50 protein-coding genes and 1 pseudogene (2 of these 51 only partly in view) are annotated in these 57,309 nt (G+C 59.1%); 36 read left to right on the top strand and 15 right to left on the bottom strand.

The features are described from left to right. The 5 genes from C4K39_RS31005 to C4K39_RS30985 form a co-directional block, all read left to right on the top strand. Positions 1–1,659, top strand: partial view of a long-chain-acyl-CoA synthetase gene (locus C4K39_RS31005; RefSeq protein ID WP_068587624.1) — the 3' portion only. The gene continues 180 nt to the left of window position 1, outside the view; only the last 1,659 of its 1,839 coding nucleotides appear in the window; its start codon lies off the left edge, out of view; the stop codon is at positions 1,657–1,659. A 97-nt stretch (positions 1,660–1,756) separates the two neighbouring features. Next, on the top strand, positions 1,757–2,275 hold the full coding sequence (locus tag C4K39_RS31000; protein ID WP_068587626.1) for an ankyrin repeat domain-containing protein: 519 nt from the start codon (positions 1,757–1,759) through the stop codon (positions 2,273–2,275). Positions 2,276–2,385: 110 nt separating this feature from the next. Next, positions 2,386–2,916 (top strand): hypothetical protein, encoded by a 531-nt coding sequence (locus C4K39_RS30995; protein WP_068587628.1) that lies wholly within the window; start codon positions 2,386–2,388, stop codon positions 2,914–2,916. 85 nt (positions 2,917–3,001) lie between these two features. Continuing rightward, entirely contained in the window at positions 3,002–3,193 is a 192-nt protein-coding gene (locus tag C4K39_RS30990) for a PLDc N-terminal domain-containing protein (RefSeq protein WP_068587630.1), read from the top strand. Positions 3,194–3,519: 326 nt separating this feature from the next. After that, on the top strand, positions 3,520–5,607 hold the full coding sequence (locus C4K39_RS30985; RefSeq protein WP_124348271.1) for an LTA synthase family protein: 2,088 nt from the start codon (positions 3,520–3,522) through the stop codon (positions 5,605–5,607). A 109-nt stretch (positions 5,608–5,716) separates the two neighbouring features. On the opposite strand, the gene C4K39_RS30980 is transcribed toward C4K39_RS30985, so the two are convergent. Further along, positions 5,717–5,875 carry a DUF3309 family protein gene (locus C4K39_RS30980; RefSeq protein ID WP_178083995.1) on the bottom strand — a complete coding sequence of 53 codons (159 nt, stop codon included), beginning with the start codon at positions 5,873–5,875 and terminating at the stop codon, positions 5,717–5,719. 274 nt (positions 5,876–6,149) lie between these two features. On the opposite strand from C4K39_RS30980, the gene C4K39_RS30975 reads away from it, so the two are divergent. Then, on the top strand, positions 6,150–6,965 hold the full coding sequence (locus tag C4K39_RS30975; RefSeq protein ID WP_068587636.1) for an SDR family oxidoreductase: 816 nt from the start codon (positions 6,150–6,152) through the stop codon (positions 6,963–6,965). Between the two features lie 64 nt (positions 6,966–7,029). Then, on the top strand, positions 7,030–7,362 hold the full coding sequence (locus tag C4K39_RS30970; RefSeq protein WP_068587638.1) for a YnfA family protein: 333 nt from the start codon (positions 7,030–7,032) through the stop codon (positions 7,360–7,362). 19 nt (positions 7,363–7,381) lie between these two features. Here C4K39_RS30970 and C4K39_RS30965 read toward each other — a convergent pair whose 3' ends face one another. The 5 genes from C4K39_RS30965 to mnmC form a co-directional block, all read right to left on the bottom strand. Further along, positions 7,382–7,609 (bottom strand): YheU family protein, encoded by a 228-nt coding sequence (locus C4K39_RS30965; RefSeq protein ID WP_068587640.1) that lies wholly within the window; start codon positions 7,607–7,609, stop codon positions 7,382–7,384. Between the two features lie 87 nt (positions 7,610–7,696). Further along, positions 7,697–8,881: an osmoprotectant NAGGN system M42 family peptidase gene (locus C4K39_RS30960; RefSeq protein ID WP_022640144.1), complete on the bottom strand. Its 1,185-nt coding sequence runs from the start codon at positions 8,879–8,881 to the stop codon at positions 7,697–7,699. An 81-nt stretch (positions 8,882–8,962) separates the two neighbouring features. Continuing rightward, complete coding sequence (gene ngg, locus C4K39_RS30955; protein ID WP_068587642.1) at positions 8,963–10,708, bottom strand: N-acetylglutaminylglutamine synthetase; 1,746 nt, start codon at positions 10,706–10,708, stop codon at positions 8,963–8,965. A 3-nt stretch (positions 10,709–10,711) separates the two neighbouring features. Next, on the bottom strand, positions 10,712–12,484 hold the full coding sequence (locus C4K39_RS30950; RefSeq protein WP_124348269.1) for an N-acetylglutaminylglutamine amidotransferase: 1,773 nt from the start codon (positions 12,482–12,484) through the stop codon (positions 10,712–10,714). A 204-nt stretch (positions 12,485–12,688) separates the two neighbouring features. Further along, entirely contained in the window at positions 12,689–14,665 is a 1,977-nt protein-coding gene (gene mnmC, locus C4K39_RS30945) for a bifunctional tRNA (5-methylaminomethyl-2-thiouridine)(34)-methyltransferase MnmC2/FAD-dependent 5-carboxymethylaminomethyl-2-thiouridine(34) oxidoreductase MnmC1 (RefSeq protein ID WP_124348268.1), read from the bottom strand. Positions 14,666–14,812: 147 nt separating this feature from the next. On the opposite strand from mnmC, the gene pap reads away from it, so the two are divergent. The 3 genes from pap to C4K39_RS30930 all read left to right on the top strand — a co-directional run bounded on the left by pap (position 14,813) and on the right by C4K39_RS30930 (position 18,726). Next, positions 14,813–16,327, top strand: a complete 1,515-nt coding sequence (pap, locus tag C4K39_RS30940; protein ID WP_124348267.1) for a polyphosphate:AMP phosphotransferase — start codon at positions 14,813–14,815, stop codon at positions 16,325–16,327. A gap of 99 nt (positions 16,328–16,426) precedes the next feature. Beyond that, complete coding sequence (locus C4K39_RS30935) at positions 16,427–17,611, top strand: thiolase family protein (protein ID WP_068587650.1); 1,185 nt, start codon at positions 16,427–16,429, stop codon at positions 17,609–17,611. Positions 17,612–17,766: 155 nt separating this feature from the next. Further along, the gene (locus C4K39_RS30930) at positions 17,767–18,726 is read left to right on the top strand and encodes a DMT family transporter (RefSeq protein ID WP_068587652.1); all 960 of its coding nucleotides are present in this window, start codon (positions 17,767–17,769) and stop codon (positions 18,724–18,726) included. Positions 18,727–18,769: 43 nt separating this feature from the next. Here C4K39_RS30930 and C4K39_RS30925 read toward each other — a convergent pair whose 3' ends face one another. Further along, entirely contained in the window at positions 18,770–20,164 is a 1,395-nt protein-coding gene (locus tag C4K39_RS30925; protein WP_124348266.1) for a class II fumarate hydratase, read from the bottom strand. Between the two features lie 191 nt (positions 20,165–20,355). Here C4K39_RS30925 and C4K39_RS30920 point away from each other — a divergent pair, with 191 nt between their 5' ends. The 7 genes from C4K39_RS30920 (at position 20,356) to C4K39_RS30890 (ending at position 28,256) form a co-directional block, all read left to right on the top strand. Further along, on the top strand, positions 20,356–20,871 hold the full coding sequence (locus C4K39_RS30920; RefSeq protein WP_068587655.1) for a DUF2059 domain-containing protein: 516 nt from the start codon (positions 20,356–20,358) through the stop codon (positions 20,869–20,871). 12 nt (positions 20,872–20,883) lie between these two features. Continuing rightward, positions 20,884–21,180: a BolA family protein gene (locus C4K39_RS30915; RefSeq protein ID WP_124348265.1), complete on the top strand. Its 297-nt coding sequence runs from the start codon at positions 20,884–20,886 to the stop codon at positions 21,178–21,180. A 185-nt stretch (positions 21,181–21,365) separates the two neighbouring features. After that, entirely contained in the window at positions 21,366–22,307 is a 942-nt protein-coding gene (gene trhO / locus C4K39_RS30910) for an oxygen-dependent tRNA uridine(34) hydroxylase TrhO (protein WP_068587659.1), read from the top strand. A gap of 36 nt (positions 22,308–22,343) precedes the next feature. Next, on the top strand, positions 22,344–22,946 hold the full coding sequence (locus tag C4K39_RS30905; protein WP_178083994.1) for a DsbA family protein: 603 nt from the start codon (positions 22,344–22,346) through the stop codon (positions 22,944–22,946). Continuing rightward, positions 22,939–24,765: an ABC transporter ATP-binding protein gene (locus C4K39_RS30900; protein ID WP_068587662.1), complete on the top strand. Its 1,827-nt coding sequence runs from the start codon at positions 22,939–22,941 to the stop codon at positions 24,763–24,765. Before C4K39_RS30905 ends, C4K39_RS30900 begins: the two co-directional genes overlap by 8 nt. Before the next feature lie 201 nt (positions 24,766–24,966). Continuing rightward, positions 24,967–27,426, top strand: a complete 2,460-nt coding sequence (locus C4K39_RS30895; protein WP_068587665.1) for an EAL domain-containing protein — start codon at positions 24,967–24,969, stop codon at positions 27,424–27,426. Positions 27,427–27,503: 77 nt separating this feature from the next. Further along, a complete protein-coding gene (locus tag C4K39_RS30890) occupies positions 27,504–28,256 on the top strand; it encodes an iron-containing redox enzyme family protein (RefSeq protein WP_416220695.1) in 753 nt (250 codons plus the stop codon). A gap of 63 nt (positions 28,257–28,319) precedes the next feature. On the opposite strand, the gene C4K39_RS30885 is transcribed toward C4K39_RS30890, so the two are convergent. From C4K39_RS30885 to C4K39_RS30865, 5 genes are all read right to left on the bottom strand, one after another. Next, entirely contained in the window at positions 28,320–29,249 is a 930-nt protein-coding gene (locus C4K39_RS30885) for a GGDEF domain-containing protein (protein WP_068587668.1), read from the bottom strand. 368 nt (positions 29,250–29,617) lie between these two features. Continuing rightward, positions 29,618–30,358, bottom strand: a complete 741-nt coding sequence (locus tag C4K39_RS30880; RefSeq protein WP_124348263.1) for a YciK family oxidoreductase — start codon at positions 30,356–30,358, stop codon at positions 29,618–29,620. Between the two features lie 54 nt (positions 30,359–30,412). Further along, positions 30,413–31,084, bottom strand: coding sequence for an N-acetylmuramic acid 6-phosphate phosphatase MupP (gene mupP / locus C4K39_RS30875; protein ID WP_068587672.1), 672 nt, complete (start codon positions 31,082–31,084; stop codon positions 30,413–30,415). Positions 31,085–31,087: 3 nt separating this feature from the next. Beyond that, on the bottom strand, positions 31,088–31,786 hold the full coding sequence (gene ubiG / locus C4K39_RS30870; protein ID WP_124348262.1) for a bifunctional 2-polyprenyl-6-hydroxyphenol methylase/3-demethylubiquinol 3-O-methyltransferase UbiG: 699 nt from the start codon (positions 31,784–31,786) through the stop codon (positions 31,088–31,090). Positions 31,787–31,847: 61 nt separating this feature from the next. Next, complete coding sequence (locus C4K39_RS30865) at positions 31,848–33,179, bottom strand: TRZ/ATZ family hydrolase (protein WP_068587675.1); 1,332 nt, start codon at positions 33,177–33,179, stop codon at positions 31,848–31,850. Between the two features lie 110 nt (positions 33,180–33,289). On the opposite strand from C4K39_RS30865, the gene mtnA reads away from it, so the two are divergent. The 9 genes from mtnA (at position 33,290) to ihfB (ending at position 46,162) form a co-directional block, all read left to right on the top strand. After that, positions 33,290–34,366, top strand: a complete 1,077-nt coding sequence (gene mtnA, locus C4K39_RS30860) for an S-methyl-5-thioribose-1-phosphate isomerase (protein WP_124348261.1) — start codon at positions 33,290–33,292, stop codon at positions 34,364–34,366. Positions 34,367–34,720: 354 nt separating this feature from the next. After that, positions 34,721–37,387: a DNA gyrase subunit A gene (gyrA, locus tag C4K39_RS30855; RefSeq protein WP_124348260.1), complete on the top strand. Its 2,667-nt coding sequence runs from the start codon at positions 34,721–34,723 to the stop codon at positions 37,385–37,387. Between the two features lie 64 nt (positions 37,388–37,451). Beyond that, complete coding sequence (gene serC, locus C4K39_RS30850; RefSeq protein WP_124348259.1) at positions 37,452–38,537, top strand: 3-phosphoserine/phosphohydroxythreonine transaminase; 1,086 nt, start codon at positions 37,452–37,454, stop codon at positions 38,535–38,537. Then, positions 38,537–39,631: a prephenate dehydratase gene (pheA, locus tag C4K39_RS30845; protein ID WP_068587680.1), complete on the top strand. Its 1,095-nt coding sequence runs from the start codon at positions 38,537–38,539 to the stop codon at positions 39,629–39,631. The genes serC and pheA overlap by 1 nt, the downstream gene beginning before the upstream one ends. A 10-nt stretch (positions 39,632–39,641) precedes the next feature. Continuing rightward, a complete protein-coding gene (gene hisC, locus C4K39_RS30840; protein ID WP_068587682.1) occupies positions 39,642–40,754 on the top strand; it encodes a histidinol-phosphate transaminase in 1,113 nt (370 codons plus the stop codon). 28 nt (positions 40,755–40,782) lie between these two features. After that, a complete protein-coding gene (locus tag C4K39_RS30835; protein WP_068587683.1) occupies positions 40,783–42,990 on the top strand; it encodes a bifunctional prephenate dehydrogenase/3-phosphoshikimate 1-carboxyvinyltransferase in 2,208 nt (735 codons plus the stop codon). Next, on the top strand, positions 42,990–43,676 hold the full coding sequence (gene cmk, locus C4K39_RS30830) for a (d)CMP kinase (RefSeq protein ID WP_068587685.1): 687 nt from the start codon (positions 42,990–42,992) through the stop codon (positions 43,674–43,676). The genes C4K39_RS30835 and cmk overlap by 1 nt, the downstream gene beginning before the upstream one ends. Positions 43,677–43,797: 121 nt before the next feature. Then, positions 43,798–45,492, top strand: coding sequence for a 30S ribosomal protein S1 (gene rpsA, locus C4K39_RS30825; protein ID WP_068587686.1), 1,695 nt, complete (start codon positions 43,798–43,800; stop codon positions 45,490–45,492). Between the two features lie 382 nt (positions 45,493–45,874). Beyond that, on the top strand, positions 45,875–46,162 hold the full coding sequence (ihfB, locus tag C4K39_RS30820; protein WP_068587689.1) for an integration host factor subunit beta: 288 nt from the start codon (positions 45,875–45,877) through the stop codon (positions 46,160–46,162). 608 nt (positions 46,163–46,770) lie between these two features. Here the strand turns inward: ihfB and galE are convergent. The 3 genes and pseudogenes from galE to tnpB form a co-directional block, all read right to left on the bottom strand. After that, positions 46,771–47,793 (bottom strand): UDP-glucose 4-epimerase GalE, encoded by a 1,023-nt coding sequence (gene galE, locus C4K39_RS30815; protein ID WP_124348257.1) that lies wholly within the window; start codon positions 47,791–47,793, stop codon positions 46,771–46,773. Positions 47,794–47,955: 162 nt separating this feature from the next. Further along, positions 47,956–49,138 (bottom strand): annotated as a pseudogene (locus tag C4K39_RS30810) (IS66 family transposase); the annotation flags it as partial. 92 nt (positions 49,139–49,230) lie between these two features. Next, positions 49,231–49,389 carry an IS66 family insertion sequence element accessory protein TnpB gene (gene tnpB, locus C4K39_RS32090; RefSeq protein ID WP_225926591.1) on the bottom strand — a complete coding sequence of 53 codons (159 nt, stop codon included), beginning with the start codon at positions 49,387–49,389 and terminating at the stop codon, positions 49,231–49,233. 630 nt (positions 49,390–50,019) lie between these two features. Here tnpB and C4K39_RS30800 point away from each other — a divergent pair. The 10 genes from C4K39_RS30800 to C4K39_RS30755 all read left to right on the top strand — a co-directional run. Continuing rightward, positions 50,020–50,763 carry a hypothetical protein gene (locus C4K39_RS30800; RefSeq protein ID WP_124348256.1) on the top strand — a complete coding sequence of 248 codons (744 nt, stop codon included), beginning with the start codon at positions 50,020–50,022 and terminating at the stop codon, positions 50,761–50,763. Between the two features lie 209 nt (positions 50,764–50,972). Further along, complete coding sequence (locus tag C4K39_RS30795) at positions 50,973–51,812, top strand: EpsG family protein (RefSeq protein ID WP_124348255.1); 840 nt, start codon at positions 50,973–50,975, stop codon at positions 51,810–51,812. Further along, the gene (locus tag C4K39_RS30790) at positions 51,809–52,711 is read left to right on the top strand and encodes a glycosyltransferase (RefSeq protein WP_124348254.1); all 903 of its coding nucleotides are present in this window, start codon (positions 51,809–51,811) and stop codon (positions 52,709–52,711) included. The genes C4K39_RS30795 and C4K39_RS30790 overlap by 4 nt, the downstream gene beginning before the upstream one ends. A gap of 1 nt (position 52,712) precedes the next feature. Then, the gene (locus C4K39_RS30785) at positions 52,713–53,336 is read left to right on the top strand and encodes a sugar transferase (RefSeq protein WP_280530851.1); all 624 of its coding nucleotides are present in this window, start codon (positions 52,713–52,715) and stop codon (positions 53,334–53,336) included. Further along, the gene (locus C4K39_RS30780) at positions 53,333–53,536 is read left to right on the top strand and encodes a phosphopantetheine-binding protein (protein ID WP_124348252.1); all 204 of its coding nucleotides are present in this window, start codon (positions 53,333–53,335) and stop codon (positions 53,534–53,536) included. Before C4K39_RS30785 ends, C4K39_RS30780 begins: the two co-directional genes overlap by 4 nt. A gap of 158 nt (positions 53,537–53,694) precedes the next feature. Next, on the top strand, positions 53,695–54,729 hold the full coding sequence (locus C4K39_RS30775; RefSeq protein WP_124348251.1) for a Rieske 2Fe-2S domain-containing protein: 1,035 nt from the start codon (positions 53,695–53,697) through the stop codon (positions 54,727–54,729). Positions 54,730–54,791: 62 nt separating this feature from the next. Then, entirely contained in the window at positions 54,792–55,874 is a 1,083-nt protein-coding gene (locus tag C4K39_RS30770; protein ID WP_124348250.1) for a 3-oxoacyl-ACP synthase III family protein, read from the top strand. Further along, entirely contained in the window at positions 55,871–56,632 is a 762-nt protein-coding gene (locus C4K39_RS30765) for an SDR family NAD(P)-dependent oxidoreductase (RefSeq protein WP_124348249.1), read from the top strand. The genes C4K39_RS30770 and C4K39_RS30765 overlap by 4 nt, the downstream gene beginning before the upstream one ends. Further along, entirely contained in the window at positions 56,629–57,279 is a 651-nt protein-coding gene (locus C4K39_RS30760) for an acetyltransferase (protein ID WP_124348248.1), read from the top strand. The genes C4K39_RS30765 and C4K39_RS30760 overlap by 4 nt, the downstream gene beginning before the upstream one ends. Positions 57,280–57,284: 5 nt before the next feature. Beyond that, positions 57,285–57,309, top strand: partial view of a ketoacyl-ACP synthase III gene (locus tag C4K39_RS30755; protein ID WP_124348247.1) — the 5' end (the start) only. It continues 989 nt past the right edge of the window; only the first 25 of its 1,014 coding nucleotides appear in the window; it begins with the start codon at positions 57,285–57,287; its stop codon lies off the right edge, out of view.

Genomic DNA, 57,309 nt, shown 5'->3' with positions numbered 1-57,309 from the left:
CCGGCCTTGCTGTGTGGCGACCGGGTGCTGAGTTATTCCCAGGTCAATCAATGGGCCAACCGCATCGCGGCCTACTTGCAGGGGCAGGGCATCGTCAAGGGCGATGTGCTGGCGATCTTCATCGAGAATCGCCCCGAGTTGCTGGTCACCGTGCTGGCGGTGGCCAAGCTGGGTGGCATTTGTGCCATGGTCAATACTGCGCAGACCCAGGGTGTGCTGGTACACAGCCTGGCGTTGGTGAAGCCGGTGGCAATCGTGGTCGGTGCCGAGTTGCTGGGCGCCTATTCGGCGGTGCGCGACCAGGTCGGAATCGACTCGCGACGCACCTGGTACGTGGCCGATCAAGACACCCTGGCCGATCCTGGCCCGACTCCCGAGGGGCTGGTCAATTTGATGGCCGAGAGTGCTGGATACCCGGCGGACAACCTGCCCCAGACCCAGCAGGTCTTTCTCGACGACCCCTGCTTCTATATCTACACCTCTGGCACCACGGGCCTGCCCAAGGCCGGGATCTTCAAGCATGGGCGCTGGATGCGCACCAGTGCCGGCTTCGGCACCATCGCCCTGGATATGCAGCCTGGGGATGTGGTGTATTGCACCTTGCCGCTCTACCACGCCACGGGCCTGTGCGTGTGCTGGGGCTCGGCCATCACCGGTGCCTCGGGTTTCGCCATCCGCCGCAAGTTCAGCGCCAGCCAGTTCTGGGACGATGCCCGGCGCTTCAAGGCGACCACCATCGGTTATGTCGGTGAATTGTGCCGTTACCTGATCGACCAGCCGGGCTCTGAGCGCGATAACGACCATGGTGTCTTCAAGATGATCGGCAACGGCTTGCGACCAGGTGTCTGGAGCGAGTTCAAGCAGCGCTTTGGCGTGAATCATATCTGCGAGCTGTATGCCGCCAGCGACGGCAATATCGGCTTCAGCAATATTCTCAACTTCGACAATACCGTGGGTTTTTCCCTGATCCCCTGGGCCCTGGTGGAGTACGCCCACGACACCGGCGCGCCCTTGCGCAATAGCCAGGGCTTCATGCAGAAGGTTGCCAAGGGGGGGCAGGGCCTGCTGCTGGCGAAGATCGATGACAAGGCGCCCCTGGACGGATACACCGACCCGGAGAAGAACCTCAAGGTGATCCTCAAGGATGTGTTCGAGAAGGGCGATAGCTACTTCAATACCGGCGACTTGCTACGCGACATAGGCTTCGGCCATGTGCAGTTCGTCGATCGCCTAGGCGACACCTATCGCTGGAAGGGCGAAAACGTGTCGACCACCGAAGTGGAGAACATTCTCCTGGGGCACCCGCAGATTGCCGAGGTGGTGGCCTATGGGGTTGAAATCCACAACACCAACGGGCGGGCCGGGATGGTGGCGATTACGCCGGCGGAGTCCCTGGCGACCCTGGACTTCAATGCCTTGCTGCAGTTTGCCAGGCAGCAACTGCCGTCCTACGCGGTACCGCTGTTCTTGCGGATCAAGGTGAAGATGGATACCACCGGTACTTTCAAGTACCAGAAGAGCCGCCTCAAGGAGCAGGCCTTCGATCTTGAGCACACTGGCGACGATCCGGTCTATGCCTGGTTGCCGGGCACGGACACCTATGTGCGGCTGACCCCGCAGCTTCTGGCCGATATCCAGGGCGGTCGCCTGCGCTATTGATTCTGTCTATGGCCGCTCTTGGGAAAAAGGGGATGACAGGCCGCGGTTGGCTTGGGGAAACTAGCGGCTTTCCGATTTGCCGAACCTGGAGTTTCCGATGACCGACAAAAGCCGCCAGATGACCGAAGACGAGGCTGCCCAGTTTGTCGAGCAGGTATTCAACGTCGCTCGCCAGGGCGATGCCCAGATGCTCGACCGGCTGGCCGCTGGTGGCCTGCCGGTCAACCTGCGCAATCACAAGGGTGACACCTTGCTGATGCTCACTGCCTACTACGGGCATGTGGATGCGGTAAAGGTACTGCTCAAGCACAAGGCCGACCCTGAGATCCGTAATGACAACGGCCAGAGCCCGATTGCCGGTGCCGCTTTCAAGGGTGACCTGGCGGTGGTCCAGGCGCTGGTAGAGGGTGGAGCGCAGGTGGAGGGGGCCTCCTTCGATGGGCGCACTGCCTTGATGATGGCAGCGATGTTCAACCGTACCGAGATCGTGACCTACCTGATCGGCCAGGGGGCTGATCCCAAGGCTCGTGATGCCAATGGCGTCAATGCCCTTGAGGCAGCCAGGACCATGGGGGCTGCCGATACCACGGCGCAACTGGAAAAAATCCTGGGTTGACGCTGTGGGCCGTACGAGGGCAGGGTGCCCTCGTGACGGCAATAGGAGCAACGCTGCACTTTAGGCTATCCTTCGCGCCCTCGAAATTCCCTTGCCTGCAGGATATGCCCATGAAAACCGCCCTTATCGAACTCATCAGCAAAATCAGCTCCGGGTGCATGGGCGATGCCGAGATCCAGCGCATCGCGGACGAAGCGGCCCAGGCGTATGCCGACCCCGAGGCGTTCCTGGCGGCCAATCCCGATATCAACTACGACGACAGCTTTCCCATTCCCCTGGGGGAGTGGGTGGTGGTCGGCAGCCTGCCTGATACCGTGCTGTTCCAGGCGGACACCTATGTGGAGCTGTTCTCCGGGATCGTGGCCTCGTTCGGTCAGGATGTGTCTTTCAATATCAAGCCCAAGCAGTTGGCCAAGACCGAGGCGTTGACTGCCCTGAACCGTATCCAGATCCAGATGGGTAGCATGAATCCGGAGAACGGCGGTTATGTGCTGATGAATTTCAGCCAGTTGCTCGACGACGAATTGCAGATGGTGCTGGTCTACGGCAACGATGTGCCACGGGTCCTGGAACTGTGTGCCGAAGTCGGGATCAGCGCAGCCCCAGCCCTGGAAGCATTGAAGGTTGCGCTGCACGTTTGAGTTGTCCGCGGCACCGGAATAAAACGGAACCCTGCCACGCCCCGGCTATCCTAGAAGAAACACGCCATCATTCGGGAGCGACACCATGGGTTCCACCTTCAACGGCCTGGTCGGCCTGATCATCCTGGCCCTGGATATCTGGGCCATCATCAACGTCCTGAAAAGCGGTGCCGAGACCGGGATGAAGATCCTCTGGGTACTGCTGATCATTTTCCTGCCGGTGCTTGGGTTGATCATCTGGGCCATTGCCGGCCCACGAGGTGATGTCCGTCTCTGAATCCCAAGGTGGACGGTGCCGCAAGTGGTTACATGAAAAAGGGCCGCAAGGCCCTTTTTTGTGACTAAACATGCGTTGAACGAAATTTTCACAAACGCTTTAAGACAATTCCCCGGCGCTTATTCCTCGGTATAACCCCCTGCAATCTCTTGTGCCAGAGCCATTGGTAACGTGGGTGACGCGGTCTTCCACGAATCAATGGCAATGCCTTGAGTGATCGTGCAACATTCGCGCACCGCGTATTCCCCCGGCGCCCTGGTGGCAAACAAGAGGGCAGAACGCCGCTAGCTTTTTGCAATTTAACTTCCAATGGGTCCTAAAACGACATGGCAAACTCGGATGCCCTGAGCCAGCAGCGATCCTCGAATCGCCTGCTGCAACCGACCGTTAAATCCCACCTGGCCTACACGCTCCTTTGTGCGCTGGTCATGATGGTGATGCTCTCCCTGTTGCGCGTTGCGCTGTTGCTCTACAACCGCGAGATGATTCTCGACACGCCGGCCTCGACCTTCCTCGAGGCGTTCGCCAACGGGCTGCGTTTCGACCTGCGCCTGGTGGTCTATATCAGCGTGCCCCTGGTCCTGGCGCTGTTCAGCGCCCGAGCCATGGCTGCCCGTGGCGTGCTGCGCTTCTGGCTGACCGTGACGTCCAGCATCGCGTTGTTCCTCGGCCTGATGGAGATGGACTTCTATCGCGAATTCCACCAGCGCCTCAACGGCCTGGTCTTCCAATACGTGAAGGAAGATCCGAAGACCGTGATGAGCATGCTCTGGTATGGCTTCCCAGTGGTTCGCTATCTGTTGGCCTGGGCCGTGGGAACCTGGCTGCTGAGCCTGGCGTTCAAGGGGGCCGACCGTGCCACCCGCCCTCGTGGCCCATTCAGCGGTGGCAACATCGGGACCCGCCAGGTCGCTCCCTGGTATACCCGGCTGGCGGTATTCGTGGTGTGCCTGGTGATCTGCGTGGTCGCTGCCCGTGGCACCCTGCGCCAAGGCCCGCCCATGCGCTGGGGCGATGTCTACACCACTGAGTCGAACTTCGCCAACCAGCTGGGCCTTAACGGCACGCTGCAATTGCTCGCCGCTGCCAAGGACCGCATGTCCGAGGACCGGACCAATATCTGGAGGGCGACCCTGCCCCAGCCTGAGGCACAGCAGACCGTACGCGACATGCTGCTGGTCCCGAGCGACAAGCTGGTGGATGCCGACATTGCAGCTGTACGCCGTAACTACACGCCGGATGCCGACAAGACCCTGCCGATCAAGAATGTCGTCGTCATCCTCATGGAAAGCTTTGCTGGACATTCTGTGGGGGCCTTGGGACGTCCTGGGGAAATCACTCCGTATTTCGACAAGCTGTCCAAGCAGGGCCTGCTGTTCGATCGCTTCTTCTCCAACGGCACTCATACCCACCAGGGCATGTTCGCCACCATGGCCTGCTTCCCCAACCTGCCAGGTTTCGAATACCTGATGCAGACCCCGGAAGGCAGCCACAAGCTTTCCGGCCTGCCGCAACTGCTCAGCGCGCGCAAGTTCGATGATGTGTATGTCTACAATGGCGACTTCGCCTGGGACAACCAGTCGGGGTTCTTCAGCAACCAGGGCATGACCAACTTCATCGGCCGTAACGACTTCGTCAACCCGGTGTTCTCCGATCCGACTTGGGGCGTGTCCGACCAGGATATGTTCAATCGTGGCTTGGAAGAGCTGAAGGCCCGGGAAGGCAAGGGGCCGTTCTACGCCCTGCTGCAAACCCTGTCCAACCACACGCCGTACGCGTTGCCGACACCGTTGCCGGTGGAGAAGGTGACCGATCGTGGCAGCCTCAACGAACACTTGACCGCCATGCGTTACTCCGACTGGGCCCTGGGCCAGTTCTTCGAGAAGGCGAGCAAGGAGCCCTACTTCAAGGAGACGCTGTTTGTCGTGGTCGGTGACCATGGTTTTGGCAACGAGCAGCAGATCACCGAAATGGACCTGGGGCGTTTCAACGTGCCGATGCTGATGATCGCTCCGGGCATCCAGGAGAAGTTCGGCCAGCGTGACCACACTGTGGGGACCCAGATCGACATCGTGCCGACCATCATGGGCCGCCTGGGTGGTGATGTGCTGCATCAGTGCTGGGGACGTGACTTGCTCAACCTGCCGGAAGGTGACAAGGGCTTTGGTGTGATCAAGCCGTCCGGCAGCGACCAGACCGTAGCCCTGCTGACGGCCGATCGCGTGCTGGTACTGCCCAAGGACATGCCGCCGCGGCTGTACAAGTATGAGCTGGGCAGCAACCCTACTGGCGAGCAGATCCCCGAGGCCGCCGATGAGGCCCAACTCAAGCAGAAGCTGGAGTCGTTCCTGCAGACCGCTACCAAGAGCCTGATGGATAACACCGCAGGCGTGGTCAATGGCAAGCCCGACTGATTCCCGGCCTGTTAGCTGACTGACTGAACACCCCTCCTGTAGGGGTGTTTTTTTGCCTGGGGGAAACCGGGAATAACGCTAGGTGGCTGGTCGTGGGCGAGGCGACGGGCTAGATCCTGCCAAGCAACAGCAAGACCAGCAGCACCACCAGCACCGTGCCAATGAGCCCCGAGGGACCGTAGCCCCAGCTTCTTGAATGGGGAAATACCGGCAGGCCGCCAATCAGCAGCAGAATCAGGAGGATGATCAAAAGAGTGCCCATATCGATGTCCTTGCCTGGTGTGTTGTTCGATGGCCGGCTGCTGCAGGACTGTCGGTCCTGCAGCAGCGACGCTCCTACTGATTCCGACCTGGGTAGGGCAGGGAAGATTCAAGTTCATTGCCTGCCGGTTGCCAGTTCCAGGCACGGAGAGTGGCCAGGACAGGCCTGGGACCGAGGCACGGGTTTGCCCGCGCCATTCAGCACCCTGATGGTGCATGGGTGAGGTCGGGGCCTTCGCTACACTGGCGCTCATCTTTCCCGGAACAACAAGGCAACTCTTATGCAAAACCGCATGATGATCACTGGCGCGGGCTCCGGTCTGGGGCGCGAAATCGCTTTGCGCTGGGCGCGTGAGGGTTGGCGGCTGGCCTTGTCCGATGTCAACGAAACCGGTTTGCAGGAAACCCTGAAGCTGGTGCGCGAGGCGGGTGGCGATGGCTTCGTGCAGCGCTGCGATGTGCGTGACTACAGCCAACTGACCGCGTTCGCCCAGGCTTGCGAGCTCAAGTTCGGTGGCATCGATATCATCGTCAACAACGCCGGCGTGGCTTCCGGTGGCTTCTTCAGCGAGCTGTCCCTGGAGGATTGGGACTGGCAGATCGCGATCAACCTGATGGGCGTGGTCAAGGGCTGCAAGGCCTTCCTGCCGCTGCTGGAGCAGAGCAAGGGCAAGATCATCAACATCGCCTCCATGGCGGCACTGATGCAGGGGCCGGCGATGAGCAACTACAACGTGGCCAAGGCTGGTGTGGTGGCGCTCTCCGAGAGCCTGCTGGTCGAGCTGGCGCAGCAGGAAATCGCCGTTCACGTGGTGTGCCCGTCGTTCTTCCAGACCAACCTGCTGGACTCCTTCCGTGGCCCGACCCCGGCCATGAAGGCCCAGGTGGGCAAGCTGCTGGAAAGCTCGCCCATTTCCGCGACCCAGATCGCCGACTACATCCATGCCCAGGTCGAGGCTGGCCAATTCATGATCCTGCCCCATGAACAGGGGCGCATGGCTTGGGCCTTGAAGCAGAAGAACCCCCAGGTGCTGTACGACGAGATGACGCTGATGGCCGACAAGATGCGGGCCAAGGCCAGACAGGGCGCCAGCTGAACTTGCCCGCGGGTCCGGGTCTGGTTAGGGTTGCCGGCATCTGGCAATCCTGACGAGACTTTGCATGCTCAACTACCTGTGGTTCTTCCTCGCCGCGCTGTTCGAAATCTTCGGCTGCTATGCCTTCTGGATGTGGTTGCGCCAGGGCAAGAGCGCCCTGTGGGTCATCCCCGCGTTGGTCAGCCTGACCCTGTTCGCCCTGCTGCTGACCAAGGTCGAGGCCGCCTACGCCGGGCGCGCCTATGCCGCCTACGGGGGCATCTATATCGTGGCGTCGATTGGCTGGCTGGCAGTGGTGGAGCGGGTCCGGCCCCTGGGCTCGGATTGGCTGGGGCTGGGGCTATGCGTGATCGGGGCCAGCATCATCCTGTTCGGCCCGCGATTCACGACCCCTTGAGCCCCGACCCAGCGGTGTTTCAGTCGAACAGTTCCTTGGGCACGTCGTGCTTGAGCATCAACTGGCACTGCTCGCTGTCGGGGTCGAAGACGATTACCGCCTGCCCCTTGCCCAGGGCCTGGCGAACCCGCAGGACTCGGGTTTCCAGCGGTGTTTCATCGCCGTTGTCGGTACCTTCGCGGGTGACGAAGTCCTCGATCAGGCGGGTCAGGGTGTCGACTTCAAGCAGCTCGTGGGGAATCAGCATAAGGGGGGCTCCGGCAAACAATCCCGGATGCTACCGGGGCCAGGTGCGCGCCGCCAGCCACCGCGTGCACAAACCCCCGGCTGGTTCTCAGGAGCGGTTGCCCACCAGGCTGTCCACCGAGGGCACCCGGGTCTCGCTCTCCATTTGCGCATCGTGCTCCAGTTGGTGGCTGAAGCGATCCAGGGAACCCTGGGCCGGTAGGGCGTCGCTGGCGAACACCGGCGGGCTGAGGATGTAGGCGCTCAGCAGCCGGGCCAGTGCAGCCAGGCTGTCGATATGGGTCCGTTCGTAGCCATGGGTGGCGTCGCAACCGAAGGCCAGCAGCGCAGTGCGGATATCGTGGCCGGCAGTGACCGCCGAATGGGCGTCGCTGAAATAATAGCGAAACAGGTCGCGCCGTACCGGCAACTCGTGCTCCCCGGCCAGGCGCAGCAGGTGCCGGGACAGGTGGTAGTCGTAGGGGCCGGCGGAGTCCTGCATGGCGACGCTGACCGCATGCTCGCTGGAGTGCTGGCCCGGAGCGACCGGGGCGATGTCGATGCCGACGAATTCACTGACGTCCCAGGGCAGGGCTGCGGCGGCACCGCTACCGGTTTCCTCGGTGATGGTGAACAGTGGGTGGCAGTCGATCGACAAGGGTTCGCCGCTGTCGACGATGGCCTTGAGGGCGGCCAGCAGGGCCGCGACCCCGGCCTTGTCATCCAGGTGCCGGGCGCTGATGTGGCCGCTTTCGGTGAACTCCGGCAGGGGGTCGAACGCGACGAAGTCCCCCACGCCGATGCCCAGGGATTCGCAGTCGGCGCGGGTGGTGCAGTAGGCGTCCAGGCGCAGCTCGATGTGGTCCCAACTGATGGGCAACTCGTCCACCGCGGTGTTGAAGGCGTGCCCGGAGGCCATCAACGGCAGCACGCTGCCGCGCAGCACGCCGTTGTCGGTGAACAGGCTGACCCGGCTGCCCTCGGCGAAGCGGCTGGACCAGCAGCCCACCGGCGCCAGGGTCAGGCGGCCGTTGTCCTTCACCGCGCGGACGCTGGCGCCGATGGTGTCCAGGTGCGCCGAGACGGCCCGGTCGGGGCTGTTCTTCTGGCCCTTGAGGGTGGCGCGGATGGTGCCGCGCCGGGTCAATTCGAAGGGAATGCCCAGTTCTTCCAGGCGCTCGGCGACATAGCGCACGATGGTGTCGGTGAAACCGGTGGGGCTGGGAATGGCGAGCATTTCCAGGAGGACCTTCTGCAGGTAGGCGAGGTCCGGTTCGGCGATCTTGCGGGTCATGGAAACTCCTGATGAAAAAACGCCCAGCGATGGCTTCGTCCAAGACCTGCGGCACTCGCTGGCGCCGCAGGTCCCAGGGGCTCAGGGGGTTGGTTGACTGAGGGGGAACAGCAGGTCGACAAAGCGCTCGGCCGTCGGTTGCGGTTCGTGGTTGGCCAGCCCGGCACGCTCGTTGGCTTCGATGAACACGTATTCGGGCTGGTCCGCCGCCGGCACCAACAGGTCCAGGCCGACCACCGGGATATCCAGGGCCCTAGCCGCGCGCACCGCGGCATCGGCCAGCTGCGGATGGAGGATGTCGGTGACGTCTTCCAGGGTGCCGCCGGTGTGCAGGTTGGCGGTACGCCGCACGCATAGCAGCTCGCCGGGTTCCAGCACGCTGTTGTAGTCGTAGCCGGCGGCGTGCAGGGTGCGCTGGGTCTCGTGGTCCAGGGGAATCCGGCTCTCGCCACCGGTGGCCGCTTGGCGTCGGCGGCTGCGGGCTTCGATCAACGCGCCGATGGAGTGCTGGCCATCGCCGATGATCTGTGCCGGGCGGCGGATGGCCGCGGCCACCACTTCGAAGCCGATCACCAGGATGCGCAGGTCCAGGCCCTCGTGGAAGCTTTCCAGCAGCACCCGGCTGTCGAACTTGCGAGCCTGGTCGATGGCCTGCTGCACCTCCTCGATGCTGCGCAGGTCCACCGCCACCCCCTGGCCCTGTTCGCCGTCCAGGGGCTTGACCACCACCCGTCGATGCTCGTCGAGGAACTCCAGGTTGTCATCGGCGTTACCCGCCAGGCGCTGGGCCGGCAGGTTCAGTCCGGCGCCCTTGAGCACCTTGTGGGTCAGGCTCTTGTCCTGGCACAGGGTCATGCTGATGGCGCTGGTCAGGTCGCTCAGGGATTCCCGGCAGCGCACCCGGCGCCCGCCGTGGCTGAGGGTGAACAGGCCGGCCGTGGCGTCGTCGACCTGTACGTCGATACCCCGGCGATGGGCTTCCTCGACGATGATCCGGGCATAGGGGTTGAACTGCGCCTGGGGGCCAGGGCCAAGGAACAACGGCTGGTTGATGCCGTTCTTGCGCTTGATGGCGAAGGTCGAGAGGGTGCGAAAGCCCAGCTTGGCGTAGAGGTTCTTGGCCTGGCGGTTGTCGTGCAACACGGACAGGTCGAGGTGGCTCAGGCCACGGCTCATGAAGTGTTCGATCAGGTGGCGCACCAACACCTCGCCAACGCCCGGTCGGCTGCAGTCGGGGTCCACGGCCAGGCACCACAGGCTGCTGCCGTGCTCCGGGTCCTGGTAGGCCTTGTAATGGTCCAGGCCCATGACGCTGCCGATCAGGGCGCCGCTGTCCTCGTCCTCGGCCAGCCAGTAGACCGGCCCGCCCTGGTGGCGTGGGGTCAGCCGCTCTGGATCGATGGGCAGCATGCCCCGGGCCAGGTACAGCTGGTTGATGGCCTGCCAGTCGGCGGCGCTTTGCGCACGCCGGATACGAAAGCCACGGAATACCCGGGTGGCCTGGCGGTAGTCGCTGAACCACAGGCGCAGGGTGTCGGAGGGGTCAAGAAATAGCTGCGCCGGCTCCAGCCCCAGCACCTGCTGGGGCGCGGCCACATACAGCGCGATGTCCCGCTCGCCGGGACGCTCGTTGAGCAGTTCCTCGGCCAGCCGGGCGGCGTCGGGGAAGGTATGGCCGATCAGCAGGCGGCCCCAGCCGCAGTGCACGGCGACCGGGTCGTTGCCTGGCTCGCTGCCGTCTTCGGCAAAACGCGCCTGCAAGCGTTCGTAGGAGGGGGCCTGGCCGCGCAGCAGGCGTTGGCTGTAGGCCGTAGCATGGGCTTTCATCGGTCAGATTCCTTGTTCACTGAGCCACAGGTTCAACGCCGCCAGTTGCCACAGCTTGGAGCCGTGCAACGGCGTCAGCTGGCCCCTGGGATCGGTCAGCAGGCGGTCGAGCATCGCCGGATTGAACAGGCCGCGGTCCTGGCTCGGGTCCAGCAGCAGTTCGCGGACCCAGTCCAGGGTCTTGCCCTCCAGGTGCTTGAGCCCCGGTACCGGGAAGTAGCCTTTCTTGCGATCGATGACCTCGCTGGGAATCACCAGCCGCGCGGCCTCCTTGAGTACCTGCTTGCCGCCGTCTGGCAGCTTGAAGCGCGCCGGGACCCGGGCCGAGAGTTCCACCAGGCGATAGTCGAGAAATGGCGTGCGGGCCTCCAGGCCCCAGGCCATGGTCATGTTGTCCACGCGCTTGACCGGGTCGTCCACCAGCATCACCGTGCTGTCCAGGCGCAGGGCCTTGTCCACGGCGGCCTCGGCCCCGGGCCGGGCAAAATGTTCGCGGACGAAATCACCGGCGGCATCGTTGGCGGTCAGCCACTGCGGTTGCACGGTGGCGGCGTAGTCGTCGTAGCTGCGGTCGAAGAAGGCATCGCGGTAGGCAGCGTACGGGTCGCTGGCGCCGTCCACCTGCGGATACCAGTGGTAGCCGGCGAACAACTCGTCGGCACCCTGGCCGCTCTGCACCACCTTGCAGTGCTTGGCCACTTCCCGGGACAGCAAATAGAAGGCGATGCAGTCGTGGCTGACCATCGGCTCGCTCATGGCGCGAAACGCCGCCGGCAACTGCTCGATGATCTCGTGCTCGGCGATGCGCAGTTGGTGATGGCGGGTGCCGTAGTGCCGGGCGATCAGGTCGGAATACTGGAACTCGTCGCCCCGTTCGCCGCCGGCATCCTGGAATCCGATGGAGAAGGTCGACAGCTCGTCCACCCCGACTTCGCGCAGCAGGCCCACCAGCAGGCTGGAGTCGACGCCGCCGGACAGCAGCACGCCGACGTCCACCGCCGCCCGTTGGCGGATGGCCACCGCTTCACGGGTGCTGTCCAGCACCCGGTCGCGCCAGTCTTCCAGGGTCAGCCGGGTTTCGTCGGCGGCCGGGCCGTAGGCGAGGGTCCACCAGGTCTGCTGCTCGCTGCGGCCATCGGCCTCGATGCGCATCCAGGTGGCTGGCGGCAGTTTCTCGATGCCGGCCAGCAACGTCCTGGGGGCTGGGACCACGGCATGGAAGTTCAGGTAGTGGTTGAGGGCGACCGGATCGAGCAGCGGATCGATGTCGCCGCCCTTGAGCAGTGCCGGCAGGGTCGAGGCGAAACGCAGGCGCTGGCCGGTGCGCGATAGGTACAGGGGCTTGACCCCCAGGCGATCGCGGGCCAGGAACAGGCGCTTGCTGTCGCGCTCCCAGATGGCGAAGGCGAACATGCCGTTGAGCTTGGGTAGCAGCTCGGCGCCCCAGGCGTGGTAGCCCTTGAGCAGTACTTCGGTGTCGCCCCCCGAATGAAAGGCATAACCCTTGGCTTCCAGTTCGGCGCGCAGCTCGGGGTAGTTGTAGATCGCGCCATTGAAGGCCAGGGACAGGCCCAGTTGGTTGTCGACCATGGGCTGCGCCGAGCCGTCCGACAGGTCCATGATCTTCAGGCGGCGATGGCCCAGGGCGATCGGGCCCTGGCTGTGGAAGCCCCAGGCGTCGGGGCCGCGGGGGGCGAGGTGGTGGGTGATGCGTTCAATTGCCGCAAGGTCGGCAGGTTGGTGATCGAAACGTAGTTCTCCAGCTAATCCGCACATAAGTCCTTACCGGTTTTTTCCGTTGGGGAAGAGTCAATCCGTCGCCGCCAAAATGACGGCTACCAGGAAACTGACCTGTGCATAACTCGGGAGTTTTAGATCGATGGGTTATAAGCGCCAGGTCCTGTCCAACCCCGGACGGGCCGGGGTAGGGCAGGGAAGGAGCAGGCTGCGCCTCGGGTATGCGGTTGCAGAGGCTCTGTTTCAGGGCTTGCCGCGAATCAACCGGCGCAGGGCGAAGCGGTTCGGATGGCAAGCCTCGGCCACGCTCCTGGGCAGTGGCAGGGGCTCGTTTTCCAGCCAGGCGGCCAGTAGCTCCCCCGACAGCGGTGCGGTGATCAAGCCACGTGAGCCATGGCCACTGTTGATGTACAGGCCTTCGAGCCAGGGGCAGGGCAGGTCCGGTACCTGGCGGGCGTCCCGGCCCAGGGCGGCATAGGTGTGGGCAAAGGCGGCGGCATCCGCCAGCGGACCGACGATGGGCAGGTAGTCCGGGCTGGTGCAGCGAAAGGCCGCACGGCCTTGCAGGTCTTCCAGGGGCAGGTGCTCGGCGTCCAGGCGTTGCAGCAGATCGTTGGAGATCTCCCGCAGCATCTCCAGGTTGCCCGCGTGCTCGGCGGTGGTCGGGGCCAGGTCCTGGCTGTTGAAGTCGAAGCTGGCGCCCAGGGTGTGCTCCCCCAGCCGGGGCGGGGCGACATAGCCTTCGGCGCAGACCACCGTGGCCAGGGCCTGGCTGCGCGCCGTTTGCGGCAGGCGGGTGATCTGCCCACGGATGCGCTTGAGGGGCAACTCGGCGCTGGGGGGAAACTGCTTGATCTCGGCGGCGCCGGCGAGGATCACCACGGCAGCGCTGGCCAGTAGCTGTTCGCCGTCCCAGGCCTGCCACTGCTGGTCGACCCGGCGCAGTTCCAGCACCTGTCGATGGGTCAGGACCTGGATGCCTGAATGCCCGGCTTGCCATTGGCACAGCGCCGGCGGATGGACCCAGCCCCCTTCAGGGAAGAACAGCCCGCCGTGTTCCAGGCCAATGCCGGCCCGGGCCTGGGCTTGCTCCTGGTCCAGGATATGCAGCAAGTCGTGGGCAAAGGCCGTGGCCAGTTGTGCCTGGCGCTCGGCTTCCTTGGCGTTGAACGCCAGTTGCAGGACGCCGCAGCCGTCCCAGTCCAGGCCTCGTTGCAGGTGCTCCAGCTGGCGGCGGGTATAGCCGAAGCCGCTGAGGATCATCTGCGACAGCGCCGTGCCGTGGGCCGACAGCTTGAGGTAGAGCACGCCCTGGGGATTGCCCGAGGCCTCTTGGGCCAGTTGCCCATGGCGCTCGAGCAGTTGAACCTGCCAACCACGGGCGGCCAGGCTGGCGGCACTGGAGCAACCCGCCAAGCCGCCGCCGATCACCAGGGCGGTCTTGCCTTGTAGCGGTGGGCGGGCGAACCAGGGCTTGGCTGCTACCGGAGCGGGAGTTTCTTCGGGCCAGCCAAGGAACTCACCGCGCAGCACTTCCCATTTATGACCGATGCCCGGGGTGCGCTTCATCTTGAAGCCGGCGGCGTTCAACAGGCGCCGCACCCAGCCGGTGCTGGTGAAGGTGCTGATGCTTGCGCCCGGTGCGGCCAGGCGAGCCAGTTCGGCGAACAGCTCGGGTGTCCACATCTCGGGGTTTTTCGAGGGGGCGAAACCGTCGAGGAACCAGGCGTCCACCTGGGCGTCCAGTTGCGGCAGTTGCTCCAGGGCATCGCCGATCAGCAGGGTCAGCGTGACCCTGCCTGCGTCCAGCACCAGGCGTTGGAAACCGCCGTGGATCGCCTGGTACTGCCCCAGCAGCGGCTGCGCCAGCTCGGCCAGTTCCGGCCACAGGGCCAGGGCCCGTTGCAGGTCGGCGTGGCTCAGGGGGTATTTCTCGACGCTGACGAAATGCAGGCGCGCGCCGGCCGGCGCTTGTTGCCGGAACAGTTGCCAGGCGCAGAGGAAGTTCAGCCCGGTGCCGAAGCCGGTCTCGCCGATGACGAAGCGCTGGCCGGCGGCCAGGGCGGCGAAGCGTTCACCCAGGCGGTTCTGTTCGATGAAGACGTGGCGGGTTTCATCCAGGCCCGAATCGGTGGAGAAATACACATCGTCGAAGACCCGCGAACGCGGGCGTCCTTGGTCGTCCCAGTCGAGCTGGGCGTGGGGCAGTTCTGCTGTCATGTTCGGCTCGTGTGGCGCAAGGCGGCCATTCTAGCCGATCACCGGGTTGGCGCTTGATCCATGGCAAGGCGTTGGTGCTCGGAGATTTGTTTTCCCTGGCCTGGGGCCATCCGCTAGTCTTGGAAAATTCTTGGAAGGGAGCCACCCATGTTCGAATCCGCTGAAATCGGTCACGCCATCGACAAGGAAACCTACGACGCCGAAGTGCCGGCCTTGCGCGAAGCTTTGCTGGAGGCGCAGTTCGAGTTGCGCCAGAAGGCCAGGTTCCCGGTGATCGTGTTGATCAATGGCGTGGAAGGAGCGGGCAAGGGCGAGACGGTCAAGCTGCTCAACGAATGGATGGACCCGCGCCTGATCGAGGTGCGTACTTTCGACCAGCAGACCGACGAGGAGCTGTCGCGGCCACCGGCCTGGCGCTATTGGCGGATGCTCCCGGCCAAGGGCCGCATGGGGGTGTTCTTCGGCAACTGGTACAGCCAGATGCTCCAGGGGCGGGTGCATGGAGAGATCAAGGACCCGCGCCTGGACCAGGCGATCAATGCTGCCGAACGCCTGGAGAAGATGCTTTGCGATGAGGGCGCATTGATCTTCAAGTTCTGGTTCCACCTGTCCAAAAAACAGATGAAGGCCCGGCTCAAGGCCTTGCAGGAAGACCCGCTGCACAGCTGGCGCATCAGCCCGCTGGACTGGCAGCAATCGGAGACCTACGACAAGTTCGTCAAGTATGGCGAGCGGGTGTTGCGCCGCACCAGTCGCGACTATGCGCCCTGGCATGTGATCGAGGGTGTCGACCCGCATTACCGCAGCCTCACCGTGGGACGGATTCTCCTGGAGGGATTGCAGAGCGCCCTGGCCCGCATGCCGCTCAAGCCGGCCCAGGTCAATGCCGCGCCGTTGCCACTCTCGGTGGATCAGCTGAGCCTGCTGGACAGCCTGGACATGACCCAGCACCTGGACAAGGACGACTACGAAGAGCAACTGATTACCGAACAGGCGCGCCTGGCCGGCCTGTTGCGCGACAAACGCATGCGCAAGCACGCCCTGGTGGCGGTGTTCGAGGGCAATGATGCGGCGGGCAAGGGCGGCGCCATCCGCCGGGTGGCGGCGGCGCTGGACCCGCGCCAGTACAGCATCGTGCCGATTGCCGCGCCGTCCGAAGACGAGCGTGCGCAGCCTTACCTCTGGCGTTTCTGGCGGCAGATCCCGGCCCGGGGCAAGTTCACCATCTTCGACCGTTCCTGGTACGGCCGGGTGCTGGTGGAGCGGGTCGAGGGCTTCTGCAGTCCGGCCGACTGGCTGCGGGCCTACAGCGAGATCAACGACTTCGAGGAGCAGTTGGCCGATGCCCGGGTGATCGTGGTGAAGTTTTGGCTGGCCATCGACAAGGACACCCAGCTGGAGCGTTTCCAGGAGCGCGAAGAGATCCCCTTCAAGCGCTTCAAGATCACCGAGGACGACTGGCGCAACCGTGACAAGTGGGATGACTACCGTACTGCGGTGGGCGATATGGTCGACCGCACCAGTACCGAAGTGGCGCCCTGGACCCTGGTAGAGGCCAACGACAAGCGCTGGGCCCGGGTCAAGGTCCTGCGTACCCTCAACCGGGCGCTGGAAGAGGCCTTCGAGCGCAGCGAGCGGCACGACAAGAAGCACAAGAAGTAGGTCGATGGCCGCGCATACGGCTAATGAATGATCGTCGCGGCCTGTTGGCCGCGGATCTATGCTCGACGCTCTTGAGCTGGCAACAACAAGGAGAGCGTCATGCGTGAAGTGGTGATAGTCGACAGCGTGCGGACTGGCCTGGCCAAGTCCTTCCGGGGCAAGTTCAACCAAACCCGCCCGGACGACATGGCCGCCCATTGTGTCAATGCGCTGCTGGCGCGCACTGGCATCGACCCGGCCAGCGTCGAGGATTGCATCGTCGGCGCCGGCTCCAACGAAGGCGCCCAGGGCTACAACATCGGGCGCAACGTCGCGGTGCTTTCGGCCCTGGGCACCGGCACCGCGGGCATGACCCTCAACCGTTTCTGTTCCTCGGGGTTGCAGGCGATCGCCATCGCCGCCAACCAGATCGCCTCCGGCTGCAGCGACATCATCGTCGCCGGCGGGGTGGAATCCATCAGCCTGACCATGAAGAGCGTCAATACCGAGAACCTGATCAATCCATTGCTCAAGGAGCAGGTACCAGGCATCTATTTCCCCATGGGCCAGACCGCCGAGGTGGTGGCTCGACGCTATAACGTAAGCCGTGAAAGCCAGGACCGCTACGCCCTGCAGAGCCAGCAGCGCACCGCCCAGGCCCAGGCCGCCGGCCTGTTCGACGACGAGATCGTGCCGATGGCGGTCAAGTACAAGGTCGAGGACAAGAACACCGGGCAGGTGCAGATCCTCGATGGCGTGGTGGATCGCGACGACTGCAACCGCCCGGACACCACCCTGGAGAACCTGGCGGCGCTCAAGCCGGTGTTTGCCGAGGATGGTTCGGTCACCGCTGGCAACTCCTCGCAGTTGTCCGATGGGGCCTCGATGACCCTGGTGATGAGCCTGGAGCGGGCGCTGGCCCTGGGGCTCAAGCCCAAGGCGTTCTTCCGTGGCTTCACTGTGGCTGGCTGCGAGCCGGACGAGATGGGCATCGGCCCGGTGTTCTCGGTACCCAAGCTGCTCAAGGCCAAGGGCCTGAGCATCGCCGACATCGACTTGTGGGAACTCAACGAGGCCTTCGCTTCCCAGTGCCTGTATGCCCGCGAGCGCCTGGAGATCGACAACGCCCGCTACAACGTCAATGGCGGCTCGATCGCCATCGGCCACCCCTATGGCATGACCGGCTCGCGCCAGGTCGGGCACCTGGTGCGTGAGCTGCAGCGGCGCAACCTGCGCTACGGCATCGTCACCATGTGCGTGGGTGGCGGCATGGGCGCTACCGGGCTGTTCGAGGCCGTGCGCTAGGCTGATTGGCGCTATACGAGCCGGCTCCGATGGGGCCGGCTTGCGTGTTTGCGACCTGGACTGTCCTGTTTGCGCTCGGCCGCTCACGGCTGCTGTGTCACCCTGGGCTGCGGCCCTAGAATGTGCCCGTCGCTGGCAGGTTTTGTGGGGTTGGCATGCACGTTTCATCCGGTCGTTGGGCCTATGGCCTGTTCCTCGCGTTGGTGACCGCGGTGCTCTGGGGCATCCTGCCCATCAAGCTCAAGCAAGTGCTGCAAGCGATGGACCCGGTCACGGTGACCTGGTTTCGCTTGCTGGTGTCCGGCGGGTGCCTGTTGATCTACCTGGCGGCGGTACGGCGCTTGCCCGACTGGCGACGGCTCGGGCCGCGGGGCGCCTGGCTGGTGCCACTTGCTGTGGGCGGCCTGGTGGGCAACTACGTGCTGTACCTGATGGGCCTGAACCTGTTGAGCCCGGGCACCGCGCAACTGGTGGTGCAGATGGGGCCGATCTTGCTGCTGATCGCCAGTGTGCTGGTGTTCAAGGAGCGCTTCAGCCTGGGGCAGGGCCTGGGCCTGCTGGTGTTGCTGGTGGGGTTTGGGTTGTTCTTCAACCAGCGCCTGGCCGAGTTGCTGACGTCCCTGGGCGACTACACCGCTGGCGTGCTCACCGTGCTGGCGGCATCGGCGGTCTGGACCTTCTATGCCCTGGGCCAGAAGCAGCTGTTGAGTGTGTGGAACTCGTTGCAGGTAATGATGGTGATCTACCTGTCCTGCGCCTTGCTGCTCACGCCCTGGGTTCATCCGTTGGAGGTCCTGGCGCTGACGCCATTGCAAGGTTGGCTGTTGCTGGCCTGCTGCCTCAATACCCTGGTGGCCTATGGCGCGTTTGCCGAAGCCCTGGCCCATTGGGAGGCATCGCGGGTCAGCGCGACCCTGGCCATCACCCCGCTGGTGACCTTCGCCGCCGTGGCCTGGGCGGCCTGGATGTGGCCGGCGTACGTGCACGCGGAACAGATCAACGGCCTGGGTTACGGCGGTGCGCTGCTGGTGGTGCTGGGGTCTGCGTTGACGGCCCTGGGGCCGTCGCTGATCGAAGGGCTGCGGGCACGGCGTCGGCGCGGCGCCGTCGGGTGACGATCACGGGCGGTTTCGTGCAGACAACCGCCCGCTTTCGGTATCAGCCCTGTTTTCCGGCTTCCAGCATGTTTTCCGGACGAACCCAGGCGTCGAACTGCGCATCGTCCAGGTAGCCCAGTGCCAGGGCCGCTTCGCGCAGGGTCAGGTTTTCGGCATAGGCCTTCTTGGCGATCTCGGCGGCCTTGTCGTAGCCGATATGGGTGTTGAGCGCCGTTACCAGCATCAGGCCACGTTCCAGATGGGCGGCCATTTGCACTGGATCGGGTTCCAGGCCGGCAATGCAGTGGTGCTGGAAGTTGCTGCAGCCATCGGCCAGCAGGCGGATCGATTGCAGCAGGTTGTGGATGATCACCGGTTTGAACACGTTCAACTGCAGGTGGCCCTGGCTGGCGGCAAAACCAATGGTGGTGTCGTTGCCCATCACTTGGCAGGCCAGCATCGACAGGGCTTCGCACTGGGTCGGGTTGACCTTGCCCGGCATGATCGAGCTGCCCGGCTCGTTGGCCGGCAGCTTGACTTCCGCCAGCCCGGCCCGGGGGCCCGAGCCCAGCAGGCGCAAGTCGTTGGCGATCTTCATCAGGCACACGGCCAGGGTCTTGAGCGCGCCGGACAGGGTGGTCAGTGGTTCATGGCCGGCCAGGGCCGCGAACTTGTTCGGCGCGGTGACGAACGGCAGGCCAGACAAAGCAGCCAGTTCGGCGGCAATGGCTTCCCCGAAGCCGTGGGGCGAGTTGAGTCCGGTGCCCACGGCGGTCCCGCCCTGGGCCAGTTCGCAAATGGCCGGCAGGGCAGCGCGGATCGCACGTTCGGCGTAGCTCAATTGGGCGATGAACGCCGAGACTTCCTGGCCGAAGGTGATCGGTGTGGCATCCATCATGTGGGTACGCCCGGTCTTCACCAGCTTCATGTGCCTTGCCGACAGCTCGGCCAGGCCGCCGGACAGCTCGGTGATGGCCGGCAGCAACTGGAACTGCACGGCCTGGGCCGCGGCGATGTGCATTGCCGTGGGGAAGCAGTCGTTGGAGCTCTGCGAGCGATTGACGTGGTCGTTGGGATGCACTGGCGTCTTGCCGCCGCGAGGGTTGCCAGCCAGTTCGTTGGCCCGTCCGGCCAGGACCTCGTTGACATTCATGTTGCTTTGGGTGCCGCTGCCGGTTTGCCACACCACGAGCGGGAACTGGTCGTCATGCTCGCCGGCCAGCACTTCGTCGGCGGCTTGTTCGATCAGCCGGGCGATGTCGGCGGGCAGATCGCCGTTACGGTTGTTGACCCGGGCGGCGGCTTTCTTGATCAAGGCCAGGGCATGCAGCACCGAGAGTGGCATGCGTTCGCTGCCAATGGCGAAGTTGACCAGCGAGCGTTGGGTCTGCGCGCCCCAGTAGGCTTCCTGCGGGACTTCAACCTGGCCCAGGCTGTCAGTTTCGATTCGATTCATCGTGGCGATCCTCCTAGTCTGACTGGCCAGTTTAGGCCGTGATCCGTGGCCCGGGTTCCCTTGACCGGGTTTTGTCGGGTTTGCCCGGGCAAACCCGGGGCTGTCCTGGGCCGGGGTTGAGGGACGCGGATCAATAGGCGCAGAATGGGCGCCCTTGGGGTTTTACCTCGCTTGCTAGAAAAGGAAACTCGATGACTCGTCTTCGCGCCATCTGTACCGCGGTTGCTCTGGTGTGTGCCAGCGGCCAGGTTCTCGCCGATACCGCCAGCCACAACGCCAGTGCCGAGGCCTTCCTGACCCTGGCCCATGCCGACAAGCTCGGTACCCCGGTCTACATGCAAGTCCAGCAGATGTTCGCCCAGCGCTTCGAGCAGACCAAGGCTCCGGAGTCCAAGCGCGCGCTGCTGGAAACCTACCAGGCCAAGGCCAATGCCGCCCTGGACCAGGCGATCGGCTGGAACAAGCTGAAGCCGGACATGGTCAAGCTCTACACCAGCAACTTCAGTGAATCGGAGCTCAAGGACCTGGTGGCTTTCTACCAGTCGCCGCTGGGCAAGAAAGTCCTGGAAAAAATGCCCCAGCTGACCCAGCAATCGGCGCAGATGACCCAGGGCAAGCTGGAAAGCGCGGTACCGGTGGTCAACAAGCTGCTGGCCGACATGACCGCTGAGCTGGAGCCGAAGGCCGCTCCGGCGAAGAAGAAGTAAGCGGAGCTCGTGATGACCATGCAACAACGGATCGAAACGGCGCTGGCGGGCCTGCAGCCTGAGCATTTGCAAGTGTTGGATGAAAGCCACATGCATAGCCGTGGTTTGCAAACCCACTTCAAGGCGGTGCTGGTCAGCGAGCAGTTCGCCGGCCTCAACAGCGTCAAGCGCCATCAAAAGGTCTACGCCACCCTGGGCGAGCTGATGGGCCAGTTCCATGCCCTGGCGCTGCATACCTATACGCCCCAGGAGTGGGAAACGATCGGCGCGGCCCCGGCTTCGCCAACCTGTGCCGGTGGTCATCCCTAGGAGTAGCCGCGGGCTTCGGCGGCAGGCTGCAACTCCGGGATTTCCGGCTCGGTGGGTCGCTTGCCATTCGAGACTTGGAGCTTGCCACCGCCTTCCTGTTACAATACGCAACGCGCCGCTTAGCCGGCGCGTTTTTTTTTGCATCCGGTTCACCCTTTGCGAGGGTAGCCACCTGGAGATTACCCATGACTCAACCCATCGTCGTGGCGGCACTGTACAAGTTCGTCACCCTGGAAGATTACGTCAGCCTGCGCGAGCCTTTGCTGCAGGCCATGCTCGACAACGGCATCAAGGGCACCCTGCTGATCGCCGAGGAAGGCATCAATGGCACGGTTTCCGGCAGCCGCGAAGGTATCGACGGCCTGCTGGCCTGGCTCAAGAACGACCCGCGCATGCACGACATCGACCACAAGGAGTCGTACTGCGACGAGCAGCCGTTCTACCGCACCAAGGTCAAGCTCAAGAAGGAAATCGTCACCCTGGGTGTGCCGGGCGTGGACCCGAACAAGCAGGTCGGGACCTATGTCGAGCCCCAGGACTGGAACGCCCTGATCAGCGACCCCGAGGTGCTGCTGATCGATACTCGCAACGACTATGAAGTGTCCATTGGCACCTTCGAGGGCGCCATCGATCCGAAGACCACCACCTTCCGTGAGTTCCCGGACTACATCCGGGCCAACTTCGACCCCAGCAAGCACAAGAAAGTGGCGATGTTCTGCACCGGCGGCATTCGCTGCGAGAAGGCTTCGAGCTACATGCTCAGCGAAGGTTTCGGCGAGGTGTTCCACCTCAAGGGCGGGATCCTCAAGTACCTCGAGGAAGTGCCGCAGCAAGAAAGCAAGTGGCAGGGCGACTGCTTCGTGTTCGACAACCGGGTCACCGTACGTCACGACCTCAGCGAAGGCGACTACGATCAATGTCATGCCTGCCGTACTCCGGTGAGCGTCGAGGAGCGCACTTCCGAGCACTACGTGCCTGGCATCAGTTGCCCACATTGCTGGGATACGCTGAGCGAGAAGACCCGCCGCAGCGCCATCGACCGGCAGAAGCAGATCGAGTTGGCCAAGGCTCGCAACCAGCCGCACCCGATTGGCTACAACTACAAGCAAGCATCCACCGAGGCCTGAGCCATGTCTGCCCGCCTGCTGTATGTGATGGACCCGATGTGTTCATGGTGCTGGGGGTTTGCGCCCGTGGCCCAGGCCCTTGCCGAGCAGGCGAAGGCCGCCGGGGTCGAACTGCACCTGGTGGTGGGCGGGTTGCGCACCGGCAGTGGCTCGGCGCTGGAGCCCAATACCCGGCGCTATATCCTCGAGCACTGGCAGGCGGTGCAACAGGCGACCGGCCAGCCCTTCACGTTCGAGGGGGCTTTGCCTGACGGGTTCGTCTACGACACCGAGCCGGCCTGCCGGGCCATCGTCACGGCTCGCGGGCTGGCAGCAGATTGTGCCTGGAGCCTGCTGGGCCTGATCCAGCGGGCGTTCTACGTCGAGGGTCGGGATGTGACCCTGGCCAGTGTCCTGGTGGAGCTGGCCGAGCAGGCCGGGGTGCCGCGCATCGAATTCGCCGCAGCGTTCGACCGGGCTGACCAGCATGCGGCCACGGCGGCGGATTTCACCTGGGTCCAGGATCTGGGGATCGCCGGGTTTCCCACCTTGCTGGCCGAACGCAATGGCCAGCTGGCGCTGCTGACCAACGGCTACCAGCCGCTCGACCAATTGTCGCCGCTGCTGGGGCGTTGGCTGGAGCGTGCCGCCTGTGCCTGAGCCGGTCGATCCAGGCGCTGGCGCGAAGGCCGTCGATCGTCTGAGTTGGGCGGAAATCCGCCGCCTGGCCCTGCAGCACAAGCGGTCGTTGTGGATCGCCAACGGTGTGGCGGTCCTGGCCACCCTGTGCAGTGTGCCCATTCCGCTGTTGCTGCCGTTGCTGGTGGATGAAGTGTTGCTGGGGCATGGCGATGGAGCGTTGCAGATCATGCAGCGCTTCCTGCCGGGTTCCTGGCACAGCGCTGCCGGCTACATCGGGTTGATGTTGCTGGTGACCCTGATCCTGCGATGCTCGGCCCTGGTGTTCAACGTGGTCCAGGCGCGACTGTTCGCCAGCCTGGCCAAGGACATCGTCTACCGCATCCGCGTCCGTTTGATCGAGCGCCTCAAGCGCATTTCCCTGGGTGAGTATGAAAGCCTGGGGGGCGGCACCGTGAGCACTCACCTGGTGACCGACCTGGACACCGTGGACAAGTTCGTCGGCGAGACCTTGAGTCGTTTCCTGGTGGCCATGCTGACGTTGGTGGGTACGGCCGGGATCCTGGTGTGGATGCACTGGAAGCTGGCCTTGTTGATCCTGTTGTTCAACCCCTTGGTGATCTTTGCCACGGTGCAGCTGGGCAAGCGGGTCAAGCATTTGAAGAAGCTGGAAAACGACAGCACTTCGCGTTTCACCCAAGCCCTGACCGAGACCCTGGAGGCTATCCAGGAGGTGCGTGCGGGCAATCGCCAGGGCTACTTCCTTGGCCGCCTTGGGCAACGGGCCGAGGAGGTGCGGGATTATGCCGTGGCCTCGCAATGGAAAAGCGATGCTTCGGGTCGGGCCAGCGGCCTGTTGTTCCAGTTCGGCATCGATATCTTTCGCGCCGCTGCCATGCTCACGGTGCTGTTTTCCGACTTGTCCATCGGCCAGATGCTGGCAGTGTTCAGCTACCTGTGGTTCATGATCGGTCCGGTGGAGCAATTGCTGAACTTGCAGTACGCCTATTACGCCGCGGGCGGGGCGTTGACCCGGATCAACGAGCTGCTGGCGCGCGCCGATGAACCGCAATATGCAGGAGGCGTGGACCCGTTCCAGGGCCGGGAGACCGTCGGTATCGAGGTCCGTGGCCTGAGCTTCGGTTATGGCGATGAGCGGGTACTGGACAACATGAACCTGTCCATCGCCCCCGGGGAGAAGGTGGCCATTGTCGGGGCCAGTGGCGGTGGCAAGAGCACCTTGGTGCAGCTGTTGCTGGGGTTGTATACGCCGCAGACCGGCAGCATTCGCTTCGGTGGTTCGACGCAGCAGGAGATCGGCCTGGATACCGTGCGCGAGAACGTCGCGGTGGTGCTGCAGCATCCAGCGCTGTTCAACGATACGGTCCGGGCCAACCTGACCATGGGCCGCGAGCGCAGCGACAATGCCTGCTGGCAGGCGTTGGAGATCGCCCAGCTGGACGTGACGGTCAGGGCCCTGCCTCAAGGGCTGGATACCGTGGTCGGGCGCTCCGGGGTGCGCTTGTCCGGCGGCCAGCGCCAGCGCCTGGCGATCGCCCGGATGGTCCTGGCCGAACCCAAGGTGGTGATACTCGATGAAGCGACCTCTGCGCTGGACGCCGCTACCGAGTACAACCTGCATCAGGCATTGACGCGTTTCCTGCAGGGGCGGACTACGCTGATCATTGCGCACCGGCTCTCGGCGGTGAAGCAGGCCGACCGGGTATTGGTCTTCGATGGCGGGCAGATCGCCGAAGATGGCGACCATCAGCAGTTGATCGCCGATGGCGGCTTGTATGCCAAGCTCTATGGGCATTTGCAGCAGGTTAGATCACCTTGAGTTTTATCCTGTTTTCTGTGCTTAGTGCTTGAATTTCCAGGTGTATTGACCGTTTCAGAAACAGCGGGTGGAGGCTTTTAGCAAGAGGCCCCATCCGGCAGTCGTTTGCCTTGCCTCAGGGCTGCGCAAATTAGCCTAATCTGTGCTGTCTGAGGCGGGACTACTGGGTGTTCATTTGGCAGTGCTGAAGCAAGGACCCTCATGAAGCAAAAGCGGACTTTCGCAACGCCACGGTTGTTGGGCATTGTCTGGCCCTTCATTGCGGTGGTGGTGTTCCAGGCACTATTGGGTGGCCTCAGCCTGTATGTCCTATCGGCTGTGCGTGGTTATGTCGCCGGCGAAAGCCTGTGGTCCAAGGGCCAGAAGGACGCCATCTACTACTTGAGCCTGTATGCGGACAGCCGCGACGAAGGCGCCTTCCTCAAATACCAGAATGCGATCGCCGTGCCCCAGGGCGGGCATGAGCTGCGCGTGGCCCTGGATCGCCAGCCGCCGGACCTGGAGGCTGCCCGCCTGGGGATTCTCAAAGGCGGCAATCACCCTGACGATGTTTCCAGCCTGATCTGGCTGTATCTCAATTTCCGCCATTTCAGCTACTTGGAAAAAGCCATCGACCGCTGGACCGTAGGGGACAGCTACCTGCTGCAACTGGATACGGTGGCGCGGGAGATGCACCGGGGCATCAGCGACAATACCGCCAGCGAAGCCGATATCCAGCGCTGGAAGAGTGAGATCTTTGCGATCAACGATGGCGTCACCCCGGCTGCCAAGGCTTTCAGCGATGCCTTGGGCGAGGGGTCACGGGTGATCCTGCGGCTGTTGCTGGTGACCAACCTGGCCACGGCGCTGATCCTGATCGCGCTGGCGTTGTTGCGTACCCATAAGCTGTTGGCGCAACGTCATGCCTTCGCCAGTGCCCTGCAATTGGAAAAGGAGCGGGCGCAGATCACCTTGCAGTCCATCGGCGATGGAGTGATCACCACGGACGTCGAGGGGGCCATCGCCTACATGAACCCGGCCGCCGAGGAGTTGACCCGCTGGAAGGCCGAGCAGGCTGTGGGCCTACCCCTGGCGGCGCTGTTCAGCGTGCTGGATGAAAATGCCCAGGCCGACGGTTTTGCCTTGATCGAGCATATCCTCAGTGGCCGGCTCAGCGGTGGCAGCGAGCATTCCAAGCTGATTCAGCGCCTGGATGGCAGTACGGTCTCGGTGACTCTGGTCGGGGCACCGATCCGCAATGCCGGCAAGGTCAGCGGTGCGGTGCTGGTGCTGCATGACATGACCCAGGAGCGCCAGTACATCGCCAACCTGTCCTGGCAGGCGACCCATGATGCCCTGACCGGGCTGGCCAATCGCCGGGAATTCGAGTTCCGCCTGGAGCAGGCCCTGCATAACCTGGCGCGCCAGCCGGCCCGGCATGCACTGATGTTCCTGGATCTGGATCAGTTCAAGCTGGTCAACGATACCTGTGGCCATGCTGCCGGTGACGAGTTGCTGCGCCATATTTGCGCGCTGTTGCAATCGGGCCTGCGCGAAGGCGATACCCTGGCCCGGCTGGGTGGGGATGAGTTCGGCATCTTGCTTGAGAACTGCTCGCCGGAGGCCGCGGAGAAAATTGCCGAAGGCCTGCGCCAGACCGTGCAGAACCTGCATTTCGTCTGGAAGGGCCGGCCGTTCGTGACCACCGTGAGCATCGGCCTGGTGCATGTTGCGCAGACTCCAACGACCCTGGAGGCGTCTTTGCGCGCTGCCGACATGGCGTGCTACATGGCCAAGGAAAAGGGCCGTAATCGGGTGCAGGTCTATCATGCCGACGATTCGGAGCTGTCCCTGCGTTTTGGCGAGATGGCTTGGGTCCAGCGCTTGCACATGGCCCTGGAGGAGAACCGGTTCTGCCTTTACTCCCAGGAGATCACCGCCCTGGGGCATGTAGAGGGTGATACTGGACATGTCGAGATTCTCCTGCGCCTGCATGACGAGGCGGGCCGCATGATCCTCCCGGACAGCTTCATCCCGGCGGCCGAGCGCTATGGCTTGATGACGGCCCTGGATCGTTGGGTAGTACAGAATGTATTCAAGGTCATCGCCCAGTGCATCGAAGAGGGGCGCGAAGGGCCGATGGCGATGTGCGCGATCAATCTGTCCGGCATCACGATTGGCGATGACGAGTTCCTCGACTTCCTGCGCGAGCAGTTTGCCGCCTATGGCGTGCCGCCAAAGATGATCTGCTTCGAAATTACTGAAACCAGCGCAATCGCGAATCTGGGCAGTGCAATTCGTTTTATAAATGAACTCAAGGGCTTAGGTTGTCATTTTTCCCTGGATGACTTTTGTGCGGGAATGTCGTCGTTCGCTTATCTCAAACATTTGCCTGTAGACTTCCTAAAGATCGATGGAAGTTTCGTAAAGGATATGCTGGACGACCCGATTAACCGTGCCATGGTCGAAGTGATCAATCACATCGGGCATGTCATGGGTAAGCGCACGATTGCCGAGTTTGTCGAAACACCGCAGATCGAGCAGGCATTGCTCGAGATCGGCGTGGATTATGCTCAGGGCTACCTCATTGAGCGCCCGCAGTTGTTTACCTGTGACAGTTTGCAGTGTCGACCCGTGCGGCCACGGCCCCTGTTGTTCAAGGCGCCCGGCACGTTCCGTTGAAACCTCTTTTGGATCCATACATCACAATCAAAAGGAGCCCGACAGTGATCGACACATTCAGCCGAACCGGCCCGCTCATGGAAGCTGCCAGTTACCCCGCCTGGACCCAGCAATTGATCCAGGACTGCAGCGAGAGCAAGCGCCGCGTCGTAGAGCATGAGCTGTACCAGCGCATGCGGGATAACAAGCTCAGCCCGAAGGTCATGCGCCAGTACCTCATCGGCGGTTGGCCGGTGGTGGAGCAATTCGCCCTGTACATGGCGCAGAACCTGACCAAGACTCGCTTTGCCCGCCATCCAGGTGAGGACATGGCGCGCCGCTGGCTGATGCGCAACATTCGAGTCGAGCTCAATCATGCCGATTACTGGGTGCATTGGAGCCGGGCCCACGGGGTGACCCTGGAAGACCTGCAGGCGCAGCAGGTGCCACCGGAACTGCATGCGTTGAGCCATTGGTGCTGGCATACCAGCTCGGCGGACTCGTTGATCGTCGCCATTGCCGCCACCAACTACGCCATTGAAGGCGCCACTGGCGAGTGGTCGGCCCTGGTCTGCTCCAATGGCATCTATGCGGCCTCCTTCCCTGAGGACGATCGCAAGCGCGCCATGAAGTGGTTGAAGATGCATGCGCAATACGATGATGCCCACCCTTGGGAGGCACTGGAGATCATCGTGACCCTGGCGGGGCTGAATCCGAGCAAGGCCCTGCAAGTGGAGCTGCGCCAGGCGATCTGCAAGAGCTATGACTACATGTACCTGTTCCTGGAGCGTTGCATGCAACTGGAGAAGGTCACGGTAACCCGCGAGCGCCTGGCGCTGGCCGAGGGCTGAGTCAGCAGTTGGCAGGCAAGATCGCCGCAAGCAACCGTGCTTGTGGCGATGTTTTCACCGCGTTCAGCCGGCCATCGCCAGTCGGTTGCGCCCTTCGCGCTTGGCGACGTACAGCGCACTGTCCGCACGGCGTAACAGGCTCTCGGCGGACTCTCCCGGCAATAGCGTTGCGCAGCCTAGGCTGACGGTCAGCTCGATGGGGCTGCCATTGTCGGCCCGATATTCCTGTACTTGGGTGGCATTGCGCAGGCGCTCTCCCACCATTGCCGCCGCTTCGCGACCGGTGTTGGACAACAGGACCAGGAACTCCTCCCCGCCAAATCGAAAGACCATGTCCACATTGCGCAATTGCCCCTTGATCGAGGCAGCAACGGCCTTGAGTACTTCATCGCCCGTGCTGTGGCCGTAGCTGTCGTTGATGCGCTTGAAGTGGTCGATATCCAGCATCAGGAGTGACAATGGCAGCAGGTGGCGGCGAGCCATTTCGATTTCCCGCTCCAGGGTCTGATCCATGGCGATGCGGTTGCCGGTATCGGTCAGCGGATCTCGCAGGGCGCTACGGGTTGCGGCGCGGTACAGCAGCGCATTGCGCATCGGGTACAGCAAGGTAGACAGCAATGATTCCAGGTGTGCCTGCTCGCTATCGCTGAAGCGCTGGTTGCGGCGAAAGAGCAGCTCGCCCATGGGCTCGCCTTCGTGGCTGAGGCTGTAGCTGATGGAGTGGTGCCCGCGCTGGCCGAATTCCAGGCGCAGATCGCTGGGAGCGTGCTGGTAGTGCAGGGCGTCCAGGGGGACCAGGCGTTGTACTTCGCGAAAGAACAGACCAAGGATGCGCTGCGGCTCCAGGCTGGTCTGCAATTGCAGGCCCAGTTGCTGGCGCAATTGCGCCAGGCTCACAGGCTGCTTGAGCAGTGGCGATTGTTGAGTAAAGCCCAGGCGTTGCAATTTGGCGCTATCAAAGTCAATTGCGTTGTTCTGGGTGGGAATCTTCATCTGAGCTTGCGCCCCCTGAGCACGGTATAGGGTCTTACTGGCTGGGTGAGAGCGGCTCGGAGCTGCGCGTCGTACTGTTCCTTCAGTCCCGTAGGACAATCGCGCATATTTTATGCCGCTTCATCTCGGGCTTCCACGCCCCGATAAAAGCCGTTTTCCACGGTGCCAAGGCACGGTGTCTTGAGTGCTCTTAGAGCGAAACTCGTGCCATTCAGTTCAGATGAGTAAAACTCTTTTGAATTCAAATGCTTGAATTGCAGCTGAAAAATGCTGTCACCGTAGATGACATTTGTTTGGCTAAAACCTCGCAGGACGCGGGCTTTATCGAGGAGTCGCGACGGTATTCCGTCGCGACGAACGGTGGGGCGTTATTGTGCGTCGAAAGCCTGGCCATTGATGCCGGTGCTGTCCGGGCCCATCAGGTACAGGTAGACCGGCATGATTTCTTCGGGCATCGGGTTCTTGCTGGGGTTCTCGCCCGGGTAGGCCTGGGCCCGCATGCTGGTCCGGGTCGCGCCTGGGTTGATGCTGTTGGCACGTACCGGCGCCACGGTGTCCAGTTCGTCGGCCAGGGTCTGCATCAGGCCCTCGGTGGCGAACTTGGATACGCCATAGGCGCCCCAGTAGGCACGGCCCTTGCGACCCACGCTGCTGGAGGTGAAGACCACCGAGGCGTCCTGGGACAGCTTGAGCAGTGGCAGCAATGTGCTGGTCAGCATGAATGTGGCGTTGACGTTGACTTGCATGACTCGCATGAAGTTTTCCCCGGACAACTGTTCCAGCGGGGTACGCGGACCGATGATCGACGCATTGTGCAGCAGGCCGTCGAGGTGGCCGAACTCGGCTTCGATCATGGCTGCCAGTTCGTCGTACTGATGCGGCAGGGCAGTTTCCAGGTTGAATGGGATCACGGCCGGTTGCGGGTGCCCGGCGGCCTCGATGGCGTCGTAGACCTCGGTCAGGTTGGCTTCGGTCTTGCCGAGCAAGAGGAGGGTAGCGCCATGGGCGGCGTAGGTCTTGGCGGCGGCGGCACCGATGCCGCGGCCGGCGCCGGTGACCAGGATGATCCGGTCCTTGAGCAGTTCGGGGCGAGCGGAGTAGTCAAACATAAAGGGACCTCAACAGAAATTGGAGCGTTCCCGGCGTTCGGCCGGACGTGCGGCTCAGCAGCTGCACAATGCGTTATCCAGGACCTGGCGCAGTTCCAGTGGGTGGTTGACCACCACGTCGGCGCCCCAGTGCCGGGGGTTGTCGTCCGGGTGGATGTAGCCATAGGTCACGGCAGCGGTCTTGGTGCCAGCATCGCGACCCGACTCGATGTCCCGCAGGTCATCGCCGACGAACAGGACGGTGGACGGGTCCAGATCAAGCATCTTGCAGGCAAGGGTCAGTGGTTCGGGGTCCGGCTTGCTGTTTTTCACGTGATCCGGGCAGATCAGCAGGGCCGAGCGCTCGGCCAGTCCCAGCTGCTGCATGATTGGCTCGGCGAAACGCAGGGGCTTGTTGGTGACCACGCCCCACGTCAGGTTCGCTCGTTCGATGTCTTCCAGCAGCTCGCCCATGCCATCGAAGAGCCGGCTATGCACGGCGCAGTTCTCCAGGTAGCGCTCGAGAAACTCCTGGCGCAGCTCCTCGAAACCCGGGGATTGCGGGTCCATGGAGAAGGTCACGGCAACCATGGCCCGGGCTCCGCCGGAAATCTCGTCACGGATGTGCTGGTCGGCGATGGGCGGTAAGCCGCGGTCGCGGCGCATGCCCTGGCAAACGGCGATGAAATCCGGTGCGGTATCGAGCAGCGTGCCATCCATGTCGAAAAGAACGGCTCTGATGGCCATGTCTTACTCCTCTCGCAAAGTCTGGATCATGTAGTTGACGTCCACGTCCGCTGCCAGCTTGTAGTGCTTGGTCAGTGGGTTGTAGGTCAGGCCGATGATGTCCTTGACGGTCAGGCCGGCGGAGCGGCTCCAGGCACCCAGTTCGGAAGGGCGGATGAATTTCTTGAAGTCGTGGGTGCCGCGAGGCAGCAGCTTCATGATGTATTCGGCGCCGACGATGGCGAACAGGTAGGCCTTGGGGTTGCGGTTGATGGTGGAGAAGAACACCTGGCCGCCAGGCTTGACCATGCGAAAGCACGCGTGAATCACCGATGATGGGTCGGGAACGTGTTCGAGCATCTCCAGGCAGGTGACGACGTCGAACGCTCCAGGCATTTCCTCGGCCAGGGCTTCGGCGGTGATCTGCCGGTATTCGACGTTGACGCCGGACTCCAGCTGGTGCAGTTGGGCAACTGCCAGCGGGGCTTCGCCCATGTCGATGCCGGTGACTGTAGCGCCGCGCTGGGCCATGGCTTCGCTGAGGATGCCGCCGCCGCAGCCGACGTCCAGGACCTTCTTGCCGGCCAGGTTGACGCGTTCGTCGATCCAGTTGACTCGCAGTGGGTTGATGTCGTGCAGGGGCTTGAACTCGCTTTCGCGATCCCACCAGCGATGGGCCAGGGCTTCGAACTTGGCGATTTCGGCGTGGTCGACGTTGCTCATGGGTAATGCTCCAAAGCTAAAAAATCTTTGTATGGCCTCAAGCTTCAGCTCAAGGCCGGGGTTATTGGGCGTGTCCGCCGATGCGTTGGCCCCAGCTGCGGGCGGTTTCGCCAAGTTGTCGCTCATCCATCCGAGTCAGTTGCCGGTCATCCAGCAGCTGCTTGCCGGCTACCCACAGGTGCGCTACGCAATCGCGACCGGTGGCGTAGATCAGCTGCGACACCGGGTCGTAGATCGGTTGCTGGGCCAGGCCGGAGAGGTCGAATGCCACCAGATCCGCGGCCTTGCCGATTTCCAGGGAGCCCACCTCGGTCTCCAGGCCCATGGCCCTGGCACCGTTGAGGGTCGCCATGCGCAGGGCGCGATGGGCGTCCAGGGCCGTTGCCGAACCCGATACGGCCTTGGCCAGCAGCGCCGCTGTGCGGGTTTCGCCCAGCAGGTCGAGGTCGTTGTTGCTGGCGGCGCCGTCGGTGCCGACAGCGACATTGACCCCGGCTTGCCACAGGCGCTCCACCGGGCAGAAGCCGCTGGCCAGTTTCAGGTTTGATTCTGGGCAATGAATCACACTGGTATTGGTTTCTACCAGTAAAGCCAGGTCCTCATCGCTGATTTGAGTCATGTGAACGGCCTGGAAGCGTGGTCCCAGGAGTCCCAGGCGGGCAAGGCGGGCCAATGGCCGTTCGCCGCGCTGCTCCATGGCCTGCTGCACTTCGAACGCGGTTTCATGCACATGCATGTGGATCGAGGCGTCGAGTTCCTCGGCGATCATCCGGACTTTCTCCAGATTCTCATCGCCGACGGTGTAGGGGGCATGAGGGCCGAAGGTGATCCTGATGCGAGGGTGGTGCTTGAGGTCGGCGAACAGTTCTACGCCCTGGCGAATGGCTTCGTCGGCGTCATGGGCGCCGGGGATCGGGAAGTCCAGCACGGGGATGGCGATCTGGGCGCGGATGCCGCTGTTATGGACGCGTTCGCTGGCAACCTTGGGAAAGAAGTACATGTCGGAGAAGCAGGTGATGCCGCCTTTTATCTGTTCGGCGATCGCCAGGTCCGTGCCGTCGTGGACGAAGCTCTCATCGACCCATTTGGCTTCGGCGGGCCAGATGTGCTTCTCCAGCCAGGTCATCAATGGCAGGTCGTCGGCCAGGCCGCGAAACAGGGTCATGGCCGCATGCCCGTGGGCATTGACCAGTCCTGGGCTGAGCAGCATGCCCGGGAGTTCGCGCACTTCGCTGGCCTGCTGCTTCAGGGCTGCGCTGCGTGGGCCGATGAAGGCGATGCGACCATCGCGGATGCCCAGGCCATGTTCCTTGAGCACGACGCCAGCTGGCTCCACGGGCACCAGCCAGGTGGGCAGCAGCAGAAGGTCGAGCGCGGTTTCACGGTTCGGCATCGAGGATCGGTCCAGGGCTTTGCGAATAGAAGGATGGCGAAGTATACCCGAGCGTCTTCGCGGGGGGATCGCTATAATCGGCGGCTTTTGTCATGAGTACGGGGTGAGGGATGCGCGATCGTCTGTTGGCTGCGGAGAAGGTGAAGGCCATTGCTTGGCGAGATGGCACCCTGTATCTGCTCGATCAGCGAGCCTTGCCTCTTGAGGAGCGCTGGATCGCCTGCGACAGCGTCGGCGCAGTGATCGAGGCCATCGGCTCGATGGCGGTGCGCGGCGCGCCGGCCATTGGCATCAGCGCGGCCTATGGCGCGGTTCTGGCGGCCAGGGCGCGTTTTGCCGCGGGTGGCGATTGGGTCGCGGCCTCGCAGGCGGATTTCCAGCGGTTGGCCGACGTACGCCCTACCGGGTTCAACCTCTCCTGGGCGGTGAATCGCATGAGCGAGCGCCTGGAGCGGGTCAAGGAGTGTGCCGACCCAGTGGCGGCCCTGGAGCAGGAAGCCCTGGAGATTCATGAAAGTGATCGCGAGGCGAACCTGACCATGGCCCAGTTTGGGGTCGAGCTGATTCGCAGGCACCAGGGCAATCCCCAGGCGCTATTGACCCACAGCAATGCCGGAGGCCTTGCCACGGGTGGTTTTGGCACGGCCCTGGTGGTGATTCGCGCGGCGTGGCTGGAAGGCATGGTGGAGCGGGTGTATGTCAATGAAACCCGGCCTGGGCTGCAAGGCTCGCGCTTGACGGCCTGGGAGCTGGCCGGCGACGGTATTGCCGTGACCTTGAATGCTGATTCCGCCGCGGCACATATCATGAAGACCAAGGGGCCGACCTGGATGATCGTCGGTGCTGACCGGATCGCTGCCAACGGAGATGTGGCCAGCAAGATCGGTACCTACCAGCTGGCGGTCAATGCCATGCATCACGGTGTGCGCTTCATGGTGGTGGCGCCCAGTTCGAGCATCGACATGGGGCTGGCCAGTGGCGAAGACATCGTCCTCGAGGAGCGCGATGCCCGGGAGCTGCTAGAGCTGGATGGCAAGCGGGTGGGGCCTGAAGTCGAGGTCTTCAATCCGGTGTTCGACGTTACACCTGCGGACCTGATCGACGCGATCGTCACTGAAAAGGGCGTAGTCGAGCGTCCGGATGCGGCCAAGCTGGCCCAGTTGATGTGCCGCAAGCGCTTGCATTGAGACCTGGGAGCCAGGTGGTCGATTCAGGCTCGTGGGAATAGCTGCCAGGTGGGTAAAAAACCTCATGAATAGGGGCGAGTTGGGTCTCTGAGCGCCTGTCGTCCCTTATCAGGCGGTCACCGGTCAACTAACTATGCTCCATGCGCATCAGGGGGATAGGTGCGTGGCGGCGATTGTGATAACATCCGGCGGTTTCCAAGGCGGTTCGACGCGACCGCCTCTACTGCGCAAATCCATGGCATAACTTGTTGATTTGTCGTAAGTCGGTGCATGGCACTAGGCCTGCAGCGGCGAGCTTCGTTCGTCCTGTCTGGATGTGGCGAAGTTTCACCAGAAAAAGGAATCAGGCTTCTCATGGGCGAACTGGCCAAAGAAATCCTACCGGTCAATATCGAAGACGAGCTGAAACAGTCCTACCTCGACTACGCAATGAGCGTAATCGTCGGGCGGGCACTGCCTGATGCGCGCGATGGCTTGAAGCCCGTGCACCGGCGTGTGCTGTACGCGATGAGCGAGCTCGGTAACGACTGGAACAAGCCGTACAAGAAATCTGCCCGTGTGGTCGGTGACGTGATCGGTAAGTATCACCCGCACGGCGATACCGCTGTATACGACACCATTGTCCGCATGGCCCAGCCATTCTCCCTGCGCTACCTGCTGGTAGACGGCCAGGGCAACTTCGGTTCGGTGGACGGCGACAACGCGGCGGCCATGCGATACACCGAAGTGCGCATGACCAAGCTGGCGCACGAGCTGCTGGCCGACCTGCACAAGGAAACCGTGGACTGGGTGCCGAACTACGACGGCACCGAACTGATCCCCGCGGTCATGCCGACCAAGATCCCCAACCTGTTGGTCAACGGCTCCAGCGGCATCGCCGTGGGCATGGCGACCAACATTCCGCCGCACAACCTCGGCGAAGTCATCGACGGCTGCCTGGCGCTGATCGATAACCCCGAGCTGACGGTCGATGACCTGATGCAGTACATCCCGGGGCCGGATTTCCCGACCGCGGCGATCATCAACGGTCGCGAAGGCATCATCGAGGCCTATCGCACCGGTCGCGGCCGTATCTACATGCGCGCCCGCTCGACTGTCGAGGACATCGACAAGGTCGGCGGTCGCCAGCAGATCGTCATTACCGAACTGCCTTATCAGCTCAACAAGGCACGCTTGATCGAGAAGATCGCCGAGCTGGTCAAGGAGAAGAAGCTCGAAGGCATCACCGAGTTGCGCGATGAGTCCGACAAGGACGGTATGCGCGTGGTGATCGAGTTGCGTCGTGGCGAAGTTCCGGAGGTGGTCCTCAATAACCTCTACGCCCAGACCCAGCTGCAGAGCGTGTTCGGTATCAACATCGTTGCGCTGATCGATGGCCGTCCGCGGATCCTCAACTTGAAGGATCTGCTGGAAGCGTTCGTCCGCCATCGTCGCGAAGTGGTCACCCGGCGTACCGTATTCGAGCTGCGCAAGGCCCGTGAGCGTGGCCATATCCTCGAAGGCCAGGCGGTTGCCCTGTCCAACATCGATCCGGTCATTGCCCTGATCAAGGCGTCGCCGACGCCGTCGGAAGCCAAGGAAGCGCTGGTCAGCACGCCTTGGGAGTCGAGTGCGGTAATGACCATGGTGGAGCGTGCTGGCGCGGACTCGTGCCGTCCGGAAAACCTCGACCCTCAGTATGGCCTGCGCGATGGCAAGTACTTCCTGTCCCCGGAGCAGGCGCAAGCCATCCTGGAGTTGCGCTTGCACCGCCTGACTGGCCTGGAGCATGAGAAGCTGCTGGCCGAGTACCAGGAGATCCTCAATCAGATCGGCGAGCTGATCCGCATCCTCAACAGCGCTACGCGCTTGATGGAAGTGATCCGTGAGGAACTGGAAGTGATTCGCGCCGAGTACGGCGATGTGCGCCGCACCGAGATTCTCGATGCGCGCCTCGACCTGACCCTGGGCGACATGATTCCGGAAGAAGAGCGCGTGGTGACCATTTCCCACGGCGGCTATGCCAAGACCCAGCCGTTGGCGGCCTACCAGGCCCAGCGCCGTGGTGGCAAGGGCAAGTCGGCCACTGGCGTCAAGGATGAGGACTACATCGCTCACTTGCTGGTCGCCAACAGCCATACCACGCTGTTGCTGTTCTCCAGCAAGGGCAAGGTGTACTGGCTCAAGACCTACGAGATCCCAGAAGCCTCCCGCGCGGCTCGTGGCCGTCCGTTGGTGAACCTGCTGCCATTGGACGATGGCGAGTACATCACCACCATGTTGCCGGTGGAGGAGTACACCCAAGGTCATTACATCTTCATGGCTACCGCTAACGGTACGGTGAAGAAGACACCGCTTGAGTCCTTCAGTCGTCAACGCAGCGTCGGCTTGATTGCCCTGGAACTGGACGAGGGCGATGTGTTGATCAGCGCTGCGATCACCGATGGCGAGCGTGAAGTCATGCTGTTCTCCGACGGCGGCAAGGTAACGCGCTTCAAGGAGTCCGATGTCCGCGCCATGGGGCGTACCGCTCGCGGCGTACGCGGCATGCGCCTGGCAGAAGGCCAGAAGTTGATCTCCATGTTGATTCCGGAAGAGGGCAGCCAGATCCTGACCGCTTCCGAGCGTGGTTTCGGCAAGCGTACCGCCATCACCGAGTTCCCTGAGTACAAGCGTGGCGGGCAGGGCGTTATCGCCATGGTCAGCAACGAGCGTAACGGTCGTCTGGTCGGTGCGGTGCAGGTGCTGGACGGAGAGGAGATCATGCTGATTTCCGATCAGGGCACCCTGGTGCGTACCCGTGTCGACGAAGTGTCGAGCCTGGGCCGTAATACCCAAGGCGTGACCCTGATCAAGCTGGCCAACGACGAGACCCTGGTAGGCCTTGAGCGCGTGCAGGAACCTTCGGAAATCGAGGGTGACGAGCTGGAAGGCGAGGAGGGCGGTGACTTCGAGGAAGCTGCGCAGCGTACGGCAGCCGAGTCGGATGAGACCAGCGATGGCCAGGCAGGTGCCGCAGCCGAAGAAGAGTCGCAAGACTAAATAAATCGTAGCAGGGCAGAGTGTTTGCTCTGTCCGCTACCGTGAATGCATAGCGAGAGTGGATGTGAGCAAACGAGCCTATAACTTCTGCGCAGGTCCCGCTGCGCTACCTGAAGCTGTCCTGTTGCGTGCCCAGGCCGAATTGCTGGATTGGCATGGCAAGGGCCTGTCGGTCATGGAGATGAGCCATCGCAGCGATGAGTTCGTCTCCATCGCCACCAAGGCCGAGCAGGACCTGCGTGACCTGCTGGATATCCCCTCGAACTATAAAGTGCTGTTTCTGCAAGGCGGCGCCAGCCAGCAGTTTGCCCAGATTCCCCTGAACCTGTTGCCTGAAGGCGGCAAGGCCGACTATGTCGACACCGGCATCTGGTCGCAGAAAGCCATCGAGGAAGCCTCTCGCTATGGCCAGGTGAATGTGGCGGCCAGCGCCAAGCCCTACGATTACTTCTCGATTCCGGGGCAGGACGAGTGGCAGTTGTCGAAAGATGCGGCCTATGTGCATTACGCGCCGAACGAAACCATCGGTGGCCTGGAGTTCAGCTGGATTCCAGAAACCGGTGAGGTTCCGTTGGTGGCCGACATGTCCTCCGACATTCTCTCGCGTCCTGTGGATATCTCTCGCTTCGGCATGATCTATGCCGGTGCGCAGAAGAACATCGGCCCTAGCGGCATCCTGGTGAACATCATTCGTGAAGACTTGCTGGGGCGTGCCCGGCCGTTGTGCCCGACCATGCTCGATTACAAGGTCGCGGCGGATAACGGTTCGATGTACAACACTCCGCCGACCCTGGCCTGGTACCTGTCCGGCCTGGTATTCGAATGGCTCAAGGAGCAGGGTGGGGTGCAGGCCATTGCCAAGCTCAATGACGTCAAGCAGCGCACCCTGTACGACTTCATCGATGCCAGCGGCCTGTACAGCAACCCGATCAACAAGGTCGATCGTTCGTGGATGAACGTACCGTTCCGCCTGGCCGATGACCGCCTGGACAAGCCGTTCCTCGCCGGCGCGGACGCGCGTGGCCTGTTGAACCTCAAGGGCCATCGCTCGGTGGGTGGCATGCGGGCTTCCATCTACAACGCCGTGGACATCAATGCGGTCAACGCGCTGGTGGCCTACATGGCGGAGTTCGAGAAGGAACATGGCTGATGTCTGAGCAAGAACTCAAGGCCTTGCGCCTGCGCATTGATGCCCTGGACGAAAAGGTCCTGGAGCTGATCAGTGAGCGTGCGCGGTGCGCCCAGGAAGTCGCCCGGGTCAAGATGGCTACCCTGACGGAAGGCGAGTCCCCGGTGTTTTATCGTCCCGAGCGCGAGGCCCAGGTTCTCAAGCGGGTGATGGAGCGTAACCAGGGCCCGCTGGACAACGAAGAAATGGCGCGGCTGTTCCGTGAAATCATGTCTTCTTGCCTGGCGCTCGAGCAGCCGCTGAAAGTGGCGTACCTCGGTCCTGAGGGGACCTTTACCCAGGCGGCGGCGATGAAGCACTTCGGCCATGCGGTGATCAGCAAGCCGATGGCTGCGATCGACGAAGTGTTTCGCGAAGTGGCGGCTGGTGCCGTCAACTTTGGCGTGGTGCCTGTGGAAAACTCCACCGAAGGTGCGGTTAACCACACGCTCGATAGCTTCCTCGAGCATGACATGGTGATTTGCGGTGAGGTGGAGTTGCGTATCCACCATCACCTGCTGGTGGGCGAGAACACCAAGACCGACAGCATCAGTCGTATCTACTCCCATGCCCAGTCCCTGGCCCAGTGCCGCAAGTGGCTGGACTCGCACTATCCGAATGTCGAGCGTGTGGCGGTATCGAGCAACGCCGAGGCGGCCAAGCGAGTCAAGGGCGAATGGAACTCGGCGGCGATCGCCGGTGACATGGCGGCGAGCCTTTACGGCCTGACTCGTCTGGCCGAGAAGATCGAGGATCGTCCGGACAACTCCACGCGCTTCCTGATGATCGGTAGCCAGGAGGTGCCGCCGACTGGCGACGACAAGACATCGATCATCGTCTCCATGAGCAACAAGCCGGGTGCATTGCACGAGCTGCTGGTGCCGTTTCACGACAACGGTATCGACCTGACGCGAATCGAGACCCGTCCTTCGCGTAGCGGCAAATGGACCTATGTGTTCTTCATCGACTTCGTCGGCCACCACCGCGACCCGCTGGTCAAGGGTGTGCTGGAGAAGATCAGCCAGGAAGCAGTGGCACTCAAGGTGCTGGGTTCCTACCCGAAAGCGGTTCTCTGAGGCTTAAACAATGAGTGGCGACTTCCTCGCCCTGGCGCAGCCAGGCGTGCAACAACTTTCGCCGTACGTTCCGGGCAAGCCCGTGGACGAACTGGCCCGTGAGCTGGATATCGATCCGGCGACCATCGTCAAGCTGGCGAGCAACGAGAACCCGCTGGGTGCCAGTCCCAAGGCCCTGGCTGCGATCCGCGAGGAGCTGGCCGAGCTGACCCGCTATCCGGATGGCAACGGTTTCGCTCTCAAGTCCCTGTTGGCCCAGCGCTGCGGTATCGAGGTCGAGCAGGTGACCCTGGGCAATGGCTCCAACGACATTCTCGAACTGGTCGCTCGCGCCTACCTGGCCCCGGGCCTGAACGCGGTATTCAGCGAGCATGCCTTTGCTGTCTACCCGATTGTCACCCAGGCGGTGGGTGCCCAGGCGAAGGTGGTCCCGGCCAAGGACTGGGGGCACGACCTGCCCGCCATGCTCAGGGCTATCGATGGGCAAACCCGGGTGGTGTTCATTGCCAACCCCAACAACCCGACGGGGACTTGGTTCGATGCCGAGTCCCTGGACGAGTTTCTCCAGGATGTGCCGGCCCATGTGCTGGTGGTACTGGACGAGGCCTATATCGAATACGCCGAGGGCAGTGACTTGCCCGATGGACTGGATTTCCTGGCGGCTTACCCGAACCTGCTGGTGTCGCGGACCTTCTCCAAGGCCTATGGCCTTGCGGCCCTGCGGGTCGGCTATGGGCTCTCGACCGCAGTTGTGGCGGATGTGCTCAATCGGGTGCGTCAGCCCTTCAACGTCAATAGCCTCGCCCTGGCGGCGGCTTGCGCGGCGCTGCAAGACGAGGAGTACCTGGCTGAAAGTCGTCGCTTGAACGAGGCCGGCATGCACCAGCTGCAGGCGGGGTTCCGTGACCTGGGGCTGAGCTGGATTGCGTCCAAGGGCAACTTCGTCGCCGTGGACCTGGGGCGCGAGGCGGCTCCGGTGTTCCAAGGGTTGTTGCGTGAGGGTGTGATCGTGCGTCCCGTGGCCAATTACGGGATGCCCAACCACCTGCGGGTGACCATTGGCCTGCCAGCGGAAAATACTCGCTTCCTTGAGGCCCTGGCCAAGGTCATGGCCCGTGGTTGATGTCATTCCAATGCAATCTGCTGTACCTATGATCGGTCGCCTGGTGGTGATTGGCCTCGGCTTGATTGGCGGCTCGTTTGCCAAGGGCTTGCGTGAAAGTGGCATGTGCCGCGAAGTTGTTGGTGTCGACCTGGATCCCCAGTCCCGTCGGTTGGCGGTCGAGCTGGGGGTGGTGGACCGCTGTGAGGAAGACCTCGCCCTGGCTTGCCAGGGGGCCGATGTCATTCAACTGGCAGTGCCGATCCTGGCCATGGAGAAGCTGCTGGGCAAGCTGGCTGGCATGGATCTGGGGCGGGCGGTGCTGACCGATGTCGGCAGTGCCAAGGGTAATGTGGTGCGGGCGGCTACCGAGGCCTTTGGCGGCATGCCTGCGCGTTTTGTGCCCGGGCACCCGATCGCCGGTTCCGAGCAAAGCGGTGTCGAGGCTTCCAATGCTCAGCTGTTTCGTCGGCACAAGGTAATCCTGACGCCGTTGGCGCAGACCGATCCGCTGGCGCTGGCGCTGGTCGATGGGTTGTGGCGTGAATTGGGGGCAGATGTCGAACATATGCAGGTCCAGCGTCATGACGAAGTTCTGGCTGCAACCAGCCATCTGCCGCATTTGCTGGCATTTGGCCTGGTCGACTCGCTGGCCAAGCGCAGTGAAAATCTCGACATCTTCCGTTACGCTGCCGGCGGGTTCCGCGATTTCACCAGAATCGCCGGCAGTGACCCGGTCATGTGGCACGACATCTTTCTCGCTAATCGCGAAGCGGTCCTGCGCACACTCGATACATTTCGCAATGACCTCGACGCCTTGCGCGACGCGGTCGATACAGGGGACGGGCACCAGCTGTTGGGCGTATTCACTCGCGCCCGGGTAGCCCGCGAGCATTTCGGCAAAATCCTGGCCCGTCGGGCCTATGTGGACGCTATGAACTCCAACGATATGATTTTCCTGGCAAATCCTGGTGGCCGCCTGAGTGGGCGGATTCGCGTACCAGGTGACAAATCGATTTCCCATCGCTCGATCATGCTCGGCTCCTTGGCCGAGGGCACCACTGAAGTCGAGGGTTTCCTCGAAGGTGAAGATGCTCTGGCCACGCTGCAGGCTTTTCGCGACATGGGCGTGGTTATCGAAGGCCCGCATCACGGCCGAGTGACCATCCACGGCGTTGGCCTGCATGGCTTGAAGCCAGCGCCAGGGCCGATCTACCTGGGTAACTCCGGTACATCGATGCGCCTGCTTTCCGGTTTGTTGGCGGCGCAAACATTCGATAGCACCCTGACTGGCGACCCGTCGCTGTCCAAGCGTCCGATGAACCGTGTGGCCAACCCGTTGCGGGAAATGGGTGCGGTAATCGAGACGGCGGCCGAAGGTCGTCCTCCGATGGTGATTCGTGGCGGGCACAAGCTCAAGGGCTTGACCTACACCTTGCCGATGGCCAGCGCCCAGGTGAAATCCTGCCTGCTATTGGCGGGGCTGTATGCCGAAGGCAAGACCACTGTGACCGAGCCAGCGCCGACTCGCGACCATACCGAGCGCATGCTGCGCGGCTTCGGTTATTCGGTGGATGTTGAAGGGGCGACCGCCTCGGTGGCCTCCGGTGGCAAGCTCAAGGCTACCCATATCGAGGTGCCGGCGGATATCTCCTCCGCGGCCTTCTTCCTGGTGGCCGCTTCGATCGCCGAAGGCTCCGAACTGGTGCTGGAGCATGTGGGGATCAACCCGACTCGTACCGGAGTCATCGACATCCTGCGCTTGATGGGGGCCGACATTCGCCTGGAAAACCAGCGTGAAGTGGGTGGCGAACCGGTTGCAGACTTGCATGTGCGCGCAGCCAAGCTCAAGGGGATCGAGATTCCGGAGGAATTGGTCCCGCTGGCGATCGACGAGTTCCCGGTACTGTTCGTCGCGGCCGCCTGTGCCGAAGGGCGCACGGTGTTGCGTGGGGCTGAGGAGCTGCGGGTCAAGGAGTCCGATCGTATCCAGGTCATGGCCGACGGCTTGCTCACGCTGGGCGTCAAATGCGAACCGACGCCGGATGGCATTATCATCGATGGTGGCCAGATTGGCGGCGGTGAAGTCCATGGTCATGGCGATCACCGAATTGCCATGGCGTTCAGTGTGGCCTCGCTGCGTGCCAACGCGCCAATTCGCATCCATGATTGCGCCAACGTCTCCACTTCTTTCCCTAACTTCCTCGCGCTTTGCGCCGAGGTTGGTATTCGTGTCGCGCAAGAGGCCCAGTCGTGATGAGCAAGGCCCCTGTAATTACCATCGATGGGCCTAGCGGTTCGGGCAAGGGCACCATCGCTGGCAAGCTGGCCGAGCATTTGGGCTGGTGCCTGCTGGATTCTGGTGCCTTGTATCGATTGTTGGCGTTCGCTGCGCGTAATCATGGGGTCGACCTGACCAATGAAGAGTCGTTGAAGCTGTTGGCGGCTCACCTGGACGTTCAGTTTCTTGGTGCGACCGAAAGCCATCCGCAACGGATCATCCTGGAAGGCGACGATGTGACCGACGACCTGCGTAATGAGCAGGTCGGTGCCTGGGCTTCTCAGGTTGCGGCTCTACCAGCGGTACGCGAGGCGCTGTTGCAGCGGCAGCGGGCTTTTCGCGAGCTGCCGGGGCTGGTGGCCGATGGACGTGACATGGGAACGGTGGTGTTTCCCGATGCGCCATTGAAGATTTTCCTGACGGCCAGTGCCGAGGAGCGTGCACGCCGCCGCTACTTGCAGTTGAAGGGAAAAGTCGATGGTGTTAGTCTGTCGAGTCTGCTAGATGAGATTCGTGAGCGCGATGAGCGCGACACCCAGCGAGCCGTGGCCCCGCTTAAACCAGCGGTGGACGCTATTCAGCTGGACTCCACGGAGTTATCCATCGATCAGGTGTTGCAACGCATCTTGAGCGAAATCGCTATTCGCGATATCGCCGGGTGAACAAGGAAGGTCGCGGGGGACCAGTCATAGTCCTGCGATCTTTCTTTTATATGAACGTAACCCACATTGTCTGGAATGTGGCAGATGGGCGGATTCTTCGCCCTCATCAACAGGAATTAAAATGAGCGAAAGCTTTGCGGAACTCTTTGAAGAAAGCCTAAAAACCCTGAACCTTCAGGCAGGCTCCATCATCACCGGTGTTATCGTCGACATCGACTACCAAGCGCGTTGGGTAACCGTACACGCTGGTCTGAAGTCTGAAGCGCTGATCCCGCTTGAGCAGTTCTACAACGATGCTGGCGACCTGTCCATCAATGTTGGTGATGAAGTTCACGTTGCTCTGGATTCGGTTGAAGACGGCTTTGGTGAAACCAAGCTCTCCCGTGAAAAAGCCAAGCGCGCTGAATGCTGGATCGTTCTGGAAGCAGCCTTCGCAGCCGAAGAAGTGGTCAAGGGCGTTATCAACGGTAAGGTTAAGGGCGGCTTCACTGTCGACGTTAACGGCATCCGTGCGTTCCTGCCAGGTTCTCTGGTTGATGTCCGTCCAGTGCGCGATACCACGCACCTGGAAGGCAAAGAGCTCGAGTTTAAAGTCATCAAACTTGACCAGAAGCGCAACAACGTTGTCGTTTCCCGTCGTAGCGTCCTCGAAGCCGAGAACTCCGCTGAGCGTGAAGCTCTGCTGGAATCCCTGCAGGAAGGCCAGCAAGTCAAAGGTATCGTCAAGAACCTCACCGACTACGGTGCATTCGTTGATCTGGGCGGCGTCGACGGCCTGCTGCACATCACCGACATGGCTTGGAAGCGCATCAAGCACCCATCCGAAATCGTCAACGTTGGCGACGAGATCGATGTCAAGGTTCTGAAGTACGATCGCGAGCGCAATCGTGTTTCCCTGGGCCTGAAGCAACTGGGCGAAGATCCGTGGGTTGCCATCAAGGCTCGTTACCCAGAAAGCACCCGCGTTACCGCTCGTGTAACCAACCTGACCGACTACGGCTGCTTCGCTGAGCTGGAAGAGGGCGTTGAAGGCCTGGTACACGTTTCGGAAATGGACTGGACCAACAAGAACATCCACCCTTCGAAAGTCGTACAAGTCGGCGACGAAGTGGAAGTTATGGTTCTGGACATCGACGAAGAGCGTCGTCGTATCTCCCTCGGCATCAAGCAGTGCAAGTCCAACCCATGGGAAGACTTCTCTGGCCAGTTCAACAAGGGCGACAAGATCTCCGGCACCATCAAGTCGATCACCGATTTCGGTATCTTCATTGGTCTGGACGGCGGCATCGACGGTCTGGTTCACCTGTCCGACATCTCCTGGAACGAAGTGGGCGAAGAAGCCGTACGTCGCTTCAAGAAGGGCGACGAGCTGGACACCGTCATCCTGTCTGTTGACCCAGAGCGCGAGCGCATTTCCCTGGGTATCAAGCAGCTGGAAAGCGATCCGTTCTCCGAGTACGTACAAGAGAACGATAAAGGCGCAATCGTTAAGGGTGTTGTGAAAGAAGTTGACGCCAAAGGCGCCATCATCACCCTGGCCAACGATATCGAAGCTACTCTGAAAGCCTCTGAAATCAGCCGTGACCGCATTGAAGATGCGCGTAACGTCCTGAAGGAAGGCGAAGAAGTTGAAGCCAAGATCATCAGCGTTGACCGTAAGAGCCGTGTAATCCAGCTCTCGATCAAGTCGAAAGACGTTGAAGACGAGAAAGAAGCTATCCAAAGCCTGCGCGACAAGCCAGCTACTTCGGATATCGCTGCTGGTCCTACCACTCTGGGTGACCTGCTGCGTGCACAAATGGAAAAGCAGAACTAAGTTCTACTTGACCATAAAAAGGGCGACTTCGGTCGCCCTTTTTTGTGCTTTTTTTTCGTCCTGAATGGGCCTGCCCTGAATCCCTTGCTACAGAGGACTACAGGCTTGGTAACGGCGCAAGCAGTAGTGTGCCGGGGTTCAGGGCTAGATGGTTTTTTTGGAGGGGTGCGCGGCTCAATGCTGTGATGGTTGTTGTATCTCTTTCAGGTTGCGACATTTCTCCAGTGTTGGCTCGTAGAAAGACTGGTTCTGGACTGACTACAGCTCCACAGGTAAGTCCTCTTTATCGAAGATAAGTCAATCCTGGGCTGTTCAAATTAATCTGGCCATGCTAAAACCTTCGGTGTGCTTTTCCTAGCTGCTTGAAAAAGAAGGGAAAAATATGACGAAGTCGGAGTTGATCGAGCGAATTGTCACCCATCAAGGGCTTCTCTCATCCAAAGACGTTGAGTTGGCCATCAAAACTATGCTTGAGCAAATGTCCCAGTGCCTGGCCACTGGTGATCGAATTGAAATTCGTGGCTTTGGCAGTTTCTCATTACACTACCGCGCTCCTCGTGTAGGCCGTAACCCCAAGACTGGGCAATCTGTCAGTCTTGATGGAAAATTTGTTCCTCACTTTAAACCGGGAAAAGAACTGCGTGATCGGGTCAATGAGGATGAAGAGTAGGCAGCGCTTCAGTTTGAAGGGGCGCTATGCGTAGCTTGCCTTCGTTGCATCTTTTTTAAGTAATTATTTTTTGAACCAATGACTTCATATTTCACCTGGATGTGCATTGCCTTGTGCTCTGTTGCAGAATAGCAGGCGCAACTTCCAGTTCCTTTTCAGCTTGAGGCGGCCTCATGGTTGCAATGTAAAGCGCTCAGAACACTCATCCAGTGACGAAAGCGTTTAAAGGCCCAGAATAACGCTCAGATAGTGATGGCGTTTTCATTGGTTTTATATGAGGAAATATCGACCGGCACTGGTAGTGCTATATGGTAGGGGAGGTTTGGCAAAGCATTGATAGGGTTTAAATCTCATGGTCTTTGTTTTTTAGTTCAAGCCTGTTCATTTAGTGCGTTGTCTGATGAGGGCGCAGGCCTAAAGTGGAAGGATTACTAGCGTTTTGAAAATATTAGAAAATTTAGCTGTCGTATAAATAGCTTTAGGGGCATGGATAGATAATTAAAGTAATGAGTAAGCTTATCTTATATTTTCAATACGAGTTCACAACAAAAATGCCCTGCGCGGTGCGTTGGGCATTTTTCGGAAACGGAATCTGCTCTTACTAAGCTTTATTCAGTGTAACCGTTAGGGTTTAAAGACTGCCAGCGCCAAGTGTCAATCATCATGTCGTTCAGAGTGCGTTCAGCTTTCCAGCCAAGTTCTTTTTCGGCTTTATCCGGGGCAGCCCAACATTCTGCAATATCTCCTGGGCGACGTGGTGCCATGCGATAAGTAATAACTCGATTGCTCGCCTGTTCGAAAGCTCGAATCATTTCAAGAACACTATACCCTCTACCTGTTCCCAAGTTCCATACATTGAGTCCTTGTTTGTCGTTGATGGCTTGCAAGGCTTTTAAGTGTCCCTCGGCTAAATCAACCACATGGATATAGTCACGGACACCTGTGCCATCCTTTGTGGGGTAATCTGATCCAAAAACTGTAAGTTCCTTGAGCTTTCCTATTGCAACTTGGCTGATGTAAGGCAGCAAATTATTTGGTATTCCATTGGGGTCTTCACCTATTAGTCCCGTCGGATGTGCGCCTACGGGGTTGAAGTAGCGCAACAACGCAATGCTCCATCGCGGATCCGAAGAGGCTAAGTCCATGAGAACCTGTTCGGTCATTAGTTTCGAGCGCCCGTAAGGGTTGGTTGGTGCGCCTGTCGCGAAACTCTCACTAATAGGCATTTGCTCGGGCTCCCCGTACACGGTAGCCGATGAGCTGAATACTAGTTTGAAAACTCCAGCTGAAGCCATGGCCTGGCAAAGCCCGACGCTTCCTACAATATTGTTCTCATAATATTTTAGTGGCTCGCGTGTGCTCTCGCCTACAGCCTTAAGTCCTGCAAAGTGCAGTACGCTGGAAACCTGGTGCTGTGTAAATAATTTGTCCAATAGCTCTCTGTCGCGAACATCCCCTTGTATAAAAACTGGTTTTCGTCCAGTTATCTGATAGGCGCGATCTAGTGAGCTGGCTGAGCTATTGCATAGATTATCCAATACAATAACGTTATGGCCCGATTGTAGCAAAGTAACGACTACATGAGAACCAATGTAGCCTGCACCACCAGTAACTAAAATAGAATCAAGCATAAAGTACCGAATGTATGTGGTGTTTGAGTTTTTTCGTCATGCCAGTCTTCATATGATTATCCTTCATTTTCATTCAAATGAGATCTGGTATGAACGAGTGAGTATGTGATCCATAACCCCCACCTGCCCAACAGTGGGTAAAGAGTTTACTGTGCCATCTCTAGGCGAGCGGTTCCACGGTAGCGGTGTTTCGTAATCTGCTGCCGACGAGGCATTTGGTGGCCGATCAAGTACGTGGCGCTGCCACGTATAGGGCTCTTGGCTGCTGACCTTGGCGGTTTCAGCCAGGCTGTAGATCTTCGCACTGGCGCTGACGCCGTTGACGGTATAGCTGAACAGCCATACCTTCTTGCGTTGTACATGGGGCATGCACGTCAGTCGCTCGTCCGGCGGCAATTCCAAGACGCTATGACCGGCGTAATCGACGGTCATGAAGTAGCCATGATAACTTTTCAGCAGGCGCGGTGGCTCCTCATCCTGCGCACGGCTTGTATACTCAAGCCGCACGACTTTTCGATCGGCCAGTCCACTGGCTTTCAACCACACCCAGGACTGACTGCTCGGGCCTCTATTCGGTTCTTTCAATACTTGGACTCGGGTTTCATCGCAGTGAACACCGGACTTTCCAGCAGTTGTCATACATCAAATTAAGCAGCGGCTGGAAGTGTTCGCTGTACTGAATAGCCCAGCGGGCCAGTGTTTGCCGAGGGGGCTCGATACCGTGCCGGCTCGGCGCACTTTCGAAGCGGTGTAGCGGCAGACCATCGACGTATTTGGTTGGTAACAGCGTGTCCAATGCGCTCGGGCTGCCCATTCTCTTTTCCATTAGTTGCGCAGGTTTGCCAGTAGTTGCCAGCATCGCTTCGTAGTCCTGGCAACCGTAGATCTTGCGGACATGTTTAGTGACCTGGATCTGCATAGGTCCTATGTCCAGTTGCTGGCTGATCTCTTTGCCGATGGCATGTTTGCGACAATCGCAAGTACAGGTCAGTTCCTGTTCGTGCAGTTTATGGAAGACTTCGATGCGTGACGGATTGGCAGACAAGGGCTTGCGCTTACCATAGCGTGGTGTCGGTGCAACGACTTTCTCATCAGCGTCACGGCCTGAGGGCATGGGTTCGCCTTCAGGCTCATTGAACAAAGTCTGTTGCGGTATATTGGATTCAACGGTTTGCTTGGGCTTGCGCCCAAACAGGCGGTCACGCAATAGCTTGATCTGTTCTTTCAGGTCGAAGATGTGGGGCTGATAAACCTTGGCTGTTTCCTCCTGGCGATCGAGCGCCTCTAGCAGCAGTTGCTTGAGTGAAACGGGATCATCAGGAAGGTCGTGGGGTAGAGAAGTCATGGCCTGGATTATACCGAGTCACGCTACCTAGCGCGGCGTCAAAACTGGATGAGGGCGGTTATGTCAGAAGTCAAAACCGTCGAGCAGCCAGTTCAGTTCTTGGACGCTGAGGGTAATCGCCTCGTCCGCGGCGTTGGGCGATTATTAAACTGTTCGGATTCCAGATGCTTAGGCCAAAGGCAGAAGCCGTTGAGCTTCCAGTACAAAATCTTGACCTGATTGTGAGGTCTATTGAGGAAGACGAAAAGCACGGGGCGAACACCGCCATCTTGATGTCCAAGCGAGGTCGTTGATGGATTTTTTGAAAGTTCGCAGGCATAGACTTTTCGATTTTGGCGTCGAATCCCAGCATTGTTGGAGTGGCTCCAGAAAGAGATCGGGGAGACAGTATCGGGAATCAGCTTAGCGCTTTGAATGTGGGATTCTTGGAGTGCATACCTTGTACGGAGAGTCCTTAGGTAATCCAGCAAATACTCTTCAAATTCTTTGCAGATTGTGATTCGCCTATAGTTCGTGAAATCGACAGGTAGGTTTTCGTAAGGTGGCAAAATAATGGCGCGAATTTCGACAGTGGTATGCCGGCAACCCTTTGCGAAGGTAGGCTTTGATTTGGTCCAGTCTGATAGCCGAGTTCTAGGACTGGTATTAAGACAGGTGTGATCGGCTTGACTTTATGGAAGGGGTTTTGAATTTATCCACTGGGCAAAGGCATCAAGACTCGGTGGTTCGAGGGCGTTTCCCTTGACATGGCGAGCCTCGTGCTATCATGGATCGATGCTGTCAGGCATAATGGCCAAGCTTTTTTCTGGCACCCTACTGGTGGTGGCGTTAAGCATGGGTGTAAGTTGAACCTACGCTGAGGAGTGTACGGAGGGCTGCACATGGGTTTAAGTTGGGTACAAGTCAAGAAGCGGGGGGGGATGAATAGTGATTTGGTAAGTTTTTTTGAACTTATAGTTATACTTACGTTGGTGGGGGCACAGGTTTTTGACGTCTATGCTGTCATGGTGCGAGCCAAGGTTAATGTGGATGGCACTACTCAAGTTTTGGCAGTGGCAAATTGGATTCAATATTTAGCAAGAATCATGAATATGGTTTCAGTCTTTAGTATTTCCCTTTTGTTGGAAAGTAAGATTAGTACCATTGGTGTGCCCGCGATGTTTGGCTACTCCATGTGTTTGGGGTTAGTCATGATCTTGCTGGTGTGTAAATTTAGTTTTACCAGTCCAATACTTAGAGTTCTTCAATGCTTAGGTTTCACACAAGTTTTTGGAGAGCCAGGTAAAAAACCTTATTGGTGGCGAGTTGAGCTGGATTTTTTTTCTAGGCTTACTTGGTTTTCTGTGTTGGTAAGCTTATTTATTAATTTGGCAATTATTATGCCGTTTATGTTGAGTGTGAGGTATCCTGAGGTTCGGATGACGCTAGCGTATACTGGGCAGTTAATGAATTTTTGTGCTTCAATTATTATGTTTACATATGTTGATCGCGTTTTTTTTAAAGCGCTTGACTCTGGTAATGAGTTTTTGTGTGCAAGTAAGATTATTGCCGGGAAAGTAGTTGCACAGATATTGTTGGTTGTTGGGGTTTTATTGTTTTATTTCATAATGGGCAGTAGTCAGTGAATTTGGAAGATAGGGTAAGTGCTAGGCCAGAGGTGCGACCCTCGTCACCTAGATTCTTAACTGAAAATTGGTACGTCTACCTGAATGTGTTGTTCGTAGTAGGCCTTCTCATTGCCTACTATATTATGGGGGGGTGGGCGTTTCCAGATTACTCGAATTATGTAACTATTGTAAATAATGGTGGCTATTTATTCAGTAAAGATGAATATATGGCGGAGTGGATTTCTCGCCTGTTTTTGGGACATGGTCTACAGGTCTTTGATAGCGCTGATCGTGTTGTCGATGCTTTTGCTTTGTTTGTACAGATTTTTTATGTGGCATTTTGCTTTTACTTTGGCGCAAATAAGACGATGTTGTCTCGGCGTGGTTGGTTTTTCTTTACTGCGGCGCTGGGACCTTTATTGATTACTACGGCCCTTCGGGCATCCCCCGCTTATATATTGGTCGCTTATATCGCTGCTTCTGGTATGCGTTTCAATTTGAAATTTTTATTTTTGGCGCTTCTTGCGGTTTCTTTTCATGATTCGGCTCTTATCTTGGTTGTATTGTATTCTTTCAGTTGTCTGATCTCTCGGGTGTTCAAGGCTTTTAGCCCTATAGTTTATAAAATCACGTTGTGGTTTTCTTTTTGTTTGATTGTTTTTTCTCAGTTTATTACGCTTGCTTTGTTTTCTGTGGTCTCCAAATTAAACATAGGAATTCGCTCGGTTTATTTTTTGGAGTTGCCGCAGACATCAATTGTGAAAAAAGCATTTTTAATTTTTATTTGGGTTATCGCTTACACAACGATCCAGAATTCCAACGTACAGAGTCGCTCAAAAATATTCATTTGTGGCTCAGTAATGCTGACGGCCCTTTCGTTTTCGCTAAGTGAGGTAGTTGGCATCCGATTCGCATTGTATGTCTTGGGGGCGTGTCTGCTTGCCAAGGGTGCTTTTCTATTTAGTGGTGAGCATCGAAGCCGGTTTAGGCAGGTGGATGTGATGCTCGCAATTGCTTACTTTGCTCTGGTTTTTATGGACATTCTTCGAAATACGGGAGAAGCATGATGGCTAAAATTGCAGTGCTATTGGCGGCATACAATGGTGAATCATTCATTGTTTCTCAAGTCAATTCAATTTTGTTTCAGTTGGGAGTGGATGTTGATATTTATATTCGCGACGATGGCTCAACTGATTCGACAGTAAGTACTATTGAGCGTTTTTCGGAGTTGTCTAATGTATTTATACTTAAAGATTCCGAAAGCACTCGATCGGCAGCTGGCAATTTTTTTAGGATTCTTTCCCAGGTAGAACTTGGTTTTTATGACTATATTGCTTTTTCGGATCAAGATGATATTTGGGATCCTGAAAAGATGAGTCGAGCCGTCAGCAAAATGTCAGAAGGCGGTTTTGAAGGTTATAGTTCCGATTTAGTAGCCTATTCTAATTCCAAAGGGCAGGCGAGTTATCTGAAAAAGTCCTATCCCTCTAAAGAGTTTGACTATCTTTTTCAGGGGGCCTCGGCGGGTTGTACCTATGTAATGACCTCGAAGCTCGCCACAACTGTTGCACAGTCTATCGCTCATCTTCATAGCAGTGATTTCATAGGTCGCTCTCATGATTGGTTGGTATATGCTATCGCTCGAGCGCATAATATGCAGTGGTGTTACGATTATTATGCCCCAATCTTTTATAGACAACATTCTAGTAATGTATATGGTGCCATGACGACGCTGCAGGGTTTGTTGGCGAAAGTTAAACTTGTTCGTGATGGTTGGTACAGGTCTAACGTGTTGTGGATTGCTGAGTATTGTGGGGCGGGGGAGAAAGAAGCAAAAATTCTCGCATTGGTTAAGAACTATAGTTTTTTTGATCGATTGAAGTTGATGGCCCATTCTGGTTCGTTCAGGAGAAAAAAGTCTGAATGTCGTGTGCTGGGTGTGTTCTTCCTTTTGGGGTTGTTTTGATATTATGAAGCGACTGATTGATGTAGTATTTTCCGCGCTGGGTTTGCTTTTATTGTCTCCTTTAATGGTGATCACCTATCTACTGGTTCGATACTATCTGGGCGGACCCGTGCTATTCAGGCAGGTGAGGCCTGGTTTTCAAGGCAAGCCTTTCGAAATGCTGAAATTCAGGACGATGCTGGACGGAGTCGACGCCAACGGCGTCCAGCTGCCAGACTCGGAGCGCTTGACCAAATTTGGTCGTTTTTTGAGGTCCAGCAGCTTGGATGAACTGCCAGGCTTGATCAATGTCCTAAAAGGAGACATGAGCATTGTCGGGCCTCGACCCTTGCTGATGTCGTATCTGCCGCTATACAGTACGGAGCAGAATCGTAGGCATTTGGTTCGACCTGGAGTGACCGGGCTAGCTCAGGTCAGCGGTCGAAACTCGCTGTCCTGGGAGGAAAAATTCAGGTTGGATGTCTGGTATGTGGACAACCAGTCGTTAGTGTTGGACTTGAAGATTATTTTTTTGACTTTCAAAAAAGTGTTCTTGCGAGAGGGCATAAATCAAGAAGGTCAAGCAACTATGGAAGCCTTCAAGGGTTCCACCGATAATGCAATTGATAACGGGAAAAAGAAATGAGCGTCGATATTCTGAATTTGATCGCAGAAGCTAAAGAGGCTGACGAAGGAAGCGTTAAGGCGGGTGATCAGTTGGACTGGGACTCTATCGCTGTTGTAACTTTCATCGCCTTGCTATCAGAGCGTGATGTCTCTGTTTCTGCCGATCGCTTGAATAAGTGCGAAACGGTAGATGAAGTGGTCGCGCTCGTATCAGCTTGAGTTTTAACGGAAAATTAGCGTGTTGTATTGTGTCCATGCTGCTCAAGAATTTTAGGATTTTTGGGTGGCTTGGATTTTTTAATTTATGATATTTAAAGTTTCTATCGGTGCGTTGGTCATTAGTAAGAGTGCCATGCAGGAACTTAACGAGGGGAAGTATGCATAATAAATTGGACTCAACAAAAATACAGAGGGATTTAGTTGAGTCGTATTGGCACCCCTTGTGCTTTAGTTCGGACTTGCCAAATGACCGGGATTTTATACGTTTTGATGTTTTAGATTTTGAAGTCGTGATATTCAACGATAAAGGCAACTTGATCGCGTTTGATAACCGCTGTCCGCATCGAGGTAGCCGCTTTTTCGTGGAAGATAGTGGCAACCGAGGGATCGTTTGCAAGTATCACGGATGGAGTTTTTCGGCAGGACGTTTGAGAATACCTAATGTAGCCTCTTTCGTAGGTTGTGATATTGAACATGCTTCATTGAATCAGTTTCAACTGACTACCTGTGGTGAGCTTGTGTTTTTTGGTGTGAAGCCTATCACCTCTCTATGTGAGCAGATTGGAGCGGAAACATTTAAGGTTGTAGAGCGCTTAAGTAAGGATGTTCAAGGTTGTTCTGACTTTAATCGCTATGAGTTTGAATGTAACTGGAGCATTGCACTGGAGAACGCACTAGAGCCGTATCACATTCCTCTTATTCACCGTGACACGCTTGCAACATTAAAGCTGGGTGTTGGCGAGAATTTTTTTGAAGGCGAAAACTCCATTTGGTATTCGCCTGTCGAGGATGAAAAGGTGCGCCGTCGGCTTTCAGGCCTTGGAAAGTTTTTTCAGGTGACAGACCCCTATCAAGGCTACATGAGTATATTTCTTTTTCCATTTGCGATGATCTCATCGACTTATGGTTATTCATATTCAATGCAGAATTTTTTTCCTTCGCCTAGGGCTGACCGCACCTTCTTCACTAGCAGACTTTATCCCGCTCGTACATCAGAAGCACGTTACAGTGAAGTTTCAACGCTTTTCTCCAAGTCATCGGCTGAGCTGAATAGAAAGGTATTTGATGAGGATCACCAGATTTGCAAGAGAATACCTAGCGATTCGTGGTCAGTCATAGCGCCTAAATATTTGAGTTCGTTAGAGCAGAAGATTGTGCATTTTCGTCAGTCTTGTTCAAAGTGGATCAAGTAGCCTTTTTCATATTATTTCTTTAGAAAAATTAGACTCCAGGGCTGCCAGAGAGGATGGGTAAGATGTCAGAGCTAGAATTTAAGGACGTGCGAGTCATCAGAAACGTTCGTGTTGAAGGCATTGCCTGTTCGGTGCCGCAGAATGTATCGGAAGTGTCTGACCTCGCAACAAAATTCGGGGAGGAGACTATCCAGAAGATTATGACGAGTACTGGTGTTGTGCGCCGTCATGTTGTAGATCAGGAGTGCTCATCGGATCTTTGTGTTGCAGCTGCTGAACGTCTGATTGCGGATCTTGATATCGATCGCACATCTATTGATACCCTGATCTTTGTCTCTCAAACTCATGATCATACTCTTCCAGCAACAGCTTGTATTTTGCAGGATCGGTTGCAGCTTTCAACAAAAGTCGCAGCGTTTGATGTTGCTTTGGGCTGCTCTGGGTATGTGTATGGACTCTGGCTCGCATCCTCGTTGATCTCGGGGGGGGGCAGCCGCCGAGTGTTATTATTAGTGGGCGATACTATCAGCAAAATTGTTTCGGAGGATGATCGCTCGGTAGCTGCGCTATTTGGCGATGCTGGTTCTGCGACACTGCTTAAATATGATGAGGATGCGCAACCGATATCCTTTGTGCTGGGAACTGATGGAAAAGGTGCGAGCAATCTTATTGTCCCGGCAGGAGGCTTTCGTGATCGCACTGGGAAGACAAGTGAGGTCAATGAACCTGAGGTTCGGGGGCCGTTCGATCTGTACATGAATGGTGCGGAGATCTTTGCTTTCACGTTGGCACGAGTAGCACCGTTGGTGAAGGCGCTTCATGAGAGTCGTGCCGATAACGGTGCGGCCGTCGATCATTATGTTTTTCACCAAGCGAACAAATTCATGCTTGAGCATTTGGTTAAGCGTATGAAGCTACCCCGTGAAAAAGTGCTGCTTGATGTGGAAAATGTTGGGAATACTAGCTGTACCTCGATCCCGCTCGCGGTATCTCTGGCGGAGCTGCAGAAAGACAATAGAGTGACAGGTTTGATGATGCTTGCTGGCTTCGGTGTTGGTTACTCTTGGGCAGGCTGTATTATTGATTTTGATAAAGTATGGGTCAGCCCGATGACGATTACCGGTAATTCGAAGGAGCGAGTATGACTTACCCGAATCCATTCTCTCTTGAAGGGAAGCACATTCTTGTAACCGGTGCGTCTTCCGGTATTGGTCGTGAAGTTGCAGTTTGGTTAAGTTCGCAAGGCGCGCGTATTACTCTGGTGGCCAGAGATCAGCAGCGTTTGGAAGAAACACAGCGGCGTCTAATAGGTGAAAATCATTCTATTGCAGCGGTGGATTTTCTGACTACGGTGGATGTCTCCGCTTGGATGAAAAGCTTGGCAAAGCAGTCTGCTCCCTTTGATGGTCTTGTTCATGCTGCAGGTATTCAAGCGCCGATGCCCATCCGGGCTACCAGTTTGTCACACTGGGAAAAAGTCATGGCGACGAATGTCACGTCATCTTTTTCCTTGATCAAGGCCTTTCGTCAGAAAGGTGTCTGCCAGAGCTCTTCAAGTATTGTGCTGATTTCGTCAGTGATGGCTAAGGCGGGCGAGCCTGCACTCTTGGGTTACTGTGCGAGTAAGGGGGCCGTAGAGTCCATGGTCAGAGCAGCTTCTATCGAATTAGCACGTGAAGGTATCCGGGTTAATTGTGTTGCGCCTGGCGTCGTCAGGACGGAAATGGCAGATTCGCTCAAGGATTTGGTTGGTGCGGATTCGATGGAACTCATTGAGCGTAAACACCCGTTGGGTTTTGGTACACCGCTTGATGTAGCGTACGCGGTGAATTATTTGCTTTCGCCTGCGGCTCGTTGGGTAACCGGTACCTCGTTGGTGGTTGATGGTGGGTATCTGGCATGAGCATTCAGAAGTTTGTAATCGTAGGTGCAGGTGGTTTTGGCCGAGAGGTTCACGTTTGGCTCAGAGACTGGATTTCTCAAAGCGCACAACCTGATGAATATGAAATCATTGGGTTTCTTGATGACTCCTCGGCAGCACTAGAACGTTTTGAGGCAATGCCCCCGATTTTGTCATCGATTGATGGTTTCGAGCCTCAAGATGACATTCTTTTAGTGTGTGCTATCGCCAATCCGAAGATTAAAAAAACTGTGTCGGAGAAACTGCTAGCCAAGGGCGCCCGTTTTTTTTCATTGGTTCACCCAAGCGCGATAGTCGGGACTCGTGTAATGCTGGGTGAAGGGGTTGTGATTTGCCCCCACACTGTACTCTCGACGGACTTGATTATTGGTAATTTCGTGACAGTGAACTCTGCAACCACCGTTGGGCATGATACCTCTGTCGGTAGCTACAGCACGATCAGCGGACACTGTGATATCACGGGAGGTGTCCAGTTGTCCGAGGGAGTTTTCATGGGGTCGCATGCGGTCGTAGTTCCCAAAGTGGTAGTTGGCGAATATGCAGTTATTGGCGCATCATCCGTTGTTATTCGTAAGGTTGCGCCAGGAGTAACAGTCTTCGGTGTTCCTGCTAAACGGATTTCTGGGTAATAGATATGAAATTTGCAAAAATCACTGCAA

This window comes from Pseudomonas sessilinigenes (genome assembly GCF_003850565.1).
Classification (GTDB): domain Bacteria; phylum Pseudomonadota; class Gammaproteobacteria; order Pseudomonadales; family Pseudomonadaceae; genus Aquipseudomonas; species Aquipseudomonas sessilinigenes.
Note: the sequence above shows the minus strand (reverse complement) of the source record. Positions and strands in the feature narration are given on the sequence as shown.

What these genes read in the sequence shown, in the direction of transcription:
- C4K39_RS31000 (WP_068587626.1), top strand. Translation starts at nt 1,757, where the DNA reads ATGACCGACAAAAGCCGCCAGATGACCGAAGACGAGGCTGCCCAGTTT.
- C4K39_RS30995 (WP_068587628.1), top strand. Translation starts at nt 2,386, where the DNA reads ATGAAAACCGCCCTTATCGAACTCATCAGCAAAATCAGCTCCGGGTGC.
- C4K39_RS30990 (WP_068587630.1), top strand. Translation starts at nt 3,002, where the DNA reads ATGGGTTCCACCTTCAACGGCCTGGTCGGCCTGATCATCCTGGCCCTG.
- C4K39_RS30985 (WP_124348271.1), top strand. Translation starts at nt 3,520, where the DNA reads ATGGCAAACTCGGATGCCCTGAGCCAGCAGCGATCCTCGAATCGCCTG.
- C4K39_RS30975 (WP_068587636.1), top strand. Translation starts at nt 6,150, where the DNA reads ATGCAAAACCGCATGATGATCACTGGCGCGGGCTCCGGTCTGGGGCGC.
- C4K39_RS30970 (WP_068587638.1), top strand. Translation starts at nt 7,030, where the DNA reads ATGCTCAACTACCTGTGGTTCTTCCTCGCCGCGCTGTTCGAAATCTTC.
- C4K39_RS30965 (WP_068587640.1), bottom strand. Translation starts at nt 7,609, where the DNA reads ATGCTGATTCCCCACGAGCTGCTTGAAGTCGACACCCTGACCCGCCTG.
- C4K39_RS30960 (WP_022640144.1), bottom strand. Translation starts at nt 8,881, where the DNA reads ATGACCCGCAAGATCGCCGAACCGGACCTCGCCTACCTGCAGAAGGTC.
- ngg (WP_068587642.1), bottom strand. Translation starts at nt 10,708, where the DNA reads ATGAAAGCCCATGCTACGGCCTACAGCCAACGCCTGCTGCGCGGCCAG.
- C4K39_RS30950 (WP_124348269.1), bottom strand. Translation starts at nt 12,484, where the DNA reads ATGTGCGGATTAGCTGGAGAACTACGTTTCGATCACCAACCTGCCGAC.
- mnmC (WP_124348268.1), bottom strand. Translation starts at nt 14,665, where the DNA reads ATGACAGCAGAACTGCCCCACGCCCAGCTCGACTGGGACGACCAAGGA.
- pap (WP_124348267.1), top strand. Translation starts at nt 14,813, where the DNA reads ATGTTCGAATCCGCTGAAATCGGTCACGCCATCGACAAGGAAACCTAC.
- C4K39_RS30935 (WP_068587650.1), top strand. Translation starts at nt 16,427, where the DNA reads ATGCGTGAAGTGGTGATAGTCGACAGCGTGCGGACTGGCCTGGCCAAG.
- C4K39_RS30930 (WP_068587652.1), top strand. Translation starts at nt 17,767, where the DNA reads ATGCACGTTTCATCCGGTCGTTGGGCCTATGGCCTGTTCCTCGCGTTG.
- C4K39_RS30925 (WP_124348266.1), bottom strand. Translation starts at nt 20,164, where the DNA reads ATGAATCGAATCGAAACTGACAGCCTGGGCCAGGTTGAAGTCCCGCAG.
- C4K39_RS30920 (WP_068587655.1), top strand. Translation starts at nt 20,356, where the DNA reads ATGACTCGTCTTCGCGCCATCTGTACCGCGGTTGCTCTGGTGTGTGCC.
- C4K39_RS30915 (WP_124348265.1), top strand. Translation starts at nt 20,884, where the DNA reads ATGACCATGCAACAACGGATCGAAACGGCGCTGGCGGGCCTGCAGCCT.
- trhO (WP_068587659.1), top strand. Translation starts at nt 21,366, where the DNA reads ATGACTCAACCCATCGTCGTGGCGGCACTGTACAAGTTCGTCACCCTG.
- C4K39_RS30905 (WP_178083994.1), top strand. Translation starts at nt 22,344, where the DNA reads ATGTGTTCATGGTGCTGGGGGTTTGCGCCCGTGGCCCAGGCCCTTGCC.
- C4K39_RS30895 (WP_068587665.1), top strand. Translation starts at nt 24,967, where the DNA reads ATGAAGCAAAAGCGGACTTTCGCAACGCCACGGTTGTTGGGCATTGTC.
- C4K39_RS30890 (WP_416220695.1), top strand. Translation starts at nt 27,504, where the DNA reads ATGGAAGCTGCCAGTTACCCCGCCTGGACCCAGCAATTGATCCAGGAC.
- C4K39_RS30885 (WP_068587668.1), bottom strand. Translation starts at nt 29,249, where the DNA reads ATGAAGATTCCCACCCAGAACAACGCAATTGACTTTGATAGCGCCAAA.
- C4K39_RS30880 (WP_124348263.1), bottom strand. Translation starts at nt 30,358, where the DNA reads ATGTTTGACTACTCCGCTCGCCCCGAACTGCTCAAGGACCGGATCATC.
- mupP (WP_068587672.1), bottom strand. Translation starts at nt 31,084, where the DNA reads ATGGCCATCAGAGCCGTTCTTTTCGACATGGATGGCACGCTGCTCGAT.
- ubiG (WP_124348262.1), bottom strand. Translation starts at nt 31,786, where the DNA reads ATGAGCAACGTCGACCACGCCGAAATCGCCAAGTTCGAAGCCCTGGCC.
- C4K39_RS30865 (WP_068587675.1), bottom strand. Translation starts at nt 33,179, where the DNA reads ATGCCGAACCGTGAAACCGCGCTCGACCTTCTGCTGCTGCCCACCTGG.
- mtnA (WP_124348261.1), top strand. Translation starts at nt 33,290, where the DNA reads ATGCGCGATCGTCTGTTGGCTGCGGAGAAGGTGAAGGCCATTGCTTGG.
- gyrA (WP_124348260.1), top strand. Translation starts at nt 34,721, where the DNA reads ATGGGCGAACTGGCCAAAGAAATCCTACCGGTCAATATCGAAGACGAG.
- pheA (WP_068587680.1), top strand. Translation starts at nt 38,537, where the DNA reads ATGTCTGAGCAAGAACTCAAGGCCTTGCGCCTGCGCATTGATGCCCTG.
- hisC (WP_068587682.1), top strand. Translation starts at nt 39,642, where the DNA reads ATGAGTGGCGACTTCCTCGCCCTGGCGCAGCCAGGCGTGCAACAACTT.
- C4K39_RS30835 (WP_068587683.1), top strand. Translation starts at nt 40,783, where the DNA reads ATGATCGGTCGCCTGGTGGTGATTGGCCTCGGCTTGATTGGCGGCTCG.
- cmk (WP_068587685.1), top strand. Translation starts at nt 42,990, where the DNA reads ATGAGCAAGGCCCCTGTAATTACCATCGATGGGCCTAGCGGTTCGGGC.
- rpsA (WP_068587686.1), top strand. Translation starts at nt 43,798, where the DNA reads ATGAGCGAAAGCTTTGCGGAACTCTTTGAAGAAAGCCTAAAAACCCTG.
- ihfB (WP_068587689.1), top strand. Translation starts at nt 45,875, where the DNA reads ATGACGAAGTCGGAGTTGATCGAGCGAATTGTCACCCATCAAGGGCTT.
- galE (WP_124348257.1), bottom strand. Translation starts at nt 47,793, where the DNA reads ATGCTTGATTCTATTTTAGTTACTGGTGGTGCAGGCTACATTGGTTCT.
- C4K39_RS30800 (WP_124348256.1), top strand. Translation starts at nt 50,020, where the DNA reads ATGGGTTTAAGTTGGGTACAAGTCAAGAAGCGGGGGGGGATGAATAGT.
- C4K39_RS30795 (WP_124348255.1), top strand. Translation starts at nt 50,973, where the DNA reads ATGGCGGAGTGGATTTCTCGCCTGTTTTTGGGACATGGTCTACAGGTC.
- C4K39_RS30790 (WP_124348254.1), top strand. Translation starts at nt 51,809, where the DNA reads ATGATGGCTAAAATTGCAGTGCTATTGGCGGCATACAATGGTGAATCA.
- C4K39_RS30780 (WP_124348252.1), top strand. Translation starts at nt 53,333, where the DNA reads ATGAGCGTCGATATTCTGAATTTGATCGCAGAAGCTAAAGAGGCTGAC.
- C4K39_RS30775 (WP_124348251.1), top strand. Translation starts at nt 53,695, where the DNA reads ATGCATAATAAATTGGACTCAACAAAAATACAGAGGGATTTAGTTGAG.
- C4K39_RS30770 (WP_124348250.1), top strand. Translation starts at nt 54,792, where the DNA reads ATGTCAGAGCTAGAATTTAAGGACGTGCGAGTCATCAGAAACGTTCGT.
- C4K39_RS30765 (WP_124348249.1), top strand. Translation starts at nt 55,871, where the DNA reads ATGACTTACCCGAATCCATTCTCTCTTGAAGGGAAGCACATTCTTGTA.
- C4K39_RS30760 (WP_124348248.1), top strand. Translation starts at nt 56,629, where the DNA reads ATGAGCATTCAGAAGTTTGTAATCGTAGGTGCAGGTGGTTTTGGCCGA.